We start from the raw sequence: 44,402 nt of genomic DNA on the forward strand, positions 1-44,402 counted from the left end.
CTAGAGCTTGGAAATGGGATACTTCTCCTGGAGCGTTGGGGTCATCATATTTTCCTCGAACAATATCAATTGCATGTCCAAACATGCGAACATTGACAAATCCCATACGGAGAGTAAAAAATATTGCTCCACAAATTAACCATAAGACAATTAAAGGAAAGCCATAAACACTGAAAAAGAGAAAACTAGCTATTATTGTTGTGATTTGAGTAAAACTATCATCAATACCTTTTAGTAATGGATGACCCACTGCCTCATCAGCAGCAAGTACTACAGTGGGAATAAAGCATAAAAATATACTTAAAAACCAAATACGTTGAATTGCAGATTTTGACATTTACTAAATTTCTCCGAGAATGAAGCAGATAAATGGCATTTCGTTTATGCACAGTACCTTAAGGCGTAGGTTATAAACAAGTTTCTTTATACACAAGGTGAATACAAGGACTTAAGTCATTTGATTTTGCTGTGAAAAAGTTAGTTTTAAAACTCTTTAGGTAGTTTGATGTGATAATTACCTATGACATACAAAATTTATGTAATTGTTTAAAAAATTTAAAGGTTGCTGGACAGTGGAGATTGGAAATTTTGGGGAGTGTGGGAGGTAGGGAATGATAGATTTTCCTACCCTTAGTTTTTACTCCCAATCTCTCAAACTTATTTGGGAACACTAGGTAGAGAATGATTCCCATAAGAGGTAGTAAATTGCTACGACAGAAAATCCATAAACTAATCGATGGTTTAAATGAAGAAGAGCTTGAAAAAGTCTGGCATTTTGTCTATGCCTTACATTGCGACCTATACATGATCGAAGCAATAGAAAAAGCAAAGGATTTACAACAGCCCTGGAATATTTTAAGCCATGAAGAAGCGGTACGAAGGTTATTGTTTTAACGGTTAAAAAATGGTTTTTACCTTCTCATACCAAGGATATTTTCCTTAATAGATCTATTTTTAATGAGTAATTATTACTATTAATATTAGGATTTTCCAAAAGCTATACTAAGCTTGTCAAGCTTAAGAATATACATACTTGCACCAAAAGCTACCTATCTATACCTTGTGTTTATTCCCTTAGTTAGTATCTTGATGGAACTCACTCAATTGAGCGTAAAGAAGCATAAGTTTGATGAGGCAATACCTAGTTCATATTAAGTATTGTGATTATGGAAATGCGCTATACCCAGTCTTTTTTAAAAGACTTGCGAAAATTACAACCAGCTAATTACCAAAAAATATATGATTTTGTGTTTGTAGATTTTACTAAACATTTGCCTTTACACTCCTTACCAGAATTTAGACAGCTAGACTCTGAAGGGATTTTTTATCGCTTTACCTTTGAAGGATATTTAATAGGTATTGAAGTGAAAGGTGAAATTATTAAGTTTTTGCGAGCGATCGCGATCCCAGATATTTAAAAAGAGCAACATAAGCAAGACTTAAAACTGTATAAGATGACAAAGAATTCCTTGGGCCTTACCTTAGACTTGTTTGTGAAAACTGTTTTATTTGAGATTTCCCTATGGATGCTACCGCACTTTGGCAGCGCTACCAGGAATGGTTGTATTTCCACGAAGAATTGGGATTTTATCTAGACGTCAGCCGAATGCGGTTTGATGATGCTTTTGTGGAGGCGCTGCAACCTAAATTTGATAAAGCTTTTAAGGATATGGCGGAATTAGAGAAAGGAGCGATCGCCAATCCAGATGAAAATCGTATGGTTGGTCACTACTGGTTGCGAAATCCAGATCTTGCTCCTTCTCCAGAAGTGACTCAAGAAATTGTTAGTATAGTTGAACACATTGAAGTGTTCGCGGAGAAAGTTCATACAGGAGGTATTCATCCCCCGAAAGCTCCACGCTTCACTGATGTTATTTCTATTGGTATTGGCGGTTCTGCTCTTGGACCTCAATTTGTCGCTCAAGCTTTAGCTCCAGATTTTCCTCCTTTAGCGATTCACTTTATTGACAATTCCGATCCTGCAGGAATAGATCGTGTTTTGACTCAACTGCGAAATCGCTTATCAAGTACTTTGGTTCTGGTTATATCCAAGTCTGGCGGTACTCCAGAACCACGTAATGGGATGAAGGAAGTTAAAACAGCTTACTCCGGACAAAATTTGGATTTTGCTAAATATGCTGTTGCAATTACTATGCCCGGTAGTAAGTTAGATAAACTTGCTGAGTCAGAACAATGGTTGGCGCGGTTTTCCATGTATGACTGGGTTGGTGGACGTACCTCGGAAATGTCTACTGTTGGTTTAGTACCTGCAGCACTCCAAGGAATTGACATTCGCGCTATGTTAGAAGGCGCAAAAATCATGGATGATGCAACCCGCATCCCAAGCATTAAGAGTAACCCAGCAGCACTTTTAGCCCTATCTTGGTACTTTTCTGGGAACGGAAAGGGTGAAAAAGATATGGTTGTTTTACCTTATAAAGACAGTTTGCTTCTCTTCAGCCGTTACTTACAGCAATTGGTAATGGAATCTTTGGGTAAAGAAAAAGATTTGGATGGCAACATTGCTCATCAAGGAATTGCTGTTTATGGAAATAAAGGTTCTACCGACCAACACGCTTACGTTCAACAATTACGGGAGGGTGTACCAAATTTCTTTGCTACATTTATTGAGGTTTTAGAGGACCGCAAAGGAACGTCTGTAGAAGTTGAAGCAGGAATAACCTCGGGAGATTATCTGTCTGGTTTTCTTCAAGGAACTCGACAAGCACTTTATGAAAACCAACGCGATTCAATTGTAGTAACTATTTCTCAAGTGAATTCTCGCACTGTAGGGGCATTAATTGCTTTATACGAACGTGCTGTTGGTTTCTATGCCAGCCTGGTTAATATTAATGCCTATCATCAACCAGGAGTAGAAGCAGGGAAAAAAGCTGCTGCTGCTGTTTTAGAATTACAAAAAAAGGTTGTGGAAATATTACAAGCACAATCCAATTCTTTATCTTTAGAAGAATTAGCCCAAAAGGCCAACGAACCAGATAAAGTCGAATCAATATATACGATATTGCGTCACCTTCATGCAAATGGGCGTGGTGTAGTTTTGGAAGGTAATTTTGCCCAGCCCAACAGTTTAAAAGTTTCTTTGAACTGATATATGGAGTGAACACATACCATTAATTGGTATATTTTGTTGCAAATGCAACATTTTTTTATTGTTTAGCAGCTTAGATTGGAGTAATACTACGGTTGTAGTAAAACTCCAATCTTTATTTTTGGGATATTGTGATGAATGAAACCAAAAAAGATAAAGCGAGAACAGTTGAAATCCGTCAATTAGAATCAATCAAAGGGGGAATGGCTGAGTTTTTTACACCCCAAGCCAGTCATGAAACAGTACTGGTACAAATTCCTCCCCAAACTGTAGACGATTTATTTGTTCATAAAACTCAAACCGATCAATTACTTGTAGTTAGAGGACGGTTTGTACTTGTAACATTAATTAACAAAAAATATCAATACATTCCTTTAAGTGAAGATAACCCTGCCGTAATTATTATCCCACCGGGAGTTCTTCATGGTGCAATTAACTTGAGTAATGAACCCTGTGTAGTAGTAAATGCTGTTTTGCGTCACAAACCATCCCACAAGATGGATTACATCACTCGTGGGCGACCATTACCCTACGATCTAACAGCAGCAGAAGCAGCACTGAAAAACTTAGATATAACAACGCCACACATTAAAGTCATAGCCGATTGCTAGCAGAGGTTTGGAATTATTCCTGTGTTTTGAAATTCTGTTGCCCTGTAAGGACGGGGCTTTAAACCCAGTTTTCCTGGTAAATATTTCCCTAGTAACTATGTAGAAACTTCTGTTATTTTGTGCAAACTAAAAAGTTGCTTCCATATCCTCTTTCCAGTAATGGTGAGGGGAATTTCAATAAAGCTCTGAGAAACTGCTTTTAACTTTGAGTTTCGACTTCCAAGTGCAAAGCTGAAAATGTTTGGCGTCTGAGAAAACTATTTTAATTATAATCTTAGCTTGATTTTTCTAGAAAATAATCTAGATAATTTTTCATAAAGAACGGCTAATGTGAATTAAATTCAGCCTTGCAATATCAAGGATTTCAAGAACCGGCTTAAATCATGTTTGTGATGATTCTCACAATTTACGTTATTTCAGTTTCTAATTCGCATAAGGCGTAAAAGATAAATTATTTATTTTTCTGATGTAATTTTCTGATGTCATGTATAATTATTGAATAAGATTTAAATTTTAAGAAACACTACTATACCTAAAGTAATCAGGTAACAATTTTAATTCAAAGTGCTTTCTGGTATAACAATCGATAATAAAAGCAGATTCAGTAAGTAACTAAATCTGCACTGTATATTTATATCGATATTGGTAAATGCTTTTTCGTCTGTTGTACATAGTCATCCTGGAAATTACTAATTTCCAGTTGCCCAACATTTTTTAGTATTTTGAGTAGCCACCACTCCCACCTTTTCCCCAGTTATCACCACCAGAGCGGTAATTAGATTTTTCTTCTCTGGGTCTGGCTTTATTTACTTTCATTTGACGACCCATCCATTCGGCTCCGTCTAAAGCTTCGATGGCAGCACTCTCATCTGTCTCCGATTCCATTTCTACAAAACCAAAACCGCGCGAACGACCAGTTTCCCGATCTAGGGGAATCTGTGCTCGCTTTACAGTGCCGTATTCAGAAAATACTTTGTTTAGGTCTTCTTCTGTAACGCTGTAGGATAGGTTACCTACGTAAATTGACATGAAAATCTCCGGAATCAAACTAACTCGAGATGTTGATTCGGAGAGACGCTTGTAATTTTTAATCAAAACAAGAAAAGTATCACCGAACTAACTTCTCCTGAATTATCCTAGCACAACTTCTTTAGAGTCAGAGCAGGTGCAACATACCCTTATTAATTTAGGAAAATATATGTATTTTAAGTATGTTTACTGATTTGTCCCAAGCACTAAGTTTCTTTTTCTGTTTTGATTATTTTTATCTTTTGACTATATAATTCAATTTTTAGATAACCGATAATCCTACTCTTCCTAGTGATTGATTTTTTCTCTTACTTAGTAAGTAAAATACGATATTTTTAATTAGATAATCATAACTTTCAATAAAAAAATAGATATACATAGTTACAATAATGCTAATGATTATGACTCCACACGCTCTAATTAAGTTATTGCTTTGGCTTTACATGAGAGTCCTCCAAGAGAAATATCTTTACATTAGAGAATTCATCTTCCAATATAAGATTTTTTCTTTTTAACTTTACTCCTAAGAAATAAAAAGAGATATTTTAGATATAGGTTTTTTGGATATAAGATTTTAGATATAAGATTTTGGATATATTGGATATAAGATTTTGGATATATTGGATATTAAATTATGATTCAAGTTATGTTTAAAATTACTGACTTTTTCTCAAGAATTATTTTGTAGTGAATAAAATGTGATTATCATTAACTAAACTTCGATTATTTTTAGTCTAGCGGAAATACTTAAACCATTATCGGAATGGCCAAGCTATATTTAACTTGCGCCATCAAAATATCATTGATGTATTGCAGTATTCTTTTTCGACGACATTTTATAAACTGTAGTCGCCATTTGTGCCTGATATAAGTTAAAGATTGAAATAGCCGGAATTCACATCTCCTGTTTTTTCAACTTACTCTTTAGGGAAAGCTATTCTAAGCTAATAGGTGTTACCCGACAACTGAAGTTAGGAGTATTTTACTAACAGGATGTTCGCGCTAGGATAGCATCACATCCAAGTTCGATAATCAAAAAATCTTTTGAAATCTGGCTGAAATTATCTCAAATTGACTGTTTAGCTTAGCAGCTGTTCTTGCTTGAAATTTCCATGTCAACTCTTGTCATAGTCGAATCTCCGACCAAAGCTCGTACTATTCGCAACTATCTGCCCTCAGAATATCTGGTAGAGGCGTCTATGGGTCATGTGCGCGACCTACCCCAGTCTGCGAAGGAAATTCCTGAGGCTGTGAAAGCAGAAAAATGGGCACAGCTTGGGGTAAACATAAACGCTGATTTTGAACCGTTATACGTCATCCCAAAAGATAAAAAGAAAGTTGTCAGTCAATTGAAAGAGGCGCTTAAAGGAGCTTCGGAATTAATATTGGCAACTGATGAAGATCGTGAAGGTGAAAGTATTAGCTGGCATTTATATCAGTTGCTCAAACCAAAAGTGCCTACAAAGCGGATGGTATTTCATGAAATTACTCAAGATGCCATCAAAAAAGCTTTAGATAACTGTCGCAATATAGATGAAAAGTTAGTTCGGGCTCAAGAAACCAGACGTATTTTAGACCGACTTGTAGGTTACACTTTATCTCCATTGCTCTGGAAAAAAATTGCAAGGGGATTATCTGCTGGAAGGGTTCAGTCTGTTGCAGTTAGGCTTTTGGTCAATAAAGAGCGGGAACGTCGGGCTTTTCGCCAAGGTTCTTATTGGGATTTAAAGGCAATTTTGACTCCCGCACGAGATAAAGAAAAGCCGACCTTTACTGCTCAATTGGTAACTTTAGCCGGGACAAAATTAGCAACTGGCAGTGATTTCGACCCTGCTACTGGTAAAATTGCCGCAGGTAAAAAAGTACTACTGCTTGATGAAGATGGAGCTAAAGAACTACAAGAACGCTTGGGCGATAAAACTTGGTTAGTTAAAAATGTTGAAGAGCGCCCTGTCACTCGTAAACCGGCAGCACCATTTACAACTTCAACCCTGCAACAAGAAGCTAACCGCAAACTACGTCTTTCCGCAAGGGATACAATGCGCACGGCTCAGAACTTATACGAGCAGGGATACATTACCTACATGCGTACCGATTCTGTACATTTATCAGAACAGGCAATTGCTGCAGCCCGTGATTGTGTAGAAAAGCTTTATGGTAAACAATACCTAAGTCCTAAACCCAGAAAGTACACTACGAAATCCAAAGGTGCCCAAGAGGCACACGAAGCTATTCGTCCTGCTGGTAGTAGTTTCCGTACTCCTCAAGAAACGGGTTTGAGCGGTCGCGAATTACAGTTATACGATTTGATTTGGAAGCGTACCGTTGCTTGCCAAATGGCAGACTCCAAGCAAACACAAATTACTATGCAGTTGCAAGTGGAAGATGCCGGTTTTCGTTCTTCTGGCAAACGTATTGATTTTCCTGGGTTTTTGCGTGCCTATGTCGAGGGCTCGGACGATCCAGAGGCAGCCTTGGAAGACAAAGAAGTGATTCTGCCCAACTTGAAGGTAGGGGATAATCCTGGATGTAAAGCATTAGACGCCATCAGTCACGAAACCCAACCCCCAGCAAGATATACCGAAGCAACCTTAGTTAAAACTTTAGAAAGTGAAGGTATCGGACGTCCTAGTACCTACGCGAGTATTATTGGCACGATTATCGATAAGGGTTATGCTCAACTAACAAATAATGCCCTAGTCCCATCTTTTACTGCATTTGCAGTTACTAATCTTCTAGAAAAACATTTTCCTGATGTGGTAGACCCCAGCTTCACTTCAAAAATGGAGCAAACTCTAGATGATATTTCTACCGGTGAAGCCGCTTGGTTGCCATATTTACAGGATTTCTATTTGGGAGAAGAAGGTTTAGAAACTTTGGTCAAGGAACAAGAAGACCAAATAGATGCCAATAATGCCAAAACAATTGAACTGGAAAATCTGGAGGCTAAAGTCCGTATTGGTAAATATGGGGCTTATTTGGAAAAAGAAAATGGTGAAGATGTAGTTACTGTCTCAATTCCTCAAGATCTAACCCCAGCGGATTTGGATCCGGAAAAAGTTGAAGTTCTGTTGCGGCAAAAAACTGAAGGACCAGATAAATTAGGAATTCACCCGGAACTTGGTGAAGCAATTTATGCCAAAATTGGTCCCTATGGTCCTTACGTCCAATTGGGCGATAAAACTGATGAAAATCCCAAACCCAAGCAAGCATCTTTGCCTAAGGGCGTAAAGCTTGAAGACGCGACCTTGGAAATGGCGGTAGGATTGTTGTCACTACCTCGAACATTGGGGAATCATCCCGAAAGTGGTGCAACCATTCAAGCTAACATTGGTCGCTTTGGTCCTTATGTCGTTCACAATAGCAAAGAAAAGAAAGACTATCGTTCTCTGAAAGCTGGTGATGACGTATTGACAGTTACTTTGGAGCGAGCTTTAGAATTGTTAGCAACTCCGAAAAAAGGTAGGGGTAGTAGTAAATCAAAAACTGCTTTAAAGGAATTGGGAAGTCATCCTGATGATGAAGAAGCAGTAAACATTTATGACGGGCCCTATGGTCCTTACATAAAACACAATAAGACAAATGTTAGTATTCCTGAAGGTAAATCAGTTGAAGATATTACATTGGAAATAGCATTAGAATTATTGGCAAGCAAAACTTCAACCAAAAAATCCAAAAGTAAAAGCAGTAAATCCAGTAGTAAATCTAAAAGTTCTAGTTCAAAATCTTCCACCAAATCATCTAAGTCTTCAGGCAGTACGACGAAGAAAAGCAGTAGCAAAAAAGCTAGTTTAAATTAGATAATGCATAGTCAATAGTCCTTGTGGGAACAAAAAAATCTGGGCTACAGACTATTGACTAGTTACCCGACAATACTTATACCTGGAAGCTGAAGCCAAATTTAGCTAGTTCCCTTACTTACAGCAAGTACGGTCTTTATTCTGCTCTTTGGCTTTGGATCCAAGGATAATAACCATAATAGTTAATTAGTCCTCATGCTTGATATTTTAAGCCCAATACGCGGGTGGAAAATTTTAAGCTAATTTGCGCGATATGAGGTTAGCATAAAATTTAGGATTAAATTTAGATTAAGCTAATTTCAAAGATGCTATGTGGTGCTGTAACTCCAAAAATAAAACATGTGTCACTGTATTTAACATTGCACCCCAACTATTTTAAATAGGTTCGCTTGTAATATGAACCTTCATTCGGTTATGAATGTGATAACCTATGATAAAGGAGTAAAGTAAGCAATCCTTCACGTGATTGTAAAACTTCTTAACATTGAATAATGTTCACATTGAGGTAGTATCTCAGGAGCGGTCAGTTCAATGGACCATATAGATAAAGTACTGGAAAAGTTAAAAGAATTGGCACGCAAGCTTATTGAGGCCTTGTTAGGTCCAGAAGCTGAGCCAGAAGCGGAACTGATTCCGATACCTGTAGACGAACGATCTCGACGTCGATAAAAGTATAAATGTGCGGGGCTTGACATTATCTAAACTAAGTACTTTAGTACTACACGGACCCAACCTAAATCTTTTAGGTCGGCGGGAACCTGATATATACGGTTCCCTGGGGTTAAATTCGATTAATAGTTTATTGGAAGCTGAGGGTGCAAAACTAAATGTCAAAGTATCCTTTATGCAGTCAAACCATGAAGGAGCTTTAGTAGATTCCATCCACGAATCTTTAGGAAAACATCAAGGAATATTGATTAATGCTGGAGCTTACACTCATACGAGCTTGGCATTGAGAGATGCAATTTCTGCTGTTGAATTACCAACAGTTGAAGTGCATCTGAGTAATATTTATCGTCGTGAAAATTTTCGCCATCACTCCTACATATCTCCGGTTGTTATCGGTCAAATCAGTGGTTTTGGAGTTCAAAGCTATTTATTAGGTTTGCAAGCTCTTGTCCATCACTTAAGAAAGGAAAAACAAATTGAGAATTGAACGATAGAGTCTTGTAGCTAGAGATTAATGTGTATTGTCATTTGTATTTTCGAATATAATCTCTAACTAATTAATTTATTTATTTAAAATTAATTTTAAGACTTATGCGTTATCCGCTAACAAATCGCTTCCGTGGTGCCTTATTGGGAGTATTGATAGGAGAAAATTTAGCTTTAAGTGATACGACACAAAAAACAGGATGGAATATTTGGTGGTATGAAATTATAGTTTCAAGTATCCAAAGTTTGATTGAACTGGGTAAGTTTGATGTAGAACATTGGAGTGACCGAGTAGCAAAGAAATGGCATAGCTGTGAACCAGGTAATAGCATTTTAAACGCTGCAATTATTGCTACGTTACCGGTTACGTTTTTTTTTCATGAGAATAAACTAAACTTGCGCGATCGCTTACTCGAAGCTCTAAGCATTTGGGAAAATTATCCTGGAGTTAAGGATGCTGCATTAGCTGTGAACTATGCAGTCGCACAATCATTTAATGAGAAGCTCTCTTGGGAGACACTCGTTCCTCAAATAGTTGACTTTATTGGTGGTACATCAACAGAATTACCACAAAAATTATTACAAATTGATAATTCTATCGTTGATATAGCTTTATTACAAAATCTAGAAGCTGAATCAGACGAAGAATTAAAATCCATTACAGCGGTTCGATTAGGATTTTACTACTTCATTAATAGCCCGGAAGACTTTCGTCTCTCTATTTTGCGGGCTAGCCGCAATCCTTATTGTGGTGTAGAAGTGATTAGTGGCATTTTGTCTGGTAGTTATAACGGTACGTTAGGAATTCCAGTAAACTGGCAAATAGGTCAATCGAATTTAAATATCCCATCATCACGACTCACTAGCTGTTTCCAAATGCTAGAATTAGCAGATGCGCTTATAGCTGTGTGGTCAGGAGTATACGAATTAGGCTTGCATTCTAGTACATTAGAAAAGAAATTAGCAATTGCTGCCCCTAGTGTCATTCAGTGCAGTTAATTATTTTTTATTTTCAGGAGTTGATAAGTAAGTGTTTGCAGAATATACTATGTTCTGCAGAAATCGTAAAAACAATGAAAACAATTTCGTACAAAAAAAGCACGATACTTATCATTTATTCATAATATTTTATACTGTGACTTGACGATAAAACCGAATCCCATTCTATAGGTAATTATTGTGGTTAATCAGTATCAAAGTTTCTTGTTTTGGCAATCATTTTCTTTTAGAAAATTAACTACTTAACTGCGGTCATAAGCAATGAAAACGCAGTCATTTATTCGCTCTTTGAGCCAGCAATTGAATTGCTGGGAACGACGGTATAAAGCATTACGCCGTCTTTACCTGTCAAAAGTAAATGAAAAAGGGAAATACAAAATAGTTAAAATATCAAACAATAATGCTAAGTCATTGAAGAGTAAAAATGGTAGTTATGCACTCGGCATGAGTTGCGTACCAGAACATTCATCTACTGTTTTTGTCATTGCTGTCGTGTTGCTGACGGGAGTGATGGGACAAAAATTTTATAATCAGCCACAACTAAAAATGGGAGCAATTGCACCAAAAACTATTTACGCTCCTCGAACGGCTAATATTGAAGATAAAAAAGAAACGAGAATTCTGCGTAAAATTGCGACTCAAGATTCTTTACCAGTTCTGATGGTAGATCGGGAGATCGATGACAAAATTAAGCAAAGTCTCAATAAAAATTTAAATCAATTTAACGAAATTCGTGACACTCTTGGTTCTTTCCCATACCTTGACTCATTGTTATTAAAAATACCAAATCAACGCTATTTGCGTTCTGCTCCCGAGCAAGAATGGAAAGCATTACTCATTGCCATTGATGCTCGAGAATATTATTTAAGAATAATGCTGCCTTCGAGTCAGAATGATTCAGAGGCAATTGATGCAGGGAATTTAGAATCAAAAAATAATGAAGACAATAAAAAATCGCAAGCAAGCAATTATTCACAAAAGCCGAACTTTGTTTCTTCTGTTAAAGAATTAAATAATTATCGTTCGAAAAACTCTACAAAAAACTTATATCTACTATTAGATAAAATAATTAGAGCACGGAAACAATTTGTGATTGCCAAGCAGAAAGCTCACATTCAAAAAATTATTGATAATGAAAATATTTTTTTAGAGATTTCTGATAAACAGTGGGAACAAGCCCAGATTGGGATAAATCGCAGTCTTAATCGAATACTTACTCAAGGTATTTCTCCTGGTATTCCGTCCCAAATTGTGCGAGATACTGTAAGGCTTCAAGTAGAAGGTGTAGTCCCCAAAAATGCTGAAGAACTGGCGATTAAGCTTTTGCTGGATGTACTCAAGCCAAACCTGAAGAAAGATGAGGAAAAAACGCGGTTAAGAGCTCAGCAAGCAGCAGATCGGATAGAACCAGTGGTACGGACAGTCAAAAAAGGCGAGTTCGTCATCCGTAAAGGGAAGGAAATTTCTGAGTGGGACTTTGAGGTACTGGAGCACTATAAGCTCAATCGTCGAGAAGTTAACTGGCTGGGTCTGGCTGGTGTTGCAACAACAGTTACGATAACTGTTGGGATTTTTGCAGTTGTAGAAAGACGTATTAAATACCGGATGCGACAGAGCGATCGCCTTTTAGTTTTATTGCTTACTTTATCAACCCCAGTTTTTATAATTTTGGGTACGCCATACACAACTTGGAGTGGAGTAGGTTTACTTTTAGGTGGTTTTTACGGTCCCGTTTTAGGGGTTACAACTTTGGGGCTGCTGCTATTTCTAATACCTTTAAGTTTAGAGGTAAGTAAAGTTGCATTATTAGCTGGTGCGGCTGGTGGTATTCTTGCCAGTTGTTTTGCCAAACGATTACGCTGTCGGGAAGAGTTAGCATTATTGGGTATTGCTATTGCTTTAACTGAAGGCGGCGTTTTCTTGATTGTTAGATTACTTGTAAGTGCAGCCTATGGTTCTGCAGGATATTTTGTTTTGCAAGAAGCTGCATTATTTGCTCTATCTGGTTTAGCTTGGAGTATTGTGGCATTAGGATTAAGCCCATATTTGGAAAAAATCTTTGACTTGGTTACCCCTATTCGCCTTGCGGAATTAGCAAATCCCAACCGTCCCTTATTAAAACGTTTGGCAACTGAAGCTCCTGGAACTTTTCAACATACCTTACTTGTTGCGACTCTTGCTGAAGCTGCAGCAAAACAACTCAAGTGCGATGTAGAGCTAGTTAGAGCTGGTACTTTATACCACGATATTGGTAAAATGCATGACCCCCAAGGTTTTATCGAAAATCAAATGGGAGAACCAAATAAGCATGAAACCGAAATCCAAGATCCTTGGCAAAGTGCACAAATTATTAAAAAGCATGTAACTGAAGGCTTAGTTATGGCACGTAAGCACAGTTTACCAAGTGCCATACAATCTTTTATTCCCGAACATCAGGGAAATATGTTGATCGCTTATTTTCATCATCAAGCTCAACAAATTGCCCAAGAAAATCCCCAAATAGAAGTAAAAGAGTCAGATTTTCGTTACGACGGTCCTATTCCTCAGTCTCGAGAAACGGGAATAGTTATGCTGGCAGACTCTTGTGAAGCAGCATTGCGTTCGCTCAAAGATGCTACACCAGAACAAGCGCTGATTATGGTAAACAATATTCTTCGTGCTCGCTGGAAGGATAATCAATTAGTAGATTCTGGTTTAAGTCGCCAAGATTTATCTAGAATTGCAGAAATTTTTGTGGAAGTTTGGCAACAATTCCATCATAAAAGAATTGCTTATCCTAAATCCAAAATAGCTACTCAAAAAAGTGGTAAGGCTTAAAAAAATATCCTTTTTCTTCCTTTACCACCTAAATATAAATAAACTAATTGGTTTGATTGATATTCCTTCAACTATTTAACTTCTGATTAGTAATTTTCAGTATGTTTGTTTGTACTAAATTTAGGAATAATTAATTTAATTAAAAAATCACGACTGTAAAACTGCAATCAAGAAAATAGGTGAATTAATCTACTTAATGCGATACTCTATGTTGTTTGTCATTTACATAGGGAATATATATTCTAGGAGCTAAAGCTATTAGGGGTTTTACTTCCAATACACTAAGATGTACATGATACCAAACAAGATAATTTTTCTTACTATAGAAATGCTTGGATGGGTTTAAATAAGTTTGACTTAACAGCTAAATTTAGCGCAAAACTTATTTATAAGGATGCAATTTTAGCTTCATACAATAGAATTAACAGAGTTGGACATTCAGTTTAAGTAGCCAAAACCTATACATTTCATGGATTTTGCTAATCTTGCATCCCAGTTAAATGCTGGAACTATTTTGCCAGAGGGAATCGTAATTATTACTCTTTTAGGAGTTTTAATTGTTGATTTGATTGTTGGACGGGCATCTTCCCGTTGGATTGGATATCTCGCAATTACCGGATTGCTTGGTTCTGTCGTCGCCCTGTACTTTCAATGGGATAATAGCAATCCCATTTCCTTCATTGGTGCCTTTAATGCTGATGACCTCAGTATTGTCTTTCGTGGTATCGTTGCTTTGTCTGCTGTAGTGACGATTTTGATGTCGATTCGCTATATAGAACAAACCGGTACGGCATTAGCTGAATTCATCGCAATTTTGCTTTGTGCCACTTTAGGAGGGATGTTTGTCTGTGGGGCTAATGACCTGGTGATGATTTTCATCTCTCTGGAAGCCCTCAGTATTTCTTCTTATCTCCTCACAGGATATACTAAACGCGATCCTCGTTCTAACGAAGCTGCCTTAAAATATCTTCTAATTGGTGCTGCTTCCACAGCAGTTTTCTTGTATGGGGCTTCTTTGTTGTACGGTTTATCTGGAGGAGAAACCCAACTTCAGGCAATTGCTCATGGTATGTCTGTTGCCAATGTTGGTCAATCTTTAGGTTTGGTTATTGCCCTAGTATTTGCGATCGCCGGTATAGGATTTAAGATTTCTGCAGCACCCTTCCATCAATGGACGCCAGACGTTTACGAAGGTGCACCTACTCCAGTAATTGCATTTTTATCAGTAGGTTCTAAAGCTGCCGGCTTTGGACTTGCTATTCGTTTGTTAACAAGTGTTTTTCCATTAGTTACTGCTGAGTGGAAATTTGTCTTTACTGCTCTTGCGATTTTAAGTATGGTGCTGGGGAATGTTGTTGCCCTTGCACAAACCAGTATGAAGCGGATGTTAGCTTACTCATCCATTGCTCAAGCTGGATTTGTCATGATCGGCTTGATTGCTGGTACTGATGCTGGTTACTCCAGCATGATATTTTATTTACTGGTTTATCTGTTCATGAATTTGTGCGGTTTTACTTGCATAATTCTCTTCTCTTTGAGAACAGGAACAGACCAAATAGTGGAGTATTCAGGCTTATATCAAAAAGATCCCCTTCTCACTTTAGCCCTAAGCATTTCCTTGCTGTCCTTAGGTGGTATCCCACCATTAGCTGGGTTTTTCGGTAAAATTTACCTGTTTTGGGCAGGTTGGCAAGCTGGTCTTTACGGTTTAGTCTTATTAGGATTAGTTACTAGTGTTGTTTCGATTTACTACTACATCCGTGTTGTAAAGATGATGGTAGTTAAAGAACCTCAGGAAATGTCTGAAGTTGTTAAGAACTATCCAGAAATAAGTTGGAATTTACCTGGATTAAGACCTCTACAAGTTGGTTTAATTACAACATTGATTGCTACTTCCATTGCCGGAATCCTGTCTAATCCTTTGTTTACTTTGGCTAATAATTCTGTAACTCATACAGCAATATTGCAGCCACCTTCTGTGGCGCTTCAAAATGCAAAGATAAGTGCTGAGTTGTACGAACAGCAATAGAATTGATCGGGATTCAGTGCTTTAAAGCTGAAAAATAAGTCGTAAATTCCCCCATTATTTTGGGGGAATTTTATTTTGAAAAAATATATAAAAATTTATTTAATTAGATAGATTTTTAAATGAAGCAAAAAGAGCTAATATAGCGTTTCTTTGCCTGGTGAGGTACATGATTGAAGTTGAAAAGCTTGGTAGTTCAGACTTATGGTGTACCTCATTGGAGTGGGAACAGCTATATACGCGAAATTATTGTTAACCTAATTGGGTTTACAAAAAGAAAATAGCGTCAACATCGTAGTATTATACATCTAATTGAATGCTTCTCAGAATGTTTTCAGATAAATGTTTTTCTTTGTAGCAAAATTTACGGGTATCGCAATGATGTCTAATTGCATTGCTGTGACAGGCTTTTTGCTGGCTTAAAGATTTATTACAGCCTAATGAAATTGAGCAAATAGTGGTATTTGATGGGTTAATCAAATATCATGATTTTTTGATGTAATCAGTTTTCTTACCGACTGTAGTGTTTTTTTTTGTACTAACAACAATATATTGTAATTCAAAATGTTGAGCTTATAAGGCAATTATATTTAAGTCTTTATATGAGAATAAGTCCTAAAAATAGCCATTTATATTAAAAAACAAGTTTTATAGCCAAGAACATATTGAAAATAATTTAAATTTGTTTTTTCGAAAAAATAATATGTGCAAGTGCTATTATATACGATGTTTGCTTTGCATTGTTAGCATGGTAAAAAATAAATAAAATTCCTGATTTATAAAATTCAAAAGTATTAAATAATTTAATGTGATTTAGTTTAAAAGAAAGCAGCATAGTAAAAAGAGAATCTGGCGGGAAGATGAATTATTCAGGATAATTTTCTCTACTTTTATTAGCATGTAATTATTTTAAATTAAGTTATTTAATAATTGGATTCGATACAAGTTTTCGGGGAAAAGTAATGAAAGAAGTTCTTGCATTAATTGAAAAAAGAAAACAAGAATTTGCTCAATTACCTTTTTTTAAATATCTACAAGATACAAGTGTTGACCCACGACAAAGATTAGCTTGGGCACCCTGTGCAGCCCCTTTTGCAATGGGATTTGGGGATCTAAATAAATATGTTTTTCGTAAGGAACCAGCAGAAAATAAAATTCAGGAAATTATTAATAAGCACACTTATGAAGATGATTATCACTGGGAATGGTTTGTGGAGGACATCGAAAAACTTGAGTTTGATCGCAATATCAACTTTAGTGATGCCTTAAGATTTTTATGGGGTGAAGAAACTCAAAAATCACGGCAAATATGTCTTCAGATTGCACAATATACGCTTCAAGCAGATTCGATCGTTACCCTTGCAGCTATTCAGGCAATAGAAGGAACTTGGCATACAGCTTTACCGTTTACAATGGCACTAGCTCAAGAAGTTCAACAAAATACAGACATAAAATACAGCTATTTTGGTCGGAATCATGCAGATGCTGAAATTGGTCACACAATATGTCAAGCTGAGATGCAGGAGTTTATCAAAAATATTCAACTAACTGAAGAACAAAAAATTAAAGCTTTTGCAGTAGTTGAAAAAGTCTTTGATCTTTTCAGTGAATCAGTACAAGAAATGATGATATATGCACAAAAACATCCTATTGAGCAAATATTACAAACAGTATAGATGATCTCTATATAAACCATATCTATTTTGCAAGGGTTTAGAACATACCGAAATTCCTCAAACTATTGTCATATAAGCGTTTGCAGAAAAAATCCCAAAAATAATATTCTAAATAAATGTTCGGGAAGTACCTTAATTTCGTAGCTTGTTGCAAATAAGCTTTTAACTAAACGACGAAGCCAATTTTAAAAATCGCTATGTGGCTGTGTTTAAAACACTTAAATCCTTACATTTCCCTTTATACAAAACTTCAGTTTTCAATATGGAACAAGGTTTACTTATTGATGAGTTTACTATTTCAGATAAATGGATAGCATCTCATGAAATAAGGTATTACGATAATATTTGAGGAAGGATATCAGTGAATATAGCAAGAGAGTTTGAATATTTAATTGTTGGAGCCGGTCCTGCTGGTTTGCAATTGGGATATTTTCTAGAGAAAACCAATCGGAATTATCTAATTTTGGAAGCAGGTGATTGTCCTGGAACTTTTTTCAAAAAATATCCTCGTCACAAAAGATTGATTTCAATTAATAAAATCTATACTGGTTATGATGACTCAGAGATAAATCTCAGATGGGATTGGAACTCTTTACTGAGTGATAGTGAAGAGATGTTATTCAAAAATTATAGTAAAGAATATTTACCACGTGCAGATGATTTTGTTAGATATCTTGGTGATTTTGTAACCCACTTCAATTTAAAAGTCAAATTTAATTGCCAAGCTGTTAAAATTTACAAAAACGATAAATTTGTCGTAGTAGATAACAACGGCAACATTTATTCTACAATGCGTTTAATTATTGCTACAGGCTTTAGCAAACCATATGTACCACCAATACCGGGAATAGAGTTAGCAGAAAATTATACTGATGTATCTATAGATCCTGAAGACTTTGCCAATCAAAAAGTATTGATTATTGGCAAAGGTAATTCTGGATTTGAGACCGCTGATAATCTTTTAGCAACAGCCTCCCTAATTCATGTTGTCAGTCCAACTCCAGTCTCAATGGCTTGGAAAACTAAGTATGTAGGTCACTTACGTGCAGTTAATAATAACATTCTCGATACATATCAACTCAAATCACAGAATGTTATTTTAGATGCAATTATAGACAAAGTTAAATATCGTAATGGTCAATATATTGCAACATTTACATATAGCCATGCGAATGATGAAGTAGAGGAATTAATTTACGATCGTGTTATTGTTTGCACAGGATTTCGCTTTGATGATTCAATTTTCGATGAATCTTGTAAGCCTAAATTAGTTATCAATGACCGTTTTCCATCTCAAACTAGTGAATGGGAATCTAGCAATGTCAAAGATCTATATTTTGTTGGGATATTAAGCCATATGCGAGATTATAAGAAAAAGCAGTCAGGCTTTATTCATGGATTTCGCTACAACGTCCGCGCACTTCATTACATTTTAGAACGTAAATATTACGATCAGGATTTACCTTGTCACTTTATTGATGCTACTCCTGAAAATTTGACGCAGGTAATTATCCGAAGGGTCAATCAGAGTTCAGGTTTATGGCAACAAACAGGATTTCTCTGTGATTGTATTATTATTTCCGAAAACGGAAAAACTGCCCAATACTTCACAGATTACCCAGCTGACTACATTCATGATAGTGATATAGGTCAGCACGAGCATTACTATACTGTCACTTTAGAATTTGGACTTGATATTATCTTTGCTAGTTCAGATCTATTTTCAGTCGAACGTATCCATAAGGATGATGCGGATAGAGCTGCACTAAGTTCTTTTATACACCCGATAATTCGTCGTTTCAGAAAGAATGAACTTATTACAGAACATCATATTATTGAGGATGTAGCTAGTGAATGGTTGGAGGAAGTACATATCAAGCCTTTAATAGATTTTCTAAGTCGTGACTTAGGAAAAATTTTCAAGGGCGAAGATCTAGTACTCACCTTACCAGACAAAGACAAATAATAGCATTATGCCAGGACTTATTAAACTCGATAGATAGATTGGCAGAGTCAAGGATTTTTTTCAAAAACTTAGATTTTCTCTATGTTTATTACGCTGACCCCAAAGGTCAATACAATTCAGTTAAGAACTATTGTTAAATAAATCGCACTTTAGAAATGCGAAATGACCCTTCGGGGTGCTTGCGATGCTAACGCGTCTCTACACACCTAAAATTATCACTAACCAACTTTAATTAAACAACCAAAGGTATCTCAATTACAAATTCTGTTCCATTTTCTGGAGTTGAATTACAAGTTAATTGACCTTTATGTTTATCCACAATAATTTGATAGCTAATTGATAAACCCAGACCCGTACCACTTCCCACTGGCTTCGTCGTAAAAAAAGGATCGAATATGTGCGGCAGAACTTCTTTGCTGATACCAACACCATTATCGGAAATCCGAACTTTTACTTGTTTGGAATCAACTAATTCAGAAGTAATAGAAATTTCAGGACAAATAGAAGAATTTTCTTCAAAGTATTTATCATCAAATGCATCAATTGCATTGCTCAAAATATTCATAAATACCTGGTTCAGTTGACTAGGATAGCAATTAATTTCTGGGAGATAATCATAGTTCTTGATTATTTGAATACTCTTGTTATTTTTATTAGCTTTTAGTTTGTGTTGTAAGATTATCAAGGTATTATCAATGCCTTCATGAATATTTACACACTTCATCTCTGACTCATCTAAACGGGAAAAATTCCGCAAGCTAAGTACAATATTTCTGATACGGGAACTACCCACTTGCATAGAGTTGAGAATCTTTAGAAGGTCTTCTGTCAAAAAATTTATATCTATTTCTTCTGCTTTTTTTACAACAGCATCAGTAGGTTTCGGGTATTCTTGTTGATATACAGTAATCAGATCTAATAAATCTTGGACATACTCACAAGAATAAGTAATATTTCCATGAATGAAGTTGATAGGATTATTAATCTCATGGGCAATTCCTGCTACCATATGTCCCAAAGAAGACATTTTTTCACTTTGGATCAATTGAACTTGAGTCGTCCGTAGTTCCTTGAGAGTTTTTCGTAAATATTCGTTTTTTTCTATTAACTCTTTAGTTCTATTTTCTACTTTCTCTTCGAGATTATGACTGTATTCTTCTAAGTGTTCCTTAGCTTCTTTCAAACTGCTATACAGTATTGAATTCTCTAGTGATATTGCAGCCTGAGTAGTAATAACTTTTAGTATCTCAATACGCTCGTGGCTAAAAACATCTGTCATCAAAATATTTTCGAGATACAAAATACCAACCAGTTTACCTTGGTTTAACATCGGTAAGCACAAGATACTTTTAGGTTGTTGTTTAAAAATATATTTATCTTTTGCTGTGGATGGCTCAGAATTTACATCATTTATGACCAGTATTTCCTGAGTTCGCTTAATATAATTAATCAGGCTAATAGGAACTTCTGAACTAGATTCTAGGGGAACTGATGAAAATTCAAGAGTATCAGTTGATAAGGTAGAGCTAGAACAAACTACTTCCACCTTTAATTCTGTTTCCTCACTTGTATTCAAAACTAGAACACATTTGGAAGCACCCGCATTTTCCATTACTATTTTGAGTAAAGTGGAAAGCAATTGTTTTCGCTCTATTTTTCCAGAAAGTGCTTGTGATGCTTTGATTACAGATACTAAATCTATATAATCAGAAGTACTAGTTCCAGTACCAACAAGAGTTTGATGGGTATTTCGTTCTGACGATGATACAGAAGTATCACTATGAGTATTAATTATAGAATACTGGCTAAGTGTATATTCCTGAAAAATAGGAGTAATGAATTGCGGATAGCGTTCTTGTAAATGTTCAACTTTAGCTTTTGCTCCCCAGCGCATATAGGCGTAATAAGCATCTGTCAAATATGTGCGAGCAATATTATATTTGTCCCATTCTAAATAAAATCTGGCTGCTAACTCATTTGCTAAAGCTTCTTCATTTACGTACTCATTTTCTTTTGCTTTAATAATGGCACGGTCATAAGCATCCATTGCACCTAAATAATTACCTATAATTCGATTGCGTTCAGCCTCTAATAAATACCATTTATGCAGAAAATTCATTGGAGCATGGTATGACCATTTTTTCATTTTTTCTTGATTATGGGCAACTTTCTCTAAAATCTCATTTTGCTTTGATTCAGTGGTTTCTGGATAAACTGCTAACATAGCTAGAGAACTATAAAAATAGAAGATACTTTCTATAAAATTACCTGGCACTGCATCCAAATAATCTTTCGCCAATATCGCATTTTGGTAAGCCTGAGAATATTCTTCAAATAAGTAGCAAAGAACTAATTTTTGGATATAGAAGTAGCAAATACCTCGTCTATTATTTCCTTCCTGCAGATTTGACAAGATTATTTTTTCATCACAAGCCTCGCCATTCAAACTGTAAGGATGCTCATTATATTTGATTAAGTTGCTCGCTACTTGCCAAGTAATTGAATTTAGTGTATGTACAATTTCTTGTTTGATTTGACCAATTCGCTGATGATAATTGTTAATTTTTGTTTCTAGCTCCGATAGCTCTTTTCCTAACCAGAATGAATGTTCTAAATAAAAACATAAAGAATAAGCAGCTTGTTCTAAATCTCCAACTTCTAGAGCGATAGAGTATGCATTCAATAAAGAATTTAAACTTTCTTTGAGATGTTCTTTCCAATGTTTTGTAAAACAATTTACAGCAAAAATTACTACGCATTTCAATTCTGAAGCATTGAATTTCCCCAATAACTTTAAGGCTAGCTGTCCAAATCTATAACTAGACTCAATATCTTCCTTGAGAGAAACTAGTATAACTGCATAAGTTTCGTAAGCTACAGCAGAAGCACCACAATTACCATGTTTGAGAGATATATTTATCTGTTGCAGTGCAATCAAAGTGAATAAGAGAGGATTGCAAATATAAGTAATTGGCAAGAGTTTACTGAGAATATTCATGACTGCCAATTTTTCCGGGTCAGTCATTGTAGGCAAATTGAATAAGTCCTGTATCTGTCTCTCTACTAAGGCTACTTGCGTTTCCTGTAACGCCATTCCTATATTTGAAGGAGTGGGGTTTTCAGGAAAATCTACCCCAAATAACTTCAGTAATTCTATACCGATTGAAATTGCTTTTTTACCTTGATTGCATGACTTATAAAGTTCAATTTGAACTTGGTAAATTTTTACTTTATCCAATAACGTTTTGGCATTCAGCAATACTATGTCAGCAAATAATTCTGTCTGTTCAAAATCACCACTAAGATATTTTACTTCTGCTATCGTTTCATATAAACTAAGACTTAAATTATAATCTATTTCCCAAATATTACTTTCTAATAAATTAATACCCGTAGTTAAGTACTTATCTGCTGTAGTATAAGCTGTTGATGATAATGCTCTACGTCCAGCAATGAGATTCATTTTTGCCAAACTATAACGTTCTGATGTTCCGTGAATTAATTCTACTGCTTTATTAAATTGATTCACGAGGACAAAAATATTTTCTTCTCTTTCTCCTTCTGGAATATTTTCTAATAATAAATTTCCAAGTTGTAAATGAACTGATTTTTTTTGATCCTCAGAAATTAAAGAATAAGCTGCTTGTTGTACTCTATCATGTAAAAACTTATAGCTAGCAAATCGTCTTTTTCGTTGTTTTAAATCATTATTTCCTTTAGATGATGTTATTCCCTGGTTAATAGTACTATCATCAAAATTCGATAAATACTGACTATCTTGATCTAATTTATAATCTTCATTGTTTGAAAAAACTATTCCTTCTTTCAATGCAGGCCAAAATTCTGACGCTGTATCTATTTCTGATTTTTGATTGATAATAGCGAGTGTTCTGAGGTCGAATTCATTGCCAATACAAGCTGCAAGTTGTAAAACATCTTGAGTATATTTTGGAAGTCTCTTTATTTGCAGTGCTGTGAATTCTACAACATCATCTGTAAGTGCTAATTCTCTAACTTCAGCAATATTACATTGCCAATTATATTTCTCAAAGTCAAATTTAATAACTTCATCTTTGTATAAATGTTTAAGAAATTGATGAATAAAAAATGCATTACCTTTAGTTTTGCTAAAAACCATTTGTGAAAGAGGTATTGCATCATCTTTTTTACATCTCAGAGTATCTGAAACCAGACTATTTAAATCTTTCTGATTTAAAGGGTTTAATTCAATTGTGTCAATTTTATATTCGAGATTTAATAATTCTTGATTTAGCAAATATAATGGATGTGTAATCGAGACTTCGTTGTCACGATAAGCTCCTATAAGTAGTAAACTTTTTATATTTTCTTTTTGATTTTTATTCTCTTCAAAAATATTTGCTAGTGAAATTTTTGGCTTATTTTCATATTCCTTACTTTCCGACATTACGAATTTAATTAATTGTAAGGAAGTTACATCTGCCCATTGTAAGTCATCAAGAAATATGACTAATGGGTGTGTATCTCTAGCAAAAACATTTATAAACCTTTGAAATAGTAAATTCAAACGATTTTGAACTGCAGAACCGGATAATTCTGCTACTGGAGATTGGGTACCAATTATTTGTTCTAATCCAGGAACCAGATCGATAATGACTTGAGCTTGTTCACCCAATGCTGTCAGAATTTTATCCTTCCATTGTTTGATTTCTTCATCTGTTTCACTTAATATTTGCTCAATTAAATCTTCGAAGGCTTGGATAAAACCAGCAAAAGGAATATCACGTTGTAATTGGTCAAATTTTCCTTTTATAAAGTAACCTCGTTTTTGAACGATGGGTTTATGAACTTCATTAACTACAGCAGTTTTCCCAACACCAGAGAATCCTGCAATAAACGTAATTTCTGTTGTTCCTAGACTTACTCGATCAAAAGTGTTGAGCAACCTTTTGACTTCTGCTTCCCGACCATAAAGCTTTTCTGGAATTACAAAATGCTGAGATATATCCTCAGAACCCAATTGAAAAGTATCAATATTTCTATTTTTGTTCCACAGCTTCAAGCATTTTTCGAGATCGTGCTTTAATCCCAAAGCACTTTGATAACGCTCTTCAGCATTTTTTGCCATCAGTTTGCTGACTATACCCTCAAGGACAAGGGGAATTTTGGGATTTAAGTGACTTAATGGAGGTGGTTGTTTGGCTATGTGGGCATAAACTAGCTCTATGGGATCTGCTAAGTTGAAAGGTAAACTTCCACTCAAGATTTCAAAAAACGTTACACCAAGAGAATAAAAGTCACTGCGATAATCAATCGCACGATTCATTCTTCCCGTTTGTTCCGGTGAAATATAGGCTAAGGTTCCTTCTAACTGATTGGGGTTGTTTTGAGTCGCAATTTCTTTCGGTAACAGGGAAGCAATACTAAAGTCAGTTAGTTTTACCTCTGTAGTTGTCGGATTAATTAAAAGGTTGGCTGGTTTGATATCTTTGTGAATAATTTGGTGGCGGTGTATTTGATCGAGGGTTGTTGCAATTTGAATTGCTATATGAAAAAAAAGATTGAGAAAATCCGGTTTATTTCTAGTATTTGAATTTTCCCACCGATCCATTTCTTCGTGAAGAGAGACACCCCCATAATCTTCCATTACAAGGGCATAAGCATTGCGATAATTTTCTAAACTATAGGATTGAATAATGCCAGGAATATGAAGATTTTTTGTAATAGTGTACTGATATCGGAAACGTGATACTTCACTAAAACTAGGGTACTTATTGCGCATCACTTTAATAATTACGGGCGTTTGCTCTTTTGTGCTAATGCCTCGAAAAACTAAAGTTTTACTACCTGAATAAACTTTTTCTGTAACTTTATATCCCGGAATATCTACTAAGACATTTGATGTCAACATACTCAGCAAGTTTTTGAGGGTATTCGATATTAGTTAATATTCCCTCTAGATGCCTGAATGTATCATTTTTATAAAAAAGCTTATTTATTGATAATTTTTAAATTAAACTAAATGAAAGATTATATAAAATTAACAATAAGTTATTTACTATTATCGTGATATTTACTTAATAGGTAACGTATTTTCTACGATGCATTACCTATTATTACTTTCTACGCTTCAAGTGTGTAATAACTATTTAATTTTCTGCTTGATAAAACTAACAACTTGAGCTAGTTGTTTCTTTAAGCTGTTGATTTCCATTTGCATATTTGTAATTTTCTCATTGAGTATTTGTATCTCAGCTGATGATGAACCATTGGTAGTGGGCTGCACTATTCCACTTCTTGATATTGCACTGGTTGTTCCGGAGGAATCTTGGCGAGGTTGTTTTGCCTTAGTCATTGCTGACTTAATGGCGCTAATTAGTTGTTTTTGGTCGAAAGGTTTACCAAGAAACTCAAAGTTTGCAAAGGGCTCAGAGATTTTTTCTGTTACCTCTTCTTTTCTACCAGACATGACAACTAAAGGAATTCTCTTCAATTCTGGCTTGGCTTGAATTTCCTGAAATACATCCCAGCCACTCATTTTTGGTAGCAAGAAGTCGAGCATTATCAAGCTCAGTTTTTCTTCTTGGCGGATTAAATTTAATCCTTCTAAACCATCTTTTGCTTCCAAAACTTGAAAATTGCCAGGGGGTAACATTTCCCGTACTTTTACCCTGACAACAGTAGTGTCATCGATTACTAGAATTTTGTTACTTGCCACGATTTACTGCTCTAACAGAAACTTTAGATTTAAATTGCTAAGAAGCTGATTAACAATGATAATTCTCTAACTATATCTAAATTTTACACAAACTGGGGGAGAGTAATTTCCGGTATATCAATTTAATATTTAAGTTATTTTTATCACTTTTAAATGAATATCTAATTTATTGGACGATGGTATATGCAGTTTAATGGTGTGGAACTGGTGTATATTTTGCAGTATTGGGAATTAAAGAGCTTCCCGTTCATTCAGTTTTCGTTACTTATTAGTTGGACTTTAGGTTCGCAATATATCCTCCCACGTGCTCCAATAATAATTATTCCTTTCATCTAAATTTCCAACTTCTCTGGACATTTATGGGTTCTTCAAATAAGGCACAATTGCAATCAGAAATTATGGCGATGCCAAAATGGTTGCGTCGCCCGATTGGTAAAGCGAGCGATCTATCCACAGTTCAACGGATTATTAAACAACGGCAAATTCACACTATTTGTGAAGAAGGACGTTGTCCTAACAGGGGAGAGTGCTATGCCCAAAAAACAGCAACTTTTTTATTAATGGGACCTACTTGTACGCGTTCTTGTGCTTTTTGTCAGGTGGATAAGGGTCACGCACCAATGCCGATCGATCCATTTGAGCCTGAAAAAATTGCTGAAGCAGTCAAACTTTTAGGTCTGCGTTATGTTGTTTTAACTTCGGTTGCGAGGGATGATTTACCAGACCAAGGAGCAAGTCATTTTGTCAAGACGATGCAGGCTATCCGTCAGTTAAATCCCGATACTCAGATTGAAGTTCTTACCGCTGATTTGTGGGGTGGAATAGGTGGGGAGAAAGAACAATTCCGACGAATTGAGATCGTTACTCAAGCTAAACCAGCTTGCTACAACCATAATCTAGAAACAGTAAAACGTTTGCAGGGAACTGTACGTAGAGGAGCAAAGTATGAGCGTTCTCTACGATTGCTGCAAATGGTCAAGGAAATTGACCCTTCTATTCCTACCAAGTCTGGATTAATGCTGGGAGTTGGTGAAACTACTGAAGAAGTAATCGAAACAATGAGAGATTTACGTAGTATTGAATGCGATCGCCTGACTATTGGTCAATACATGCGTCCTTCTTTAGCTCATTTACCGGTTCAAAAATATTCGACGCCAGAAGAATTTGAAGATTTGGGCAAAATTGCTTCGGACATGGGATTTTCTCACGTTCGTTCTGGACCTTTGGTTCGTAGTTCTTATCATGCAGGAATTGATGATTAGACCGATCGCAAATGAGTTTAATAATAAGCAAGTGGCTTAACAAAAATATTTTTAACGAATTTCGCTAAAGATGACATCTCTTTGGTATTTGTTAAGAAGTCCTTAAGTTAGGAGAATCAAATATGACTGCGGATGCACAAAAAAAAGTTGGTATTGATGTTCCCCAATCAGGTGCTGCTGCTCCTTTTCCCTATCGCACGATAATTTCCCTTGTTTTACTAGCCGTCAACTTTTTAGTTGCTGCAATTTACTTCCACGTACTGGATATCTAGTTTCAACCGAGTTTCAGCAATAGTTAAGAGATGTAAGTAATTGCTTATCCTTCTTAACTAAATAATTTTTCCAGTAAATTAATGAGATTCGAGTTGCTCTTTGAAAATATTTATTCTCCTCGGGCAATAATTTCACTAGTTATTGTTCGGTAAATATTCTTCGGATACTCTTAATTTAACTAAGAAAAATTACTTAATTTCACAAGTGGTGTTGCCCATCTTGAATCAGGGAATTATCCTTGAGAAAGAATGGGTAACACCTCAGTTTTTATTAACTATAAAACTGTGTAATTATGCGATGAAATTATTTAGGGTATATTTCTGGTTCGCATTAATATGTGTACCTGATGTTTACCTGTAAATCAAATTTTTTCTTTGACAGTTAATCATTCTTTAAAAATTATTTCCTAAAGAGGATGTTTGGAAAGTATTGTTTAGTCCCATGAGGTTTTTGAGATCCCCCTAACCCCCTTAAAAACGGTGACTTAGGGGGCTCCAAGATATATTAGATAAACAATATGACCTTTAAAACATTCTCCAAGAATTATTTTCCAAGTTTGATTTACTTGCTTAAATCCGGTATTACACTTACATCTTTAAACTAAAAACCTTAGCGTACAAATAAAGAATTAGAAAAGAGTACGTTAATATACATAGCATCGACCTCATAAACTTTTGCGAAGTTGAACTTTTTTTGGCTGTCTAGTTAATCATGCAGCAGTATCCAAGCTTATCAAAACAAAATTCAGAAGTAGTTCGAAACCCAATTCTAGTGGTAGAAATGGAGCAGCTTCGCGCAGAGTTGTGGTTGGAGCGCAGCCTAAACAGGTTGCAAAATTACCTGAATGATTACTTGCTTTCGGTTTTAGTTACAAAAGAAAAATTACCAGTCAGAGACTCAAGTATTTACCGAAGTATTTATCAAACTTTAGTTAACGAACTCAACAACACATTACCTGGTAGTCAGGTTGCAATTGCTTTGACCCAAGCAAAAACAAAATCTTGTAAAATCAGCTATTTATCTTCCAAAGGAATCATTTCTCAAAGTTCAAAGTCTCAATCACCGTTATTGGCTATAACTCTTAAAAGTGGTAAACAACTACAAATCAAATTAAATGAAGTTATAGAGATTGAAGATTTACGGTATCTTGAAACTCAAGAAACACCAAAAGCTTGGGCGATCGAAGATGATTTTGGTAATGTTTGGGGTTGGTTAATTATTTCTTACACACCATTGAATTCAGGTACTGATTCTTTAACAAGTGCACAAGTTGAGATACAGTCACAATTGATTAAACGTGCGGCGAGCTTATGTGCTATAGCTTTGATGAAGTTAAAGAATATAGAATCTTTGCAAAAGGTTTCCCGTTCTTTAAGCGAATTCAATCAAGAATTAGAGCGTAATAATCAACTGAAAAATCAATTTTTGGCGAACACATCCCATGAAATCCGCACTCCACTAAGTTCGATTATTGGCTTTACACATTTACTTTTAGCTCAAGGCTATAATCCAAGTTCCGAACGTCATAAAGAGTATTTGAGTATTATTCAATCAAGCGGTAAGCATCTTTTAGCTTTGATTAACGATATTTTAGACTTGTCTAAAATTGAAGCAAATCAACTAGAAATTCAATGGGAAGAAGTTAATGTATCGCTGTTATGTCGTAATGTTTTAGCACTGGTAAAAGAGAAAGCAGCGAATAAAGGTTTACAGTTGCGCTTGGAACTGGAACCGCAAGAAATCGTTATCGTAGCCGATCCTTTGCGTCTCAAGCAAATGCTGTTGAATTTAATTTTCAACGCTCTTAAATTTACTACTTCGGGAAGTGTTGGTTTACAAGTAAAAGTTAAAGGTGAATTGGTACACTTCACTGTTTGGGATACTGGTGCGGGTATACCTGAAGAATATCAAGCAGAATTATTTCAACCTTACTGTCAAATTCCTAACAGCAGAGTCAGTAGTGAAGAAGGTACTGGCTTAGGTTTAGCACTGACTCGCAAACTTGCAGAAATTCATGGTGGTTCAGTAAAAGTTGTATCTGAAATAGATCGCGGTTCTAGCTTTACTGTGATACTTCCTCGCAGTCAAATGAGTGAGTTCGAAGAAACAGAGGTAGAAATAGAACAAAAAGACAATATGAGTGGCGATCGTTCTTATCAGTCCGGACTTCGACTTTCTTACTCTTCAGATATATTATTGGTAGAAGATGATTTGCATAATGCCAAATTGATTGATGCTTACCTGAGTAAACTGGGGTATCAAGTAATTTGTGCTTACAACAGCGTACAAATGTGGGAAGCTCTCAAACGCTCCCAACCTGCTGTTATTTTGATGGATATTTATCTTCCTGATGTTAATGGTCTTGATTTAGTAAAGAAACTCAGACAAGATAAAAATTATCAAAATATACCAATTATCGCTGAAACAGCAATGGCGATGAAAGGCGATCGCGAAACTTGTTTGGCTGCTGGGGTTGATGAATATATTGCGAAACCTATCGATCTACCAGTTTTGGGAAATTTAGTTTCAAAATATTGTCAATTATCGAAAAAGCGAATTTAAGGTTTTTAAGGTTTTTAAGTTTTATAGGACTTAGGCAAAATTAACGTAATTGCGTCATTACGTTAGTGTACAGATCATCCGCTACGCAAAATTTTGGGATTGCTATCTCCCTTTGGAAGACGCTTTGCTAACCCTAAACTGCATTTCGATTACATGCGCAGAGCTTGCGCTTATCGCAATGACAAATCTATGTCCTACGGACACGCCATAGCTAATAAAGTTATAAATTTTAAGTTTATGACTTATTTCTTAACCTGCTTAAAATGGAGAAAGGTGGCGATTCCATTTTAGTTTGAGTGGGAACATATTATGGGAAGCGAAAAACTGGAGCAATTAAAAACGATATTTGTACAAATGGAACGAGCTTTAATAGCTTACTCTGGGGGTGTAGATAGTACTTTAGTAGCTAAAATTGCATACGATGTCCTGGGTAACAAAGCTTTAGCTGTGACTGCTGTTTCACCTTCCCTGTTACCGGAAGAGTTAGAAGATGCCAAAATTCAAGCAGCAACAATTGGAATTCCCCATCAAATTGTAGAAACTCAGGAAATGGAGAATCCTAATTACACTTCTAATCCTGTTAATCGTTGCTATTTTTGTAAAAGTGAACTGCACGATACTCTCAAACCTTTGGCAAAAAAATTGGGTTATCCCTATGTCGTCGATGGTGTTAATGCTGACGACTTGAAAGATTATCGTCCAGGAATTCAAGCTGCAAAAGAAAGGGGTGCGCGTTCTCCTTTGGCTGAAGTTGGTGTTAGTAAGCTAGAGGTACGTCAAATTTCTCAATCTCTTGGTTTAGATTGGTGGGATAAACCTGCACAACCTTGTCTGAGTTCTCGCTTCCCTTATGGTGAAGAAATTACCGTAGCTAAGTTACAACGTGTTGGTAGGGCTGAAATTTATTTACGAAAGTTAGGATGGGAAAATCTGCGCGTACGTTCCCAAGAAGATACAGCACGCATTGAATTACCACCGGAAAAAATCAAAGATTTTATTCTGAGTATTGATTTGGATTTGGTAGTTTCTACATTTCAAGAATTGGGATTTATTTATGTCACTTTAGATCTAGAAGGTTATCGTAGTGGAAAGTTAAATCGAGTTTTAAATAAAGAGTCTTTGGTAATGGGTAATGGGTAATTGGTAATTGGTAATTGGCGATTGGTAATAATTTTTCTTTGATTAAAACCCGAGTAATCCTATTGTCTGTTAATTAGAACTGGGGGTAATTTTTATCTTTCAGCGTTTGCAAGTACAATTGCTCCTTTCTTATCTATTTTGACAGGAGTTTGAGGGAAATCTTTATTAATCAAATAACGCAATAGCCCTACTGTACGGAAATTTTGGTCAATGTAAGGAATACCTTGACTGTTAAGATGTACCGGGATAATTTTTGCTCCTAGTAATTTTCCTTCCCGATCAATTTTTGTTTCCAAAATCATTGAATAACCAGTTTGGGCTCTAGTTGATAAAGTTTTGTACCCCAAAAAATTACCTAAAGAATAAGCGATCAGTTTATCCTTATATATTTCCATGGCTCTGGGAACGTGAGGACCATGTCCGAGTACTATATCTGCTCCTACATCAATCATTTGGCGAGCAAATTTGATCGGGTTACCACGATTTTCCCCGTAGAAAAATTCTGTTTGATTTCTAACTCGTAATGCTCCTGTACCCTCTGCTCCTGCGTGCATTGAGACTATAACTATATCAGCCTTTTGTTTTGCTGTTTTTACTAATTTTTCTGCAGCTTTTAGGTCGTGAATAGAATTATAAAATTTGTAGGGCGCAAACCCAAGCATCGCAACCTTTACATTATTAACCTCTAAGATAAGAATTTGATTTTTATGACCGACGGTTTCAATTCCCACCGACTTGAGATGATTCACTGTGTCTTTCAAACCTACCATCCCAAAGTCAAGGGCGTGATTATTGGCAATATTGAATACATCGAAGCCCACATCTTTAAATAACTTTGCATAAGTCGGTGGAGAACGAAAAGCAAAAACCTGACCTCTACTTATATCCTTGCTACTGTACTTATGGTTGGTAAGGGTACTTTCAAAATTACCAAATAACAGATCTGCTCTCTGTAAATATCTTCTAACTGACTGGGGAAAAAGTTGATTTCTATTTTTAGGTAACCTGTAATTGGGGTAATTAGTTCCTGGAATAATATCTCCAACTGCTTGAATTGTGATGTTTTGAGTAGTATTTTGTGGATCTACTATAAGTTGTTTCTGTAAAGATGGTGAAAACGGCTCGGTAGATCCTGGAGTATCTGATGAGTTGATTTGATTGAGAACTGGTGATGTTGTTGCAGCTTCTAATGTTTGTATTCGTCCAAAGCGTATGAATATTCCGATACCAATACCTGTACAGAAACAAAAAACAATAAAACTAAATGACAATATTTTTTTAAAGTGATGATTTGTCGTCATTGAAACCCTCAACTCCCTTCCATACGTATTGGATTTTCAGTTGTTGACACAAACAAACCGCCAAAAATCAATAATCCCAAATCATTGAGACTATTGATACACAAGCCTTAAGTGACTTTGTTAATAACCTGTAATTCATTACTCACAGGTTATGTTATGAGGAAACTTTTAGCACCAATAAGATTATTTTAACCCCGAACACTATTTCTTTAAGTATTCATCGTGGCTTTTTATTCACATAATTTAAGATAAATTTAGCACTCTAAAACTTTAAGTGTAGGTGTGGTTGAATTAATTGAGATAGTTTTATTTAAGAAAATCTGATGAGATTCATTAAGTGGTGTCACTACAAAATAAAGGTAAAGTATGTTTTTGTTTATTCCTAGTAAACACTTAATTTAAAAACACTTCAAGTTATAAAAATAGATTCTATTTAACTAATGACTAATCTTTTTTTGGCGGTTAGCATAAAGCTATATTTACTGAATCAAAATTTACACACTTATATTCCAGTAAATTTCTTCGAGTAAGTTTGAGCCTTTTTTGCAAACCATGTCTCCTCAAAATCATTCTCCTGCTTCTGTGCGCTATCTCAAAGCCAGGTTATGGAACTTAGCCCGACCTAGTTTTTGGGGTACGGCAATTTTTTTGTCTGTAATCGGTTTATTGATTAGACAGTATTGGATAAATCCTAATTTTTTCTCTACTGTTAGAACAGAAAATCCAGAAAGTACCGAACCACTTGAATTCTTTTTATCTGAGGAAGATAAAGCGATCGCCGCTGATATTGATAATTTACCAGTTTTATTTTACGAGTCTAAACAGAAAAATCTTTCTGATACGGTAATTAAACTTAAGCAACAAATTAAGGCTGTTCAAAAACAAGCAGTACCTGAAAATAAAGCTAGGCGACGGAATAGTTTTCGAAATCAAATTAAATTAAATTATGAGGCAATAACCAAACAAAGTAGACTAAGTTCAAAAGTAAAAAACCCATTTTTACAGCAAGCAAATAAATTGTTGGAATTTAAGGATTCTAATGGCGGGAATTTTAGACAAAATCAATATCCAAATATCGGTTTTTCTGGAGCATTGAAAACGACGTCATATTCGGGAGCTTTTACCACTATTCCTAGTAGCTCCCCTCAATATCCTGCTGGGACAAATGCTTTACAGATCGCGATCAAAGAACTTGAGAATACAAATAAACAACAGCAGCAAGTACAATCTGGTTCCCAATTAAACACTAATGTTGCTGTACCAGTTATTCCTTCTTCAGATAATTCCAACAATTTGAACCAGAATACTAATAATTCTAATTTTTCAGGAAATCTTCCTAATTCAGGTAATACAAATACTCGTTTAACACATCCTTATATTAATCAAACACCCAATCAAATATCTCCCCAGAGGTTTGTCAACACTCCCGGTCAAGTTAATCCTCGAACTAATGTCAGAAGTTTTTCGTCAAATCCTTACGAAAATAATTATTCAAACCCTTATAACAATTACATTAACAACTCGCAGCAGACTAATATTAACTCCACAAGGCAGCTAAATAGACCTGTTGTACCTGGGGTTACAAATAATATTACACCTAACAATTCAGTTAATATTAGATCCAGTGGCACTAGATTTTATAGCGTGCCAAACTCTAGGCAAAATCTTGTTAGCCCCAACAGTTTAACAAATCCTAATACCTTAAAAACACCTAATACTTACAATCAAAATTTAAGGTCTTACAATCGACAGCCTTCTAGTATCACAAACTATAACAATTCAAGATATTCAACATCACCACAAGTCCCAAATCAAACTAATGGCTACTCTTATCCCTAAAATTTTTAGATTTAATTGCTTACATTGGAATTTTAAAATATATGCTATTTTCTTCAGATCTAAAGTGTAAAAATTAGGTATATAGAAGAAAATTTGATGTCAGCTAGAAGAAACTGAGTTAGATTGATTTTGGTTTTTAGTATCTCGTTTTCCCCAAGGTTTAAGAAAAGAAATTGCTACGATCGCTAATAGACAAAAAGTCTGAATAATTCCACCTATAATTACACTACTACGATCAAAAACATATAGAGGATTTTGTAGCGCTTGCAATCTTTCATCAGCGGAAATTGCAGTCATTGCATTTGTCCAAGGACCAAGCCAAATTGTACCTGCAACAATTAGGGTTACTGTTGCAAACCACTTGGTAATTACCCAGTAATGCTTGAAAAAACCCCAAATTGTCAGCCAGCAAAGTAAACCACCGGAAAGTAAAGATAAGTTTGCTGAAGGAATAATCACAAAATCATCCAACAGTTTCATCACTGAATTAATAGCGTACAGTTCGTCACCATTGGTAGTATTGCGATTCATAAGTGCGATAACAATCATGCATAAAGCTGTACCAAACCAAATCCCAGCAAATATTACGTGAATTGATATCAACCATTGCTTCTGCTTTACATTTAACTTTTTCATAAGTACTCATGCAAAAATATTTGTATCTTTCAAAAATAATTAAAATAATCCTCAATCTTTTGCGTTAGCGGATCCGTAAGGTAGCACAGCTAGAGGCTGGAGGCTCCGCCGTCGCCGCAGGCTCTAGCGTGTCCGTTAGCCCGCACCTGACGGTGTTCAGCGTAGCTGCGTCAACAAACGACTCCGTCGCGTACAATACAATAGGACATATGCATCATTCCGTTCCGCTACGCTCCATATGCCAACACAATGACAAATGTACATTTAATTATGCACAAGTACTTATCTTACTTCTGTTAATTAACCCTTTAAAATGATTAGGTGACTAATAGTTAGGTGCCTAACTAATTTTATTGAATGCTAATTGAATTTTTACTCCTAGGAACGAGAAGGAATAATTGCTTGAGCAATATCCTCACGCGTTGCACCAATAGAAAATAAGGTACGCACAAAAAGATCCACAGAAACTGATGAGTCAGCTGACTCCATTTTTGCAACTCTAGACTGACTAGAATTCATGCGTTCAGCAACAGCCTGCTGAGAAAGATTTTGACTTGTGCGAAGTTTTTTTAGATATTTGCTAAGTAATAACTTTAATTCCACAAGCTCAGATTCTGCTGGTGAGAGTTCAAGAAATTCTTCTGCTGTTCCAACACTCCAACCAGATGCTTGTAAACGTTCACGCTTTATTTCATCCATAATATAAAAACCTCCATCATCAATTATCCAAGTTCATCGTATTGCTTCAGCCTTTTTTGGCATACCTTAATAACAGACTTCGGAGTTTGTTGGGTTTTTTTCGCAAATACATCTAAAATTAGAATGGAGTCTGCATCTATTCGGTAAATAATTCGCCACGTCTTGTCTTTGTCAATAATACGCAATTCATGACAATTAGAACCTATACTTGACATCTGTCGAGAATGTGGCATAGGTATTAATTCTCCTTGTTGTAGCTGTCGCAGAAGGACTCCAGCTTCTATTCTTGCTTCTGTAGAAAAAGGAGGAGTTTTTACCTCACCACTAAGCCAGACAAGGGGTTTATCTTTCTGGGAATCAGTCATTTATTAAACTAGTGTTAGTATATGTCAGATTTGACATAAAATCAAGTTGTCTTTTAGCATACAGTAGCTGAGTATAAAGTCACGTCTTTTCGTCGGCGCTATTCACTTCAACAAGAAAATCAATAACTGTTAATTAACCCTAATCCGATGAAAAATAAAAGCCCGCATAAGCGGACTTTATAAATCAAACTTTACAAATTTAGTGCCAGTTATTTGTCTTGGCGAGAGTATGATATCTAACTAAAACGCTTAATAATAGCATCGGCAAACTCGGAACATTTCAAAGGTTCAACTTTGGGTTCCATCAATCGCGCTAAATCATATGTAACTTCCTGATTTGCGATCGCTTCCCCAATTCCTTTTTTAATTAGATCGGCAGCTTCTTGCCAACCTAAATATTCCAACATCATGACGCCGGATAAAATTACTGAACCGGGGTTAATTCGATCTAAACCAGCATGTTTTGGTGCGGTACCATGGGTTGCTTCAAAAATAGCTGCGGAGTCACCAATATTCGCACCCGGTCCCATTCCCAATCCACCAACAATTGCAGCCGCAGCATCTGAAAGATAGTCACCGTTGAGATTCATGGTAGCCAAAATTGAGTACTCATCTGGGCGAGTCTGAATTTGTTGGAAAATACTATCGGCGATGCGATCGTTCACCATGATTTTATCTTTCCATTTGCCATTTCCGTGGCTGTCCCAAATGGAGTTAAGAACTGCTTCGACTTCTTTGACAATCTGCTGTTGTTTTTCTGGCGTCAGAGCATCATAACCGGGATCTATCAACCGGGCGTTTTCTTCCAGAGAGATATCAGATTTATTTTCTTTGTTACTTAAAATCCAAGATTCCCTTTCGGTGACACATTCTTGACGAAATTCACTAGTTGCAAGTTCGTAACCCCAGTCCCGGAAAGCACCTTCAGTGTATTTCATAATGTTGCCCTTATGCACCAAAGTCACTTGCTGCTTGTTTTTGGGTAATTGTAAGGCGTGTTTAATGGCGCGACGAACTAAGCGCTGAGAACCTGTTTTACTGATGGGTTTAATACCAATACCAGAGTCAAGGGGAATTTGTTTTTTGCCGTGTTCTGGGGTTGCAGGAATTAAATCTTGGTTGAGAATGGAAATTAATCGTTTAGCAATTTCATCGTCCCGTTTCCATTCAATTCCTAAATATATATCTTCCGTATTTTCTCTGTAGACGATTACATCCAGTTTTTCAGGATTTTTGTGAGGTGAAGGAGTACCTGGATAATAACGACAAGGACGGACGCAAGCGTAAAGTTGAAAAATTTGTCGCAAAGCCACATTTAAGGAACGAATTCCCCCACCAACGGGAGTTGTTAATGGACCTTTAATTGCAACACCGTATTCCTTAATTGCAGCTAAAGTATCTTCTGGTAAATACTGATATGTCCCATACACATCGCAAGCTTCATCACCAGCATAAACTTTGAACCAGCTTATTTTACGCTTCCCTTTGTATGCTTTTTCTACAGCTGCATCCAATACTTTTTGAGTAGCAGGCCAAATATCTATGCCTGTTCCATCTCCTCTAATAAAGGGAATAATTGGATTATCTGGAACAATTGGTTCGCCACCTTTAAAAGTTATTTTCTCTCCAGTTGTAGGGGGAGTAATATGTTTGTACATTGTCCATTCCTGGTGACTAAAGTTAAGAGAAATTGAACCCTCAGGTACTTACCCTGAAAGCTTTATTTAGTAAGAGAGGTACTAATTGTACTGTTCCTTGTGCGAACAAACTTATTCTTGTCCGAACAACATTATAAAGCGCAGATTTCCCCAAATATTATTTACTAATTTTCAGTATTAATTAGGCACTACTAAATTTATATAAAACTTAGATTTAATGCTTATGAGTTATTAGTTATCAAGAAAATAAATCATAATTATGCGAATAGTCACAGCAAAGTTACCAGAATCGCAATTGATGTGACAGTTTTTTTCTGTTTTATACTATTTATTTAAGAGCTTCAACTTTAAACTTAAATTCAGGTTTGAAAATAATGTTCTCAACACCAAATATGACAAACCAAAATTACAGATAGATGCTTCACTAGTTTGCTATTTCAAATATATAGCAAAATACAAAAAATAAAGCATAAAAAGTGCAATAAAGTTAATTTATACATCTCGCACATCAAGTAAGAATCTAAAAACCATGTAGCATTAGAGTCTAAATTGAAATAATATTTATATCGGTAATTGAGTAAAAATTTAGTCTTTACCTTATGGTAATCTTCTAAAAATTACGATCGCAAATATGAGAAAATGTCAATTGCTCCAATATAATGTTCGGAGTAAAAGGTTAAGCTTTGGCTTGTAAATGGTGGAATTTAAAAACCATTTTTAAGTAAAATATCTTCTTCGCTAACAATTACAAGACTGTAAATCTTATTCTTAACGGCTAATAACCTTTATTTTTGACTTTATTCCACGATTAATGACATGACAGACCCGATGATTTTATCCGGCTCACTCAATGACATCGAAGCTCTTCGCAGCCAGTTAATCGCTGGGTCTGAAAAAGTCCAACAGCAAACGATCTCAGAATTAGCTGAGTTACAAAGCGCAGGGCTCGATATATTAATGGAATTTTTGCTGCAACGTCGCGAAAATCCATCAACTTGGATTGATGGCAAAGCCTACACAGCTCTTTATAATTGCAATTTGCCTGCGGTTCAAGAATTTTTGCAAACAAATTTTCCCCAGGGAGTGATTCCCCTGACTTCGGAGCGGGAAATTAATTATGCTCCTTTACAAAAGTTATTGGCAAGCCAAGATTTTCAAGCGGCTGACCAAATGACTTTACAAAAAATGTGCGAGCTTGCAGGGGAAGACGCTATTAAGCGTAAGTGGATATATTTCACAGAGGTTGAAAGTTTTCCGATTGCGGACTTACAAACAATTAATCAGTTATGGTTGGTCCATTCGGAAGGAAAATTTGGTTTTTCGGTACAACGGGAACTTTGGCTGCGTTTGGGGAAAAATTGGGAAAGTTTATGGGCGAAGATTGCTTGGAAAAATGGCAATAACTGGACGCGTTATCCTGGGGAATTCATTTGGAGTTTAGATGCTCCTAGGGCTCACTTACCTTTATCTAATCAGTTGCGAGGAGTAAGAGTTATTGCTTCGCTATTTGCTCATCCTGCTTGGTCAACAGATTCTCAGAAATAATTCTTTAACATAGGTGTTGGGATTTTGCCAGAGTTACTCCAGCCATCTTATTAGATTGGAACATACTTTGTGTATCAACACTATTTGCTGGTCGATATTACTGATTGGTGAATGTTAAATCCTTTTACCAGAATGTAAAATTTACTAGTCAAGGTCAAGCAACACCCGAAGACTATAATTACCATGGCAAACGTTCGTCTGGAAGCTATCAAGTGCCGATTTAGCAATGTAACTGCTATAGAAGATATTACTTTTGAAGTTCCCGATGGTGAATTTTGGGTTTTGGTTGGTCCATCGGGTTGTGGTAAATCTACGATTCTAAGAACGATCGCTGGTTTGGAAAATGCTAGTTCCGGAAACCTTTACATCGGCGATAATTTGATGAATCAGGTACCTGCAAGACAAAGGGATGTAGCAATGGTTTTCCAAAATTATGCGCTGTACCCCCATATGACTGTGGCGCAAAATATTGCTTTTGGTTTGCAGATGCGCAAAGTCGATCAGAAAGTAATTCGCGATCGCGTAAATTCAGTTGCAAAATCCCTGGCTTTGGAACATCTTCTGGAACGCAAACCAAAGCAACTTTCCGGGGGACAACAGCAAAGGGTAGCTTTAGGAAGGGCGATCGCCAGACAAGCAAAAGTTTTTTTATTGGATGAACCCCTATCTAACTTAGATGCTCAACTGCGAGACGATACTAGAGCAGAGCTAAAACAAATACATCAAAACCTGCAAAATACTACAATCTATGTAACTCACGATCAAGTTGAAGCAATGACCTTAGCCGATAAAATTGTCGTATTAGACCGAGGTCAAATTCAACAAATCGGTACTCCTGAAGTAATTTATAATCAACCTCACAATCGGATGGTCGCTACTTTTATCGGTAGCCCACCAATGAACATCTTACCGGCTAAGTACAAGGGTGAAAGTTTTGAGGTTTGCGGTCAGCTTTTAGCAATAGATTTATCCATCCAAGAAAAACTTCAGTTACTCTCGGACAAAAATTATGATTTGGGAATTCGTCCCGAGCATATCAAAATTAGTTCGGAGAATATCAACCCAGAAAGTAGTACTGAAAATACTGCTAATACTGCAACACTAAAAGTGAAAGTAAAAGTAGTGGAACCTTTAGGAAGAGAAACTTTAATTCGGGCAAATTTACCCAATGAAAGAGTACCATTAGATTTTCCAGCACCTGCGGCTATCCGTCCTAATCCCGGCGAGATTTTGACTGTTAAATTAGACTTAAATAATTTATTTGTTTTTGAAGTGGATACAGGCAATAAATTATACCCTTGTTTCCTTGAGCGATAGCTTCTGGCTCTTTACTCAAAGAATTTTGAGTGGTTAAGTGTTTCCGGATTGGGATAAATTATTTTTGTGTGCCAAATTGTAAAGTTCTAAGCCTCGGGAGATTGACATGAGTAAGGGTGCGATCGTCATAAATGATTCAGAATTTGAAACTGAGGTTCTCAAAGCAGAAGAACCAGTATTAGTTTATTTTTGGGCTACATGGTGTGGACCTTGTCAACTTATGTCCGCACTAGTCAATGCCACTGCGAAAGAATATAGCGATCGCCTTAAAGTAATCAAAATGGAAGTTGACCCCAATCCGGTTACTGTGAAGCAATATAAGGTTGAAGGGGTTCCTGCTTTCAGATTAATTCATAAAAATAAGCTTTTGGGAGCGACTGAAGGTGCGATTGGCAAGGAAAAATTACTAAACTTTATTAATACTCATCTGGAACAAAATTAATTTTTGGTAATTGGTAATTGGTAATTGGTAGTTGGAAAAATTAAGTTAAGCTATTTAGCCTGTGTCCATAGCGCATAGGACAAAAAGTTATATGCAATTTGCTACGCGTTTAAAGCCTTTAGAGTCGAATGTATTTGCTGACATGGATTCAGCTAAAGCAAAAGCTTTGGCAAATGGGAAGCAAGTAATAGATCTATCTTTGGGTTCTTCAGATTTGCCTGCTGCACCCCATGTCATCGATGCAATCGCCCAGTCTTTGAAGGATAGCTCTACCCACGGTTACCTATTGTTTCACGGTACTGCAGGATTTCGACGAGCTGCGGCTCAGTGGTACGAGAGAAAATTTGGTATTTCCGTAGATCCAGAAACTGAAGTTTTACCTTTAATTGGTTCTCAGGAAGGTACTGCCCACTTACCCCTAGCAATACTTAATCCTGGTGATTATGCTTTACTGCAAGATCCAGGTTATCCATCCCATGCAGGAGGAGTTTACCTTGCGGGCGGTCAAATCTATCCAATGCCATTAAAAGCAGAAATGGATTTTTTGCCGGTTTTTACTGACATTCCATCGTCTGTTTTAGCACAGGCACGGATGATGGTATTAAGTTATCCCCATAATCCAACAACAGGAGTGGCAACACTGGCTTTTTTCCAGGAAGCAGTAAAATTTTGTCAGCACCATGGTATTGTTCTCGTCCATGATTTCCCATATGCAGATTTGGTGTTTGAGGATGATGACAAAGGAAAAATTATTGGCGAGCCGGGAATAGATATTACTCCTGCTTCATCCCTTGCTCCTTCTATTTTTCAAGCTGATACAGATAAAAGCACTTCCATTGAGTTTTTTACTCTGTCTAAATCCTACAACATGGGCGGTTTCCGGATTGGTTATGCGATCGGTAATGCAAAATTGATTAAGGCATTACGTCAGGTCAAAGCTGTGGTGGATTTTAACCAATATCAAGGAATTCTCAATGGCGCGAGTGCAGCACTTACTGGTCCTCAAGATTGTGTGAAAGCTGCTGTTGGGACTTTTTGCGATCGTCGCAATGCTCTTGTCGCTGCTCTGAATGGTATTGGTTGGGATGTTCCTACCCCTAAAGCAACTATGTATGTTTGGGCACAACTACCAGAAGCTTGGAAACAAAATTCGATTGATTTTTGTATTGAATTGGTTGAAAAAACCGGAGTAGCAGTCTCCCCCGGTGCTGGGTTTGGAAAGTCTGGAGAAGGCTATGTTCGTTTTGCTTTAGTTCGCGAACCAGCTGTTTTAAGAACTGCGGTTGAAAGAATTGCCAAACTTTTCTAAGTTAAATCTGAATTGGTTGCTGGAGAATTTTAAACATCTTATTTCTTGGGATATGTAGAGTTTAGATATTTAATTATCCAGTAATTTTATGTGTTTAAATTCTATTTGTTTAAAGTTTATGGATGATTTCATGGATAATTACTTCATGGATCATAATTTCATGAGTAATGATTTCATGTTTTTTTACTGAATCTAATTTTTTTTGTTTCAATCTTTTAGATAAAAAATTATCCATCAAACAGTGATTTAATACCTTTGAGGTTGATTACAGCTAATGATTCTGCGACCTAAGCATACAAAATTATCTGCATAGCCTAAATCCTAAATATGGATATCTAAATTTGGGTAAACAAAAATATGGGTGAATAAAAATCTCATTGCTTGTTTTATAACTAATTATCAATTATCGATTACCAATTACCCATTACTAATCATGGGTAAATTAGAAATACCAAAAAACTTCAGTTAAAAGTGTTTGTTACAAATTTTATTTGAAATCACACATCTCACATGAAAAAATCTTATTTAAGAAACTTGACAAAATGAAAAATTTTTGATGATAATTTTTGTTTGTGAAAACATTATAAATTTAAGAAAAAAGCTTGGCTAACGTTATTGTCATAGGTGCCCAATGGGGCGATGAAGGTAAAGGAAAAATAACAGACTTACTCGGTCGCTCTGCAGATGTTGTCGTCCGTTATCAGGGTGGTGTTAACGCGGGTCATACGATTGTAGTTAAGGACGAAACCTTTAAACTACATTTAATACCTTCGGGAATTTTATATCCAGAAACTCAATGTATTATTGGTTCTGGAACAGTCATCGATCCGAAGCTGTTAATTGAAGAACTTGACCGACTTGAACAGTTAAATATTTCCAGCGACAACCTCTTCATTGCAGAAACTTCTCATGTTACGATGCCTTATCACCGGTTATTAGATAAAGCATCAGAAGAACGTCGGGGTAATTACAAAATTGGTACTACCGGTAGAGGAATTGGTCCGACCTATGCTGATAAATCTGAACGGACAGGTATCAGAATTTTGGACTTAATGGATCCTGATGGTTTACAGGAGCAGTTGACGTGGACGATTAACTACAAAAACGTCATCCTCGAAAAGCTTTATGATATTCCACCACTAGATCCAAAAGAAGTTATTGAAGAATACTTAGGTTATGCCGAACGTTTGCGACCTTATGTAGTCGACACTTCTTTAAAAATCTATGAAGCAATTCAAGAACGGCGGAATATTTTATTTGAAGGAGCGCAGGGTACACTTTTAGACCTAGATCACGGGACATATCCCTTTGTAACCTCCTCCAACCCAGTAGCAGGTGGAGCATGTGTCGGAACAGGTTTGGGACCGACAATGATAGATCGGGTAATTGGTGTTGCAAAAGCTTACACCACCCGTGTTGGTGAAGGTCCATTTCCTACCGAAATCCAAGGAAAAGTAGGGGAATTACTGTGCCATGCAGGAGCTGAATTTGGTACCACCACTGGACGTCAGCGTCGTTGTGGTTGGTTTGATGCGGTAATTGGTCGCTACGCAGTTCGAATAAATGGCTTAGATTGTCTAGCAATCACCAAGCTTGATGTTCTCGACCAATTTGAAGAAATCAAAGTTTGTGTTGCTTACGAAATAGACGGCGAACGTTGCGAGCATTTTCCCAATAATTCGCGCCGGTTTGCTAGTTGTCGTCCCATATATCAAACATTTAAAGGGTGGGAGCAATCAACTAGTGATTGTCGTTCTTGGGAAGATTTACCTCAAGAAGCAAAAGATTATCTCAAGTTTTTGGCAGAATTGATGGAAGTTCCCATCGCAATTGTTTCTTTGGGAGCAAATCGCGACCAAACTATTATTTTAGAAGATCCCATTCACGGACCGAAGCGGGCTTTATTACATCCTGATGGTACCCCAGCTTCTTTGCTCAGTGTCTAAATAAGTACCAATCTACGTTACGTTAGTTAAATTCATACTGTGCCTGAAGTGCACAAAAAGGTAAAGGGATTGAAACTCTTTGCCTTTTATTTTGATATTTCTAATCCTCAACTGAATATAGCGGTTTTCGGTTGAGTGTAGTACACCTCGTAGAGACGTAAAATTTTACGTCTCTACATTTGGGAATTAGAAAATGTATTTGATTCAAATGAAAACCGCTATA

General features: G+C 36.2%; 31 protein-coding genes (1 of these 31 only partly in view). 22 read left to right on the forward strand and 9 right to left on the reverse strand.

From position 1 onward, the window contains the following. Nucleotides 1-337, reverse strand: the 5' portion of a protein-coding gene (locus tag QNJ50_RS00450) for an alanine/glycine:cation symporter family protein (RefSeq protein WP_300630905.1). Its footprint begins 1,178 nt before the window's first position; 337 of the gene's 1,515 nt are visible here — the first part of the coding sequence; the start codon lies at nucleotides 335-337; its stop codon lies off the left edge, out of view. 344 nt (nucleotides 338-681) lie between these two features. On the opposite strand from QNJ50_RS00450, the gene QNJ50_RS00455 reads away from it, so the two are divergent. The 4 genes from QNJ50_RS00455 (at nucleotide 682) to QNJ50_RS00470 (ending at nucleotide 3,720) form a co-directional block, all read left to right on the forward strand. Continuing rightward, nucleotides 682-894 (forward strand): hypothetical protein, encoded by a 213-nt coding sequence (locus tag QNJ50_RS00455; RefSeq protein ID WP_300630906.1) that lies wholly within the window; start codon nucleotides 682-684, stop codon nucleotides 892-894. Between the two features lie 272 nt (nucleotides 895-1,166). Next, a complete protein-coding gene (locus QNJ50_RS00460) occupies nucleotides 1,167-1,418 on the forward strand; it encodes a cytotoxic translational repressor of toxin-antitoxin stability system (protein WP_300630907.1) in 252 nt (83 codons plus the stop codon). Between the two features lie 104 nt (nucleotides 1,419-1,522). Continuing rightward, a complete protein-coding gene (locus QNJ50_RS00465) occupies nucleotides 1,523-3,109 on the forward strand; it encodes a glucose-6-phosphate isomerase (RefSeq protein ID WP_300630908.1) in 1,587 nt (528 codons plus the stop codon). 134 nt (nucleotides 3,110-3,243) lie between these two features. After that, nucleotides 3,244-3,720 (forward strand): dTDP-4-dehydrorhamnose 3,5-epimerase, encoded by a 477-nt coding sequence (locus tag QNJ50_RS00470; RefSeq protein WP_300630910.1) that lies wholly within the window; start codon nucleotides 3,244-3,246, stop codon nucleotides 3,718-3,720. Between the two features lie 714 nt (nucleotides 3,721-4,434). Here the strand turns inward: QNJ50_RS00470 and QNJ50_RS00475 are convergent. After that, a complete protein-coding gene (locus tag QNJ50_RS00475) occupies nucleotides 4,435-4,749 on the reverse strand; it encodes an RNA-binding protein (protein WP_300630912.1) in 315 nt (104 codons plus the stop codon). Between the two features lie 1,112 nt (nucleotides 4,750-5,861). Between QNJ50_RS00475 and topA the strand changes: the two genes are divergently transcribed. The 8 genes from topA (at nucleotide 5,862) to QNJ50_RS00515 (ending at nucleotide 19,188) form a co-directional block, all read left to right on the forward strand. Next, nucleotides 5,862-8,549 (forward strand): type I DNA topoisomerase, encoded by a 2,688-nt coding sequence (gene topA, locus QNJ50_RS00480; protein ID WP_300630914.1) that lies wholly within the window; start codon nucleotides 5,862-5,864, stop codon nucleotides 8,547-8,549. A 570-nt stretch (nucleotides 8,550-9,119) separates the two neighbouring features. Next, nucleotides 9,120-9,218, forward strand: a complete 99-nt coding sequence (locus QNJ50_RS00485; protein WP_300630971.1) for a DNA topoisomerase I — start codon at nucleotides 9,120-9,122, stop codon at nucleotides 9,216-9,218. A gap of 10 nt (nucleotides 9,219-9,228) precedes the next feature. Continuing rightward, the gene (gene aroQ, locus QNJ50_RS00490) at nucleotides 9,229-9,705 is read left to right on the forward strand and encodes a type II 3-dehydroquinate dehydratase (RefSeq protein ID WP_300630916.1); all 477 of its coding nucleotides are present in this window, start codon (nucleotides 9,229-9,231) and stop codon (nucleotides 9,703-9,705) included. Between the two features lie 104 nt (nucleotides 9,706-9,809). Then, nucleotides 9,810-10,703, forward strand: coding sequence for an ADP-ribosylglycohydrolase family protein (locus tag QNJ50_RS00495; protein ID WP_300630918.1), 894 nt, complete (start codon nucleotides 9,810-9,812; stop codon nucleotides 10,701-10,703). Between the two features lie 261 nt (nucleotides 10,704-10,964). Next, nucleotides 10,965-13,520 carry an HDIG domain-containing metalloprotein gene (locus QNJ50_RS00500; protein WP_300630920.1) on the forward strand — a complete coding sequence of 852 codons (2,556 nt, stop codon included), beginning with the start codon at nucleotides 10,965-10,967 and terminating at the stop codon, nucleotides 13,518-13,520. A 469-nt stretch (nucleotides 13,521-13,989) separates the two neighbouring features. Continuing rightward, the gene (locus QNJ50_RS00505) at nucleotides 13,990-15,549 is read left to right on the forward strand and encodes an NAD(P)H-quinone oxidoreductase subunit N (RefSeq protein WP_300630922.1); all 1,560 of its coding nucleotides are present in this window, start codon (nucleotides 13,990-13,992) and stop codon (nucleotides 15,547-15,549) included. A gap of 959 nt (nucleotides 15,550-16,508) precedes the next feature. Beyond that, on the forward strand, nucleotides 16,509-17,222 hold the full coding sequence (locus QNJ50_RS00510) for a hypothetical protein (protein WP_300630924.1): 714 nt from the start codon (nucleotides 16,509-16,511) through the stop codon (nucleotides 17,220-17,222). A gap of 361 nt (nucleotides 17,223-17,583) precedes the next feature. After that, a complete protein-coding gene (locus QNJ50_RS00515; protein WP_300630926.1) occupies nucleotides 17,584-19,188 on the forward strand; it encodes an NAD(P)-binding domain-containing protein in 1,605 nt (534 codons plus the stop codon). A gap of 232 nt (nucleotides 19,189-19,420) precedes the next feature. Here the strand turns inward: QNJ50_RS00515 and QNJ50_RS00520 are convergent, their stop codons facing one another. After that, on the reverse strand, nucleotides 19,421-25,078 hold the full coding sequence (locus QNJ50_RS00520; RefSeq protein WP_300630928.1) for an AAA family ATPase: 5,658 nt from the start codon (nucleotides 25,076-25,078) through the stop codon (nucleotides 19,421-19,423). Between the two features lie 234 nt (nucleotides 25,079-25,312). Further along, entirely contained in the window at nucleotides 25,313-25,885 is a 573-nt protein-coding gene (locus QNJ50_RS00525; RefSeq protein WP_300630930.1) for a response regulator, read from the reverse strand. A gap of 359 nt (nucleotides 25,886-26,244) precedes the next feature. Here QNJ50_RS00525 and lipA point away from each other — a divergent pair, with 359 nt between their 5' ends. The 4 genes from lipA to larE all read left to right on the forward strand — a co-directional run bounded on the left by lipA (nucleotide 26,245) and on the right by larE (nucleotide 31,122). Further along, nucleotides 26,245-27,147, forward strand: coding sequence for a lipoyl synthase (gene lipA, locus QNJ50_RS00530; RefSeq protein ID WP_300630932.1), 903 nt, complete (start codon nucleotides 26,245-26,247; stop codon nucleotides 27,145-27,147). A gap of 122 nt (nucleotides 27,148-27,269) precedes the next feature. After that, nucleotides 27,270-27,419 (forward strand): photosystem I protein PsaX, encoded by a 150-nt coding sequence (psaX, locus tag QNJ50_RS00535; protein WP_300630934.1) that lies wholly within the window; start codon nucleotides 27,270-27,272, stop codon nucleotides 27,417-27,419. A 712-nt stretch (nucleotides 27,420-28,131) separates the two neighbouring features. Continuing rightward, a complete protein-coding gene (gene hrmK, locus QNJ50_RS00540) occupies nucleotides 28,132-29,982 on the forward strand; it encodes a hybrid histidine kinase/response regulator HrmK (RefSeq protein ID WP_300630936.1) in 1,851 nt (616 codons plus the stop codon). A 309-nt stretch (nucleotides 29,983-30,291) separates the two neighbouring features. After that, nucleotides 30,292-31,122, forward strand: coding sequence for an ATP-dependent sacrificial sulfur transferase LarE (gene larE / locus QNJ50_RS00545; RefSeq protein WP_300630938.1), 831 nt, complete (start codon nucleotides 30,292-30,294; stop codon nucleotides 31,120-31,122). Nucleotides 31,123-31,214: 92 nt separating this feature from the next. On the opposite strand, the gene QNJ50_RS00550 is transcribed toward larE, so the two are convergent. Next, entirely contained in the window at nucleotides 31,215-32,423 is a 1,209-nt protein-coding gene (locus QNJ50_RS00550) for a CapA family protein (protein WP_300630940.1), read from the reverse strand. Nucleotides 32,424-32,975: 552 nt separating this feature from the next. On the opposite strand from QNJ50_RS00550, the gene QNJ50_RS00555 reads away from it, so the two are divergent. Continuing rightward, the gene (locus QNJ50_RS00555; protein ID WP_300630942.1) at nucleotides 32,976-34,262 is read left to right on the forward strand and encodes a hypothetical protein; all 1,287 of its coding nucleotides are present in this window, start codon (nucleotides 32,976-32,978) and stop codon (nucleotides 34,260-34,262) included. 99 nt (nucleotides 34,263-34,361) lie between these two features. Here QNJ50_RS00555 and QNJ50_RS00560 read toward each other — a convergent pair whose 3' ends face one another. From QNJ50_RS00560 to QNJ50_RS00575, 4 genes are all read right to left on the reverse strand, one after another. Beyond that, complete coding sequence (locus tag QNJ50_RS00560) at nucleotides 34,362-34,898, reverse strand: hypothetical protein (RefSeq protein WP_300630944.1); 537 nt, start codon at nucleotides 34,896-34,898, stop codon at nucleotides 34,362-34,364. Between the two features lie 378 nt (nucleotides 34,899-35,276). Next, on the reverse strand, nucleotides 35,277-35,597 hold the full coding sequence (locus QNJ50_RS00565) for a helix-turn-helix transcriptional regulator (RefSeq protein ID WP_300630946.1): 321 nt from the start codon (nucleotides 35,595-35,597) through the stop codon (nucleotides 35,277-35,279). A gap of 23 nt (nucleotides 35,598-35,620) precedes the next feature. Next, nucleotides 35,621-35,962, reverse strand: coding sequence for a type II toxin-antitoxin system RelE/ParE family toxin (locus QNJ50_RS00570; protein ID WP_300630949.1), 342 nt, complete (start codon nucleotides 35,960-35,962; stop codon nucleotides 35,621-35,623). 236 nt (nucleotides 35,963-36,198) lie between these two features. Next, nucleotides 36,199-37,620 (reverse strand): NADP-dependent isocitrate dehydrogenase, encoded by a 1,422-nt coding sequence (locus QNJ50_RS00575; RefSeq protein WP_300630951.1) that lies wholly within the window; start codon nucleotides 37,618-37,620, stop codon nucleotides 36,199-36,201. A gap of 816 nt (nucleotides 37,621-38,436) precedes the next feature. Between QNJ50_RS00575 and QNJ50_RS00580 the strand changes: the two genes are divergently transcribed. From QNJ50_RS00580 to QNJ50_RS00600, 5 genes are all read left to right on the forward strand, one after another. Further along, nucleotides 38,437-39,165: a GUN4 domain-containing protein gene (locus QNJ50_RS00580; RefSeq protein WP_300630953.1), complete on the forward strand. Its 729-nt coding sequence runs from the start codon at nucleotides 38,437-38,439 to the stop codon at nucleotides 39,163-39,165. 183 nt (nucleotides 39,166-39,348) lie between these two features. Next, nucleotides 39,349-40,482, forward strand: a complete 1,134-nt coding sequence (locus tag QNJ50_RS00585) for an ABC transporter ATP-binding protein (protein ID WP_300630955.1) — start codon at nucleotides 39,349-39,351, stop codon at nucleotides 40,480-40,482. Between the two features lie 106 nt (nucleotides 40,483-40,588). Further along, on the forward strand, nucleotides 40,589-40,924 hold the full coding sequence (locus QNJ50_RS00590) for a thioredoxin family protein (RefSeq protein ID WP_300630957.1): 336 nt from the start codon (nucleotides 40,589-40,591) through the stop codon (nucleotides 40,922-40,924). Between the two features lie 91 nt (nucleotides 40,925-41,015). Next, a complete protein-coding gene (locus tag QNJ50_RS00595) occupies nucleotides 41,016-42,233 on the forward strand; it encodes an LL-diaminopimelate aminotransferase (protein ID WP_300630959.1) in 1,218 nt (405 codons plus the stop codon). 602 nt (nucleotides 42,234-42,835) lie between these two features. Beyond that, nucleotides 42,836-44,179, forward strand: a complete 1,344-nt coding sequence (locus QNJ50_RS00600; RefSeq protein ID WP_300630961.1) for an adenylosuccinate synthase — start codon at nucleotides 42,836-42,838, stop codon at nucleotides 44,177-44,179. Nucleotides 44,180-44,402 lie beyond the last annotated feature (223 nt).

The sequence above is a fragment of the Mastigocoleus sp. MO_188.B34 genome (assembly GCF_030065675.1).
Lineage (GTDB): Bacteria > Cyanobacteriota > Cyanobacteriia > Cyanobacteriales > Nostocaceae > Mastigocoleus.

Excerpts from the sequence above, each read along its gene's own strand:
- QNJ50_RS00455 (WP_300630906.1), top strand. The coding sequence starts at position 682 with ATGATTCCCATAAGAGGTAGTAAATTGCTACGACAGAAAATCCATAAA.
- QNJ50_RS00460 (WP_300630907.1), top strand. The coding sequence starts at position 1,167 with ATGGAAATGCGCTATACCCAGTCTTTTTTAAAAGACTTGCGAAAATTA.
- QNJ50_RS00465 (WP_300630908.1), top strand. The coding sequence starts at position 1,523 with ATGGATGCTACCGCACTTTGGCAGCGCTACCAGGAATGGTTGTATTTC.
- QNJ50_RS00470 (WP_300630910.1), top strand. The coding sequence starts at position 3,244 with ATGAATGAAACCAAAAAAGATAAAGCGAGAACAGTTGAAATCCGTCAA.
- QNJ50_RS00475 (WP_300630912.1), bottom strand. The coding sequence starts at position 4,749 with ATGTCAATTTACGTAGGTAACCTATCCTACAGCGTTACAGAAGAAGAC.
- topA (WP_300630914.1), top strand. The coding sequence starts at position 5,862 with ATGTCAACTCTTGTCATAGTCGAATCTCCGACCAAAGCTCGTACTATT.
- QNJ50_RS00495 (WP_300630918.1), top strand. The coding sequence starts at position 9,810 with ATGCGTTATCCGCTAACAAATCGCTTCCGTGGTGCCTTATTGGGAGTA.
- QNJ50_RS00500 (WP_300630920.1), top strand. The coding sequence starts at position 10,965 with ATGAAAACGCAGTCATTTATTCGCTCTTTGAGCCAGCAATTGAATTGC.
- QNJ50_RS00505 (WP_300630922.1), top strand. The coding sequence starts at position 13,990 with ATGGATTTTGCTAATCTTGCATCCCAGTTAAATGCTGGAACTATTTTG.
- QNJ50_RS00510 (WP_300630924.1), top strand. The coding sequence starts at position 16,509 with ATGAAAGAAGTTCTTGCATTAATTGAAAAAAGAAAACAAGAATTTGCT.
- QNJ50_RS00520 (WP_300630928.1), bottom strand. The coding sequence starts at position 25,078 with ATGTTGACATCAAATGTCTTAGTAGATATTCCGGGATATAAAGTTACA.
- lipA (WP_300630932.1), top strand. The coding sequence starts at position 26,245 with ATGGGTTCTTCAAATAAGGCACAATTGCAATCAGAAATTATGGCGATG.
- psaX (WP_300630934.1), top strand. The coding sequence starts at position 27,270 with ATGACTGCGGATGCACAAAAAAAAGTTGGTATTGATGTTCCCCAATCA.
- hrmK (WP_300630936.1), top strand. The coding sequence starts at position 28,132 with ATGCAGCAGTATCCAAGCTTATCAAAACAAAATTCAGAAGTAGTTCGA.
- larE (WP_300630938.1), top strand. The coding sequence starts at position 30,292 with ATGGGAAGCGAAAAACTGGAGCAATTAAAAACGATATTTGTACAAATG.
- QNJ50_RS00550 (WP_300630940.1), bottom strand. The coding sequence starts at position 32,423 with ATGACGACAAATCATCACTTTAAAAAAATATTGTCATTTAGTTTTATT.
- QNJ50_RS00555 (WP_300630942.1), top strand. The coding sequence starts at position 32,976 with ATGTCTCCTCAAAATCATTCTCCTGCTTCTGTGCGCTATCTCAAAGCC.
- QNJ50_RS00560 (WP_300630944.1), bottom strand. The coding sequence starts at position 34,898 with ATGAAAAAGTTAAATGTAAAGCAGAAGCAATGGTTGATATCAATTCAC.
- QNJ50_RS00565 (WP_300630946.1), bottom strand. The coding sequence starts at position 35,597 with ATGGATGAAATAAAGCGTGAACGTTTACAAGCATCTGGTTGGAGTGTT.
- QNJ50_RS00570 (WP_300630949.1), bottom strand. The coding sequence starts at position 35,962 with ATGACTGATTCCCAGAAAGATAAACCCCTTGTCTGGCTTAGTGGTGAG.
- QNJ50_RS00575 (WP_300630951.1), bottom strand. The coding sequence starts at position 37,620 with ATGTACAAACATATTACTCCCCCTACAACTGGAGAGAAAATAACTTTT.
- QNJ50_RS00580 (WP_300630953.1), top strand. The coding sequence starts at position 38,437 with ATGACAGACCCGATGATTTTATCCGGCTCACTCAATGACATCGAAGCT.
- QNJ50_RS00585 (WP_300630955.1), top strand. The coding sequence starts at position 39,349 with ATGGCAAACGTTCGTCTGGAAGCTATCAAGTGCCGATTTAGCAATGTA.
- QNJ50_RS00590 (WP_300630957.1), top strand. The coding sequence starts at position 40,589 with ATGAGTAAGGGTGCGATCGTCATAAATGATTCAGAATTTGAAACTGAG.
- QNJ50_RS00595 (WP_300630959.1), top strand. The coding sequence starts at position 41,016 with ATGCAATTTGCTACGCGTTTAAAGCCTTTAGAGTCGAATGTATTTGCT.